The organism is Methylobacterium sp. E-005, assembly GCF_022829725.1.
GTDB lineage: Bacteria > Pseudomonadota > Alphaproteobacteria > Rhizobiales > Beijerinckiaceae > Methylobacterium.
In genome coordinates, this window is sequence record NZ_JAKSYG010000179.1 from 53702 (window position 1) to 109081 (window position 55380).

The 55380-nt window shown below is 70.0% G+C and carries 59 protein-coding genes, 1 tRNA gene and 1 pseudogene (2 of these 61 only partly in view); 39 read left to right on the forward strand and 22 right to left on the reverse strand.

The features are described from left to right. Positions 1-180, reverse strand: the start of a protein-coding gene (locus MKK88_RS19760; protein WP_244002937.1) for an NUDIX domain-containing protein. Its footprint begins 390 nt before the window's first position; the window shows 180 of its 570 coding nt (coding positions 1-180); its start codon is at positions 178-180; the stop codon falls past the left edge of the window. Positions 181-327: 147 nt separating this feature from the next. Between MKK88_RS19760 and MKK88_RS19765 the strand changes: the two genes are divergently transcribed. The 9 genes and pseudogenes from MKK88_RS19765 to selB all read left to right on the forward strand — a co-directional run bounded on the left by MKK88_RS19765 (position 328) and on the right by selB (position 8212). After that, a complete protein-coding gene (locus MKK88_RS19765; RefSeq protein WP_244002682.1) occupies positions 328-819 on the forward strand; it encodes a hypothetical protein in 492 nt (163 codons plus the stop codon). After that, a complete protein-coding gene (locus MKK88_RS19770; RefSeq protein WP_244002684.1) occupies positions 816-1067 on the forward strand; it encodes a monovalent cation/H+ antiporter complex subunit F in 252 nt (83 codons plus the stop codon). The genes MKK88_RS19765 and MKK88_RS19770 overlap by 4 nt, the downstream gene beginning before the upstream one ends. Next, on the forward strand, positions 1064-1348 hold the full coding sequence (locus MKK88_RS19775) for a monovalent cation/H(+) antiporter subunit G (protein WP_244002686.1): 285 nt from the start codon (positions 1064-1066) through the stop codon (positions 1346-1348). The genes MKK88_RS19770 and MKK88_RS19775 overlap by 4 nt, the downstream gene beginning before the upstream one ends. Beyond that, complete coding sequence (locus MKK88_RS19780) at positions 1345-1596, forward strand: Na(+)/H(+) antiporter subunit B (protein WP_244002688.1); 252 nt, start codon at positions 1345-1347, stop codon at positions 1594-1596. Before MKK88_RS19775 ends, MKK88_RS19780 begins: the two co-directional genes overlap by 4 nt. Beyond that, positions 1593-2369: an MnhB domain-containing protein gene (locus MKK88_RS19785; RefSeq protein WP_244002690.1), complete on the forward strand. Its 777-nt coding sequence runs from the start codon at positions 1593-1595 to the stop codon at positions 2367-2369. Before MKK88_RS19780 ends, MKK88_RS19785 begins: the two co-directional genes overlap by 4 nt. Next, positions 2366-2785, forward strand: a complete 420-nt coding sequence (locus MKK88_RS19790) for a sodium:proton antiporter (RefSeq protein ID WP_244002692.1) — start codon at positions 2366-2368, stop codon at positions 2783-2785. Before MKK88_RS19785 ends, MKK88_RS19790 begins: the two co-directional genes overlap by 4 nt. Further along, positions 2782-4536 (forward strand): complex I subunit 5 family protein, encoded by a 1755-nt coding sequence (locus MKK88_RS19795; protein WP_244002694.1) that lies wholly within the window; start codon positions 2782-2784, stop codon positions 4534-4536. The genes MKK88_RS19790 and MKK88_RS19795 overlap by 4 nt, the downstream gene beginning before the upstream one ends. 315 nt (positions 4537-4851) lie before the next feature. Further along, positions 4852-6225, forward strand: a pseudogene (locus tag MKK88_RS19805) (ABC transporter substrate-binding protein). A gap of 58 nt (positions 6226-6283) precedes the next feature. Next, complete coding sequence (selB, locus tag MKK88_RS19810; protein ID WP_244002700.1) at positions 6284-8212, forward strand: selenocysteine-specific translation elongation factor; 1929 nt, start codon at positions 6284-6286, stop codon at positions 8210-8212. A gap of 1 nt (position 8213) precedes the next feature. On the opposite strand, the gene MKK88_RS19815 is transcribed toward selB, so the two are convergent. From MKK88_RS19815 to MKK88_RS19825, 3 genes are all read right to left on the reverse strand, one after another. After that, positions 8214-8289: transfer RNA gene (locus MKK88_RS19815), tRNA-Thr, on the reverse strand. A 109-nt stretch (positions 8290-8398) separates the two neighbouring features. Then, complete coding sequence (aroB, locus tag MKK88_RS19820; protein WP_244002702.1) at positions 8399-9544, reverse strand: 3-dehydroquinate synthase; 1146 nt, start codon at positions 9542-9544, stop codon at positions 8399-8401. 14 nt (positions 9545-9558) lie between these two features. Next, positions 9559-10170 carry a shikimate kinase gene (locus MKK88_RS19825; RefSeq protein WP_244002704.1) on the reverse strand — a complete coding sequence of 204 codons (612 nt, stop codon included), beginning with the start codon at positions 10168-10170 and terminating at the stop codon, positions 9559-9561. A gap of 280 nt (positions 10171-10450) precedes the next feature. Here MKK88_RS19825 and MKK88_RS19830 point away from each other — a divergent pair, with 280 nt between their 5' ends. The 3 genes from MKK88_RS19830 (at position 10451) to MKK88_RS19840 (ending at position 12272) form a co-directional block, all read left to right on the forward strand. Then, positions 10451-10603, forward strand: a complete 153-nt coding sequence (locus MKK88_RS19830) for a histidine kinase (RefSeq protein ID WP_160535138.1) — start codon at positions 10451-10453, stop codon at positions 10601-10603. Next, positions 10600-11541, forward strand: coding sequence for a site-specific tyrosine recombinase XerD (locus MKK88_RS19835; protein WP_279602420.1), 942 nt, complete (start codon positions 10600-10602; stop codon positions 11539-11541). Before MKK88_RS19830 ends, MKK88_RS19835 begins: the two co-directional genes overlap by 4 nt. A gap of 212 nt (positions 11542-11753) precedes the next feature. After that, on the forward strand, positions 11754-12272 hold the full coding sequence (locus MKK88_RS19840) for a MarR family winged helix-turn-helix transcriptional regulator (RefSeq protein WP_244002706.1): 519 nt from the start codon (positions 11754-11756) through the stop codon (positions 12270-12272). A 69-nt stretch (positions 12273-12341) separates the two neighbouring features. Here MKK88_RS19840 and MKK88_RS19845 read toward each other — a convergent pair whose 3' ends face one another. Then, entirely contained in the window at positions 12342-12707 is a 366-nt protein-coding gene (locus MKK88_RS19845; protein WP_244002708.1) for a c-type cytochrome, read from the reverse strand. 360 nt (positions 12708-13067) lie between these two features. On the opposite strand from MKK88_RS19845, the gene MKK88_RS19850 reads away from it, so the two are divergent. The 7 genes from MKK88_RS19850 to xseA all read left to right on the forward strand — a co-directional run bounded on the left by MKK88_RS19850 (position 13068) and on the right by xseA (position 19031). Continuing rightward, the gene (locus MKK88_RS19850) at positions 13068-13256 is read left to right on the forward strand and encodes a hypothetical protein (RefSeq protein ID WP_244002710.1); all 189 of its coding nucleotides are present in this window, start codon (positions 13068-13070) and stop codon (positions 13254-13256) included. 178 nt (positions 13257-13434) lie between these two features. Further along, a complete protein-coding gene (locus MKK88_RS19855; protein WP_244002712.1) occupies positions 13435-13698 on the forward strand; it encodes a hypothetical protein in 264 nt (87 codons plus the stop codon). Positions 13699-13788: 90 nt separating this feature from the next. Continuing rightward, positions 13789-14046 (forward strand): DUF6894 family protein, encoded by a 258-nt coding sequence (locus MKK88_RS19860; RefSeq protein ID WP_244002713.1) that lies wholly within the window; start codon positions 13789-13791, stop codon positions 14044-14046. 65 nt (positions 14047-14111) lie between these two features. Further along, complete coding sequence (locus tag MKK88_RS19865) at positions 14112-14327, forward strand: ribosome modulation factor (RefSeq protein ID WP_244002715.1); 216 nt, start codon at positions 14112-14114, stop codon at positions 14325-14327. Next, complete coding sequence (locus MKK88_RS19870) at positions 14327-15646, forward strand: MFS transporter (protein ID WP_244002717.1); 1320 nt, start codon at positions 14327-14329, stop codon at positions 15644-15646. The genes MKK88_RS19865 and MKK88_RS19870 overlap by 1 nt, the downstream gene beginning before the upstream one ends. Before the next feature lie 175 nt (positions 15647-15821). Further along, positions 15822-17294: an MDR family MFS transporter gene (locus MKK88_RS19875; protein WP_244002719.1), complete on the forward strand. Its 1473-nt coding sequence runs from the start codon at positions 15822-15824 to the stop codon at positions 17292-17294. A 51-nt stretch (positions 17295-17345) separates the two neighbouring features. After that, positions 17346-19031: an exodeoxyribonuclease VII large subunit gene (gene xseA, locus MKK88_RS19880; protein WP_244002721.1), complete on the forward strand. Its 1686-nt coding sequence runs from the start codon at positions 17346-17348 to the stop codon at positions 19029-19031. Positions 19032-19094: 63 nt separating this feature from the next. On the opposite strand, the gene MKK88_RS19885 is transcribed toward xseA, so the two are convergent. Next, positions 19095-19850 carry a GNAT family N-acetyltransferase gene (locus MKK88_RS19885; protein WP_244002723.1) on the reverse strand — a complete coding sequence of 252 codons (756 nt, stop codon included), beginning with the start codon at positions 19848-19850 and terminating at the stop codon, positions 19095-19097. A gap of 123 nt (positions 19851-19973) precedes the next feature. On the opposite strand from MKK88_RS19885, the gene MKK88_RS19890 reads away from it, so the two are divergent. Both MKK88_RS19890 and MKK88_RS19895 read left to right on the forward strand, forming a co-directional pair. Then, entirely contained in the window at positions 19974-21398 is a 1425-nt protein-coding gene (locus MKK88_RS19890) for an alpha/beta hydrolase (protein WP_244002725.1), read from the forward strand. Further along, the gene (locus tag MKK88_RS19895) at positions 21395-22954 is read left to right on the forward strand and encodes a GMC family oxidoreductase (RefSeq protein ID WP_244002727.1); all 1560 of its coding nucleotides are present in this window, start codon (positions 21395-21397) and stop codon (positions 22952-22954) included. The genes MKK88_RS19890 and MKK88_RS19895 overlap by 4 nt, the downstream gene beginning before the upstream one ends. Before the next feature lie 206 nt (positions 22955-23160). Here MKK88_RS19895 and MKK88_RS19900 read toward each other — a convergent pair whose 3' ends face one another. Beyond that, a complete protein-coding gene (locus MKK88_RS19900) occupies positions 23161-23448 on the reverse strand; it encodes a hypothetical protein (protein WP_244002729.1) in 288 nt (95 codons plus the stop codon). Between the two features lie 313 nt (positions 23449-23761). Here MKK88_RS19900 and MKK88_RS19905 point away from each other — a divergent pair, with 313 nt between their 5' ends. Continuing rightward, positions 23762-26053, forward strand: coding sequence for a choice-of-anchor tandem repeat GloVer-containing protein (locus tag MKK88_RS19905; protein ID WP_244002732.1), 2292 nt, complete (start codon positions 23762-23764; stop codon positions 26051-26053). 22 nt (positions 26054-26075) lie between these two features. Then, entirely contained in the window at positions 26076-27704 is a 1629-nt protein-coding gene (locus MKK88_RS19910) for a glycosyltransferase (protein ID WP_244002734.1), read from the forward strand. 88 nt (positions 27705-27792) lie between these two features. Here the strand turns inward: MKK88_RS19910 and MKK88_RS19915 are convergent, their stop codons facing one another. After that, entirely contained in the window at positions 27793-28509 is a 717-nt protein-coding gene (locus MKK88_RS19915; RefSeq protein WP_244002736.1) for a GNAT family N-acetyltransferase, read from the reverse strand. Then, a complete protein-coding gene (locus MKK88_RS19920) occupies positions 28506-29132 on the reverse strand; it encodes an FMN-binding negative transcriptional regulator (protein ID WP_244002738.1) in 627 nt (208 codons plus the stop codon). The genes MKK88_RS19915 and MKK88_RS19920 overlap by 4 nt, the downstream gene beginning before the upstream one ends. A gap of 111 nt (positions 29133-29243) precedes the next feature. On the opposite strand from MKK88_RS19920, the gene MKK88_RS19925 reads away from it, so the two are divergent. Further along, positions 29244-30725 (forward strand): PLP-dependent aminotransferase family protein, encoded by a 1482-nt coding sequence (locus tag MKK88_RS19925; RefSeq protein WP_244002740.1) that lies wholly within the window; start codon positions 29244-29246, stop codon positions 30723-30725. A 16-nt stretch (positions 30726-30741) separates the two neighbouring features. Here the strand turns inward: MKK88_RS19925 and MKK88_RS19930 are convergent, their stop codons facing one another. The 9 genes from MKK88_RS19930 to MKK88_RS19970 all read right to left on the reverse strand — a co-directional run bounded on the left by MKK88_RS19930 (position 30742) and on the right by MKK88_RS19970 (position 39964). Then, positions 30742-31986: a hypothetical protein gene (locus tag MKK88_RS19930; protein ID WP_244002742.1), complete on the reverse strand. Its 1245-nt coding sequence runs from the start codon at positions 31984-31986 to the stop codon at positions 30742-30744. A gap of 70 nt (positions 31987-32056) precedes the next feature. Next, complete coding sequence (locus MKK88_RS19935; RefSeq protein ID WP_244002744.1) at positions 32057-33100, reverse strand: ABC transporter ATP-binding protein; 1044 nt, start codon at positions 33098-33100, stop codon at positions 32057-32059. Beyond that, a complete protein-coding gene (locus tag MKK88_RS19940; RefSeq protein ID WP_244002746.1) occupies positions 33097-34152 on the reverse strand; it encodes an ABC transporter ATP-binding protein in 1056 nt (351 codons plus the stop codon). The genes MKK88_RS19935 and MKK88_RS19940 overlap by 4 nt, the downstream gene beginning before the upstream one ends. Positions 34153-34165: 13 nt before the next feature. Beyond that, on the reverse strand, positions 34166-35095 hold the full coding sequence (locus MKK88_RS19945) for an ABC transporter permease (protein WP_244002748.1): 930 nt from the start codon (positions 35093-35095) through the stop codon (positions 34166-34168). A gap of 14 nt (positions 35096-35109) precedes the next feature. Continuing rightward, positions 35110-36063, reverse strand: coding sequence for an ABC transporter permease (locus tag MKK88_RS19950; RefSeq protein WP_244002750.1), 954 nt, complete (start codon positions 36061-36063; stop codon positions 35110-35112). Between the two features lie 218 nt (positions 36064-36281). After that, a complete protein-coding gene (locus tag MKK88_RS19955; RefSeq protein ID WP_244002752.1) occupies positions 36282-37904 on the reverse strand; it encodes an ABC transporter substrate-binding protein in 1623 nt (540 codons plus the stop codon). An 88-nt stretch (positions 37905-37992) separates the two neighbouring features. Continuing rightward, on the reverse strand, positions 37993-38376 hold the full coding sequence (gene hpxZ, locus MKK88_RS19960; protein WP_244002754.1) for an oxalurate catabolism protein HpxZ: 384 nt from the start codon (positions 38374-38376) through the stop codon (positions 37993-37995). Then, the gene (locus MKK88_RS19965; protein ID WP_244002755.1) at positions 38376-39773 is read right to left on the reverse strand and encodes an AtzE family amidohydrolase; all 1398 of its coding nucleotides are present in this window, start codon (positions 39771-39773) and stop codon (positions 38376-38378) included. The genes hpxZ and MKK88_RS19965 overlap by 1 nt, the downstream gene beginning before the upstream one ends. Next, positions 39770-39964: a DUF4089 domain-containing protein gene (locus tag MKK88_RS19970; protein WP_244002757.1), complete on the reverse strand. Its 195-nt coding sequence runs from the start codon at positions 39962-39964 to the stop codon at positions 39770-39772. Before MKK88_RS19970 ends, MKK88_RS19965 begins: the two co-directional genes overlap by 4 nt. A gap of 801 nt (positions 39965-40765) precedes the next feature. On the opposite strand from MKK88_RS19970, the gene MKK88_RS19975 reads away from it, so the two are divergent. The 3 genes from MKK88_RS19975 (at position 40766) to MKK88_RS19985 (ending at position 41978) form a co-directional block, all read left to right on the forward strand. Then, positions 40766-41146 (forward strand): DUF6481 family protein, encoded by a 381-nt coding sequence (locus MKK88_RS19975; protein ID WP_244002759.1) that lies wholly within the window; start codon positions 40766-40768, stop codon positions 41144-41146. A gap of 167 nt (positions 41147-41313) precedes the next feature. Continuing rightward, positions 41314-41592 carry a hypothetical protein gene (locus tag MKK88_RS19980; RefSeq protein ID WP_244002761.1) on the forward strand — a complete coding sequence of 93 codons (279 nt, stop codon included), beginning with the start codon at positions 41314-41316 and terminating at the stop codon, positions 41590-41592. 128 nt (positions 41593-41720) lie between these two features. Beyond that, a complete protein-coding gene (locus MKK88_RS19985) occupies positions 41721-41978 on the forward strand; it encodes a hypothetical protein (protein WP_244002762.1) in 258 nt (85 codons plus the stop codon). Between the two features lie 18 nt (positions 41979-41996). On the opposite strand, the gene MKK88_RS19990 is transcribed toward MKK88_RS19985, so the two are convergent. The 4 genes from MKK88_RS19990 to MKK88_RS20005 form a co-directional block, all read right to left on the reverse strand. Beyond that, the gene (locus MKK88_RS19990; protein WP_244002764.1) at positions 41997-42203 is read right to left on the reverse strand and encodes a hypothetical protein; all 207 of its coding nucleotides are present in this window, start codon (positions 42201-42203) and stop codon (positions 41997-41999) included. A gap of 191 nt (positions 42204-42394) precedes the next feature. Beyond that, positions 42395-43060 (reverse strand): HAD family hydrolase, encoded by a 666-nt coding sequence (locus MKK88_RS19995; protein ID WP_244002939.1) that lies wholly within the window; start codon positions 43058-43060, stop codon positions 42395-42397. Between the two features lie 147 nt (positions 43061-43207). Continuing rightward, complete coding sequence (locus tag MKK88_RS20000) at positions 43208-43588, reverse strand: DUF2934 domain-containing protein (protein WP_244002767.1); 381 nt, start codon at positions 43586-43588, stop codon at positions 43208-43210. A gap of 159 nt (positions 43589-43747) precedes the next feature. Next, complete coding sequence (locus MKK88_RS20005) at positions 43748-44218, reverse strand: atp-dependent helicase (protein ID WP_244002769.1); 471 nt, start codon at positions 44216-44218, stop codon at positions 43748-43750. A 173-nt stretch (positions 44219-44391) separates the two neighbouring features. Between MKK88_RS20005 and MKK88_RS20010 the strand changes: the two genes are divergently transcribed. The 12 genes from MKK88_RS20010 to MKK88_RS20060 all read left to right on the forward strand — a co-directional run. Beyond that, positions 44392-44958 (forward strand): NifU family protein, encoded by a 567-nt coding sequence (locus tag MKK88_RS20010; protein ID WP_244002771.1) that lies wholly within the window; start codon positions 44392-44394, stop codon positions 44956-44958. 117 nt (positions 44959-45075) lie between these two features. Then, positions 45076-45207 carry a hypothetical protein gene (locus MKK88_RS33900; protein ID WP_279602422.1) on the forward strand — a complete coding sequence of 44 codons (132 nt, stop codon included), beginning with the start codon at positions 45076-45078 and terminating at the stop codon, positions 45205-45207. 183 nt (positions 45208-45390) lie between these two features. Continuing rightward, entirely contained in the window at positions 45391-46071 is a 681-nt protein-coding gene (gene tsaB / locus MKK88_RS20015) for a tRNA (adenosine(37)-N6)-threonylcarbamoyltransferase complex dimerization subunit type 1 TsaB (RefSeq protein WP_244002773.1), read from the forward strand. Next, positions 46068-46583 (forward strand): GNAT family N-acetyltransferase, encoded by a 516-nt coding sequence (locus MKK88_RS20020; RefSeq protein WP_244002775.1) that lies wholly within the window; start codon positions 46068-46070, stop codon positions 46581-46583. Before tsaB ends, MKK88_RS20020 begins: the two co-directional genes overlap by 4 nt. A 4-nt stretch (positions 46584-46587) precedes the next feature. Further along, positions 46588-47454, forward strand: a complete 867-nt coding sequence (locus MKK88_RS20025; RefSeq protein WP_244002778.1) for a lysophospholipid acyltransferase family protein — start codon at positions 46588-46590, stop codon at positions 47452-47454. A gap of 164 nt (positions 47455-47618) precedes the next feature. Next, positions 47619-49355, forward strand: a complete 1737-nt coding sequence (locus MKK88_RS20030; RefSeq protein ID WP_244002780.1) for an L-lactate permease — start codon at positions 47619-47621, stop codon at positions 49353-49355. A gap of 156 nt (positions 49356-49511) precedes the next feature. After that, positions 49512-50849, forward strand: coding sequence for a tRNA (N6-isopentenyl adenosine(37)-C2)-methylthiotransferase MiaB (miaB, locus tag MKK88_RS20035; protein ID WP_244002782.1), 1338 nt, complete (start codon positions 49512-49514; stop codon positions 50847-50849). Positions 50850-50871: 22 nt separating this feature from the next. Beyond that, positions 50872-51975 (forward strand): PhoH family protein, encoded by a 1104-nt coding sequence (locus tag MKK88_RS20040; RefSeq protein ID WP_409566680.1) that lies wholly within the window; start codon positions 50872-50874, stop codon positions 51973-51975. 2 nt (positions 51976-51977) lie between these two features. After that, positions 51978-52457: an rRNA maturation RNase YbeY gene (ybeY, locus tag MKK88_RS20045; RefSeq protein WP_244002941.1), complete on the forward strand. Its 480-nt coding sequence runs from the start codon at positions 51978-51980 to the stop codon at positions 52455-52457. A gap of 36 nt (positions 52458-52493) precedes the next feature. Further along, entirely contained in the window at positions 52494-53630 is a 1137-nt protein-coding gene (locus MKK88_RS20050; RefSeq protein WP_244002784.1) for a hemolysin family protein, read from the forward strand. A 10-nt stretch (positions 53631-53640) separates the two neighbouring features. Continuing rightward, entirely contained in the window at positions 53641-55311 is a 1671-nt protein-coding gene (lnt, locus tag MKK88_RS20055; protein WP_409566681.1) for an apolipoprotein N-acyltransferase, read from the forward strand. Further along, a protein-coding gene (locus MKK88_RS20060; protein WP_244002788.1) for an MFS transporter crosses the window boundary here: on the forward strand, positions 55308-55380 show its 5' end (the start). The gene runs 1172 nt beyond the window's last position; 73 of the gene's 1245 nt are visible here — the first part of the coding sequence; the start codon lies at positions 55308-55310; its stop codon lies off the right edge, out of view. Before lnt ends, MKK88_RS20060 begins: the two co-directional genes overlap by 4 nt.

Below are 55380 nucleotides of genomic sequence, written 5' to 3' on the forward strand. Positions count from 1 at the left end.
CAACTCGCGCACCAGCGTCGCGACCCGCCGCTCGGGATCGTAGGGCAGGATCCCGACCGAGTCGCCGTGGTCCTCGATCGCCCGTTCCGCGACGGACCCATCGTGCAGTCGCACCTGCGCGAGGCCGAACCGGTTCCATCCTTCATGCAGGAAGCGGATCGACAGGATCTCGGCCTTCATCATGCGTCCTCGCCCACGGAACGGTCCCACGTCGCCCTGTGCTTACACGAAGGCGTGTCCGCGTGGTCCGGAACGCCGACGCCTCGAACCCGTTTGGGTCGATCGAACGTATGGCTACGCTTTTACGGCGGTTTCCGGTCAGGATCGATGCGGCTAGGACCGATCAGCGGGTTCAGAGAGCGGACGACGCGCGACGCCGTCGCGATCTGGATTCTGCTGGCCCTCACCTACCTGATCTTCGCCGGCTCGGTGAGTGTGAACGAAGGCATCGCCACGGTCGGCTGCGCCACCCTCGGCACGGCCTGGTGGTGGGTGGTGGGACGGCGCGGCGGCGTGCGCTTCCGGTTCGACCACGCATCGCTCAGGCCCCTCGGCCGGGCCATCCTGGGCATGGCCCGGCAGACGGTTCGGGTCGGAGTTCATCTGGCGCGGGCGGTAATCGGCCGCGCGGAGGGCGGTGCGACGCATGAGCAGAGTGCCGCCACGATCGCCTGGGCGCGGCCCGATGGCGAGATGGCGGCAGCGACGCGGGCGGTTGGGCTGCTCTCCGCCTCCCTCGCCCCGGACAGCTACGTGCTGACCCTGGACCGCGCGCACGGGACGGTGGCGACGCACGCCCTCGAGGGCGAGGCACCATGAACATCTGGACGGCCGCCATCCTGGCGCTGCTGCCGCCGCTGATCCTCGCGGCCGTCCTGGCGTGGCGCGGGCGGCCCGGCCAGCGCTTCGCCGCCTACCAGCTCGCCGGCAGCGTGACCGTGCTGATCCTGACGCTCATGGCGTTCGCCACCGATCAGGCCTCGATTACCGACCTCGCCCTCACCCTGGTCCTGCTCAACCTGCCCGGCACGATGCTGCTCGCGGTCTTCCTGGAGCGCTGGATATGAGCGTCGTGATCGGCGGGGTGCTCGGCCTCGCTGTGGCGGTGACGTGGCTTTCCGCCCTCGCCCTGTGGCGCCTGCCCCGGGCCCTCGACCGGCTGCATGCGCTCGCCTTCCTCAACGTCGCGGTCTCCGGCCTCGTGACCGTGGCGGCCTTCCTGTCCGACGGAATCTCGGGGCGCTCGCTCAAGATCCTGGTGATGATGGTGGTGTTCTTAGGCTGGGCCGCGGTGCTGTCGCACGTCTCCGGCCGGGCCGTGCTGATGCGCGAGGGGCGCTCGGCATGACGGTCATCCTGCCCCTGCTCTTCCTGCTCACGGCGGTTTCCGGCACCGCCGTCGTGCTGGTGCGCGACCCCACCCGGCAGATCTTCGCCATCGCGATCAACGGGCTCGTTCTGACGATCCTGTTCGACGCGCTTCAGGCCCCCGACGTCGCCCTGTCGGAGCTGGCGGTGGGCTCGGCCGCCGTGCCGCTTCTCTTCCTCGTCGCCTTGATGGCTGTGCGTACGCAAGCCCCCGGGGAGGAATCGTGAGCCCGCGGATCCGCGTCGCGCTGCTTGCCCTGTCGGGCCTGATCCTGCTGCCCTGCGCCGCCCAGGTGATTGCGGGGCTGCCGGCCTTCGGTTCGACCATCGCCCAGTACGGTGAACGCATCAACGCGATCACCCCGGAGGCGCGCCATGTCGCCAACATGGTGAGCGCGATCAACTTCGACCTGCGTGGCCTCGACACGTTGGGCGAGGAGTTCATGCTGCTCGCCGCCATCACCGGTACGGTGGTGCTGCTGCGCGGCCGCCGCGGCGAGGGCAATTCGGAACGGGCCATGCGCCGGCCCGGCCGCGCCGTCATCCCGCGCTCGGAGGCGACGGTGCTGGCCTGCCGGATCGCCGGTCCCCTCACCGGCCTGTTCGGCCTCTACGTAGTGCTGCACGCCACCGTCACCCCCGGCGGCGGGTTCCAGGGCGGCGTGATCCTCGCTTCGGGAACCCTGCTGATCTACCTCGGCGAGGGCTATGCCGGCTGGCGGGACGCGATCCGCAGCCACTGGCTCGACGCACTGGAGGGAGGAGGCGCGCTTCTCTTCGCCCTGTGCGGTCTGGCGCCGATGCTCGTAGGCGCCGCTTTTATGCAGAACATCCTGCCGCTCGGCACGTTTCGCGACCTGTTTTCCGGCGGCCTGATGCCGGTCGAGAATCTTGGCGTGGCCCTGGCGGTGGCGGGCGGTTTCACCCAGCTCTTCCTGGAATTCATGGAGGAGACCCGCGAGGCCGAAGAACCGGACGAACCCGGGGAGGAAACCGCGTGAGTGTGCTGCCTTACGCGGTCGCCGCGTGGTTGTTCGGGGTCGGCCTCTACGGCATCGCCACGAGCCGCAACTTCATACACCTCGTCGGCTGCCTCGGCGTCTGCCAGTCGGCGACCTACGTGCTGCTGCTGGGCCTCGGCTATCGCTGGGGCAGCATCGCGCCGATCTTTTATGATCATCCACCGGGCACGCCCGCGGTCGATCCCGTGATGCAGGCCCTGGTGCTGACCGACATCGTGGTCGGCGCGACGCTGACCGCCCTCCTCCTCGTTCTGACCGTCCAGGCCTACAAGCGCGGCGGCAGCCTCGACCCGGAGAAGCTTCGGCCGATGCGGGCCGGCGGCAAATCCGGCCAGCGCCAGGACGCCGGTCACACCTCCGGCCGAGTCTCCGAAGGTGGGCGCAAAGCCTCGTGACACTCGCTCCCGCCGTCCTGCTGCCGCTCCCGGTCGCCATCCCGCTCGTGTTCTGCGCGGCGCTGCTGGCGACCGCGCACCTGCTGCCGGGCCGCGCGCCCGACGTCCTGGCTCTGCTCGCAGCCCTCGCCGTCGCAGTGCTCTCCGCCGTGATCGCCGTGCACGCCGCGGACAAGCCCCTGGTCTACTGGTTCGGGGGCTGGGAGCCGCATGACGGCGTCCATCTCGGGATCGGCTTCTCGGTCGACGCAGCGAGCGGCTGGATCGCGGCCTTCATCGGCCTGCTCTACGCCCTGACCTTCGTGTTCGCCTGGGGCTTCTTCGACCGCACCCACGGGCACTTCCACATCCTGATGCTGCTGTTCCTGGCCGCCATGGTCGGGTTCTGCTTCACCCGGGACATGTTCAACCTGTTCGTGTGGTTCGAGGTGATGAGCGTCGCGGCCTTTGCGCTCACGGCCTATCACCTGGCGGAATCGTCGCTGTCGGGGGCCATCAACTTCACGGTGGTCAACAGCCTCGCGGGCTTCCTGATGCTCGGCGGCATCGGGCTGATCTACGCCCAGACCGGCACCCTCGATTTCGACAGCATCGCCGCGGCCGTCGCCCGGGGCGGCCGGGATCCCGTGGTGGCCGGCGCCTTCTGCCTCGTGGCGGCGGCCCTGATGATCAAGGGCGCGATCGTGCCGTTCCAGTTCTGGCTCGCCGATGCCCACGCGGTGGCGCCGAGCCCGGTCTCGGTGATCTTCTCCGGCTCGATGGTCTCGCTCGGGCTGTTCGGCCTCGCGAAGGTGAGCGCCGTCGTGTTCGGAGGCTCGGATCAGGTCCAGGGCGCCCTGCCGATGCTGCTGATCGGGCTCGGCAGCGTCACGGCCCTGCTCGGCGGCTGGATGGCCCTGCTGCAGCGCCATCTCAAGCGGATGCTCGCCTTCTCGACGATCTCGCATGCCGGCATCATGCTGACCGGGCTCGGCGCCCTATCGATCGGCGGCACCGGCGGGATGCTGGTCTACGTGGTCGGCCACGGGCTGGTGAAGGGCGCCCTGTTCATGATCGCCGGCATCCTGCTCGCCACCCAGGCGAGCATCGATGAGATCGCCCTGCGCGGCCTCGGCCGGGGCATCTGGCCGGCCGGAATCGCCATGGCGCTGGCCGCCCTGCTGCTCTGCGGCCTGCCGGTCGGTGCGCTCGACCAGGGCACGCGCCTCGTCCAGGGGGCGCTGTCGGCGCAGGGGCACGGCGTCGCGCTCGCCGCCACCGCGATTGGCGCCGCGCTGACCGGGGCGGCGGTGCTGCGGGCGGCGGGCCGCATCTTCCTCGGGCTCGGCCCCGACCCCGGCGACGAGGCCGGGGCGCCGAGCGAGGATGAGCGCGAGAAGGCCAACCGGCCGCTCTGGCTGATGCTGGCGCCGTGCTGCGTGCTGCTGGCCGTCGACATGGCGCTGCCGGCGGGCCCGATCGCGCACGCCCTGCCGCGGGCCGTTTCGGCCTTCATGCACCGGCCGGAGGGCGGTCCCCTGGCCGAGGGGCCGGGTTGGCTGCCCTGGGCCTCCGTGGCGGCAGCCCTGGCGGGCGCCGGCTACGGTCTGTTCCGGAACCGGTTACCGGCTTTCGTGGTCCAGCCCGTCCGCGCCACCCAGTCGGTCCCGACGCGGGCGCTGGAGATCCTGCACAGCGGCTTGATCGGCGATTACGCGGCGTGGCTGGCCGTCGGGGTCGCGGTGATTGCGGCGGTGCTGGCGCTGGTGTGAGCAGCCAGGTTTTTCCAATCTGGCGTTCGTCAAGGTCCGCAGCTCGGTCCGCAGCTCGACACACTGTGATCACCTCCTTCCAATTGCCGAGGCGATCTCGATTGAGGGCAATGCCATAGCGCACTAGCTTTCTCCTCATCCGGCTCAACCGGAGCCGGACGGCGCCCACGCGCGACGCGGACGGCGAACACAGGAGGAAACATGGACGCGCAAGCGACCGGAGATCCCGGGGGCGGACAGCCCTGGGGGCCTCACAATACGGTGACGGTGGTCGATCCGTCGCCGGTCAATTGGCTCTCGATCACTTGGAACACGATGGAGGAGGCCAACCGCGTCGATCACGACGGGATCGGCCAGCCGAGCCTCGCGGAATCGTGGCGGTGGCTCGACCGCGAGACCCTCGAACTCAAGATGCGGGACGCCGTCTACCAGGATGGCGAGCCGTTCAACGCCGCGATGTTCAAGCTCGGCTTCGACAAGGTCCAGGAATGGACCAACCCGCACCCGCCGGGCGCCTTCCTGAACTTCGCCCGGGACGTCACCTGTGAGGCGGTGGATGAGCGCACGATCCGCATGCGCTTCCCCGGCGGCGATTCCGCAGCGTTGATGAAGCTGCGCGGCATGCACCTGCCGTCGACGCGCTTCTGGAACGAGTGGGGTTTTGTCGACCCGAAGACGGGATCGGCCGAAGGCCATTGGTGAGTCATCGACGCGCCCGGTCCGTGGGGGACTGGCCCGTTCGTGCTCACCGAGGGTGTCTCGCTGATCGACTCCCGCTCCGATCGTGTCGTGATGGAGCCCAACGCGACCTACTGGAACCCGGCCCGCAAGCCGACGGTCCGGATCGTCTACGACAACGTCATCGGCAAGGATGAGGGCATCAAATCTGTGGCGTCCGGTGACGGCCGCGTGGATGTGGTGTTCGACCTGACGCCCGCGGAGGCCAAGGCCTTTCCGCAGAGCGACAAGGGCAAGATCCAGACGAAGAAGGCCAAGACGATCCTCACGGGCGTCTTCAACGAGACCAAGCCCGATTCCATCTGGCGCGACCCGGCCGTGCGGCGGGCGCTCAACCTCGCCATCGACCGGCAGCACGTGCTCGATCAGGGCGCGCACGGCTACGGCACGGTGATCCCGGCCTTCATCCAGCCCGGCCGCTACGGGGCCGATCCTGGCATGAGCCCGCTTCCGCACGATCCGGAGGCCGCACGCGCGGGCCTGGAGAGGGCGGGCCTCGGCGGGCGGGAGATCGTGATCGTTGCCTCACCCGCCTGGAAGGGTGTCGTCGAGGCGATCGGGCAGGACCTGTCGAAGATCGGCCTCTCGGCCCGCTTCGTCAGCGACCGCGGCGACCTGCCGGAGGATTTCGACCTCAAGCTCGAATGGTACTTCGACTGGACGCCGCAATACCCCGTCGCCTGCGTGCACCGGGAGTTCTTCGGCCGTGACGCGACCCTGCGCCAGGGTCCGGAGGATCCGGAGTTCGACGCCCTCTACGAGACGCTCCTGCACACGCCGGAGGAGCAGACCGAGGAAGTCGTGCGGGAAGTTGAGCGGTACATCCAGGACAGGTCCAAGGCCCTGTTCCTGTATTCGCCGTTCACGCTGTTCGCGGTCTCCGACCGGGTGGCGTTCACGCCCTACGACACCTGCATGTCGGAACTCGCCGAGACCCGCATCAAGGGCTGAGGCCGCAACCGGCCGGTGCGGAGCGATCTGCGCCGGCCCAACACGAAGCCGCTACCGCATGATCATCGCCACCGCGGGCCATATCGACCACGGCAAGACCGCGCTGGTGAAGGCGCTCACCGGCATCGACGCCGACCGGCTGCCGGAGGAGAAGGCGCGGGGCATCACCCTCGATCTCGGCTTCGCCTACGCGCCGGAGGGCGGCCTCCTCAAAACGCCGGTCGGTTTCGTCGATGTGCCGGGCCACGAGCGGCTGGTCCGCACCATGGTGGCGGGCGCCACCGGCGTGACGTGCGCGCTGCTCGCGGTCGCGGCCGATGACGGGATCATGCCGCAGACCCGCGAGCACGTCGCGATCCTCGATCTCCTCGGGCTGACCCGCGGCGTCGTTGCGATCACCAAGGTCGACCGGGCCGATCCCGCGCGGGTTGCCGCCGTAACGGCCGAGATCGGTGCGTTGCTCGCCGGAACCGGGCTCGCCACCGCGCCGATCCTCGCCTGCTCGGCCCTGACGGGCGCCGGGATCACCGATCTCGCGTGCCATCTCGAAGCGCTTGGCGATGGGGCGCAAGCCCGGGCCGATTCCCGCTTGTTCCGCCTCGCCGTCGATCGCTGCTTCACCGTAGCGGGCGCGGGCCTCGTCGTGACCGGCGCCGTGCATGCCGGCACGGTGCGGCTGGGTGACCGGCTGCTGGTCTCCCCCGGCGGGCAGGAGGCGCGGGTCCGCGCGATCCGCGTCCGCGACGCCGCTGCCGAAACGGCACAGGCCGGGGAGCGCTGCGCCCTCAATCTCGCGGGTCCGCGGATCACCCGAGAGGCGGTCAGCCGTGGCCATTGGATCCTGGCGCCCGAGCTCCATGGGCCGACGGTCCGGCTCGATGTGATGCTGCGTCACCTGTCCGGCGCTACGCGGCCGCTGCGCCACCGGACGCCGGTCCACGTGCATCTCGGCGCGGCCGCGGTGACAGGTCGGGTCCTGCTGGACGCGAACGGCGCGCTGCCGCCCGGGGCGGTCGCCCCCGCGATTCTTGCGCTCGATGCCGGGCTCGGCGCCCTGGCTGGCGACCGCTTCATCCTGCGCGACATCTCGGCGACCCGCACCCTGGGCGGGGGCCGGGTCATCGACATCGACAGCCCCCGCCGCGGCGCCTGGGCTCCCGGGCGACGCGCGATCGTCGACGCTCTCGACACGCCCGACGACCGGCATGCGCTAAAGTGTCTGCTCGCCGCGTCGGCGGGGGGCATTGATCTCTTGAGCTTCGGCCGCCTGCGAAACCTGCCTGCGGACACGGGCGACGCCCTGGGGACCGAACTCGGGGCGGTCGTGATCAAGGTCGGCGCGGTCCGTCGAGCCTTTGCGGACGCGCGGGTCACGGCGCTGGCCGGGCGGGTGCTCGCCGACCTCGATCGGGCGCATGCCGACGCGCCCGACGATCCCGGCCTGCTGGCCGAGGAGATGGCCGCCCTGATGCCGACGCCGGATCAGCCGGTTCTGTCCGCCATCCTCGATCGCCTCCTGCGGCAGGGCACGATCGCGCGCACAGGCCGCCTGTTCCACCGTCCCGACCATATCGCGCGCCTGCGCCCGGCCGACGCCGCTCTCTACGCGGCCCTCCGGGCCGAGCTGGAGGCGGCCGGGCGCGACCAGCCCCGGCTCGCCCTCCTCGCCGAACGGCTCGGGCGCGATCCGGAGGATCTGCGTCCCCTCCTCGACAAGGTCGGACGCCTCGGCTGGCTCCGCCGGATCGCGAAGAACTATTACGTCCCGCCGGCGATCCTCGCCGACCTCGCCGGCGTCGCGCGGGCGGTGGCGGCGGCGCATCCGGAACGGCTTCTCACCGTGGGGCAGTTCCGTGAGGCGGCCGGCATCGGGCGCAATCTGACGATGCCGCTCCTCGAATTCTTCGATGCGCGAGGATTTACGCTCCGCGTAGCGGAGGGGCGGCGCATCCGCACCGAATGGTGCATGGTCGAGGCCGGCGAATAAGTGGTGCCGCAAGAGGGATTCGAACCCCCGACCCCCTCATTACGAATGAGGTGCTCTACCAGCTGAGCTATTGCGGCCCGGGCCCCGATCGGAGCCATGCCCGGCGCAAGATCGGCCGCGTCGGACGTGGCAGGCTCATAGCGGCCCGACCTGCTTAAAGCAAGGCCGGAGCCGGGCAGATCGCCATCACGCGTCGGGCTCCGCGGCGAGTTCGTCGCGCAGGAAGGCTGTCACGTCGGCCCGGTCCACGCCCGGTGCGATGAAGCTCTGGCCGATCCCCCGGGCGAGGATGAAGGTCAGCGCGCCGTCGCGGACCTTCTTGTCCTGCGCCATCGCGTCCACGATCGCCTCGGCGCCGCCGCACCCGCCCGGGACCGCTTGGAGGCGGGTCGGCAGGCCGGCGAGCGCCAGATGGTTGGCGACGCGCCCAGCCTCCTGGCCAGCGCACAGGCCGAGCCGGGCCGAGAAGCGGAAGGCCAGCGCCAAGCCGATCGCGACGCCCTCCCCGTGGACCAGCCGCGTCGAATCGTAGCCGGTCAGGCGCTCCAGGGCGTGGCCGAAGGTGTGGCCGAGGTTGAGCAGGGCCCGCTCGCCGTCCTCGCGCTCATCGCGGGTCACCACTGCCGCCTTGGCCTGGCAGCACGCCGCGACTGCAGCCTCGCGCTCCGGGCCGCCGGAGAAAATCCCACGCCAGTTGGCCTCGCACCAGTCGAAGAAGCCGGAATCGGCGATCAACCCGTACTTGGCGACCTCGGCGTAGCCGGCGCGCATCTCCCGCTCCGACAGGGTGTCGAGGGCCGCGGTATCGGCCAGGACGAGGCGGGGCTGATGGAAGGCGCCGATCAGGTTTTTGCCGAGCGGGGCGTTGATGCCGGTCTTGCCGCCGACCGAAGAATCGACCTGCGCGAGCAGGCTGGTCGGCACCTGCACGAAGCGCACGCCGCGCCGCAGGGTCGCGGCCGCGAAGCCCGCCAGATCCCCGACGACGCCGCCGCCCAGCGCCACCACGAGGTCGCCGCGCTCGACCTTGAGGGCGAGCAGCCCGTCGCAGACCGTGGCGTAGCCCGCGTAGGATTTCGAGCCCTCGCCGGGCGCGACCGTCACCGTGCCGGCTTGCAGGCCGACCCGCTCCAGGCTGTCCCGCAGGCGGCCGGCATAAAGGGCCCCGACGGTCTCGTCCGTGACGATCGCGGCCCGGCGGCCGCCGAGCGCGGCCACCGCGTCGCCCGCTGTGTCGATCAGGCCGCGGCCGATCCGGATGTCGTAGGCGCGGCCGCCGTCGAGGGGGACGTGGACGGTCAGGGGTTCGGAACGGGTCGAGGGCTCGGTCACAGGCTTGCTCAATCCTACTGCGCGGCGACGGGGATCGGGCCCTCACCGCCGAGATGCGCGTCCAGCGCCTCCAGCACATCCTGCACGACCCGGTCGTGCGAGACTTCCCGCGAGATCACCATGACGTCGGCGGCGGCGTAGACCGGGTGGCGCACCGCCATCAGGTCGCGCATCGTCGCCTCGGGATCGTCCGTTTGGAGAAGCGGCCGGTTGCCCCGCTTGCGCACCCGCCGCATCAGCACATCGAGATCGGCCTTCAGCCAGACCGAAACCGCGGATTCCGCGATGCGCAGGCGGGTGGCCTCGCGCAGGAAAGCACCGCCGCCGGTGGCGAGAACCAGCGGGCCCGCGCGCAGCAGGCGGGAGATCACCCGCTCCTCGCCGTCGCGAAAGCTCGGTTCGCCGTAGATGGCGAAGATGTCGGGGATCGTCAGGCCGGCCGCCGCCTCGATCTCGATATCGGCGTCCTTGAAGATCAGCCCGAGGCGGCTCGCAAGGCGCCGGCCCACGGTGCTCTTGCCCGCACCCATCAGCCCCACGAGCACGATCGAGCGCAGACCGAGCGCCCGGCGCAGCCGTGCCTCGATCGGTTCGCCACCCTCCGCCTCGCCCACCGACTCCTGCATCGCCCCGTGTACCGCCGCTTCCACTGCCCGTCGCACCGCATCCACACGGCGCCGTGCGACCGCGCCGCCACGCCGGTCGCACGGCGCCGGGCGATCTCCCATCCTGCGGCAGGCTCTTAGCGCGATTCAAGCGGTCAGCGAAACGCATCGCTGTGTCGTTGTGGGCCTTGTCAGCGCCTTGTTCGCGTGATCGAAACCGGGCACCCGCGTCGGTTGGGAGAAAGCCGCCGGCCACACCCCCTCCCCGCCGCCCGTACCGTCTGCCCGAGGTTCGACCGACGTGCCGACCCTGTTCCGTTTCTTCGCCACCCTCGCGATCCTGGCGGGCCTCGTTTTCGCGGCGATGTTCGCGCTGGCGAATTTCGTTCAGCCGACGCCGCGGGAGATGAGCGTGACCATCCCCGCCTCGAAGTTGCAGCCGGGCAACCGTTGAGCGCGACCGCGGACGGCGACCCCGGTCGGGCGCCCGCCACGGACGTCGCCGATTATCTCGACATGCTGGCCGCCGAGCGCGGGGCCGGGGCCAACACCCTGGCCGCCTACCGCCGCGACCTCGACGATTACCTAGGCTATCTCGCCCGCGCCGGGATCGACCTCGATGACGTGGAGGCCGGGACGCTGCGTGCCTTCCTGGCCGATCTGGAGACGCGCGGGCTGAAGGCTTCATCGGCGGCGCGACGTCTGTCCTGCGTGCGCGGCTTCCACAAGTTTCTCTATGCCGAGGGCCTCGCCGAGGCCGATCCGAGCGTGGCCGTTTCGGGGCCGCGCCGCGGCCGGGTGCTGCCGAAGATCCTGTCGGTGGCCGAGGTCGATCGCCTGCTGTCGGTGGCGCAGGCCGCGGCGCAAGCCGAGCAGGCACCTGGGCCGGCCCGGCGGGCTCGCCGGATGATGTGCCTGCTCGAACTCCTCTACGCCACGGGTCTGCGCGTCTCGGAACTCGTCGCCCTGCCCCGGGAAGCGGGCGCGACCCGGGAGCGATACCTGTTCATCAAGGGCAAGGGCGGCCGCGAGCGCCTCGTGCCGCTGACTGAGGCCGCCCGGGTCGCCATGGCGGCGCACTTGGCCGCCGTGCCGGAGGAGAGCGCATGGCTCTTCCCCGCCGACAGCGACAGTGGCCACCTGACGCGGCAGGCCTTCGCCCGCGACCTGAAGGCCGTGGCGCTCGAAGCCGGTCTGCGACCGGACCGGGTGAGCCCCCACGTGCTGCGCCACGCCTTCGCCAGTCATCTGCTGCAGAACGGGGCCGACCTGCGCATCGTCCAGGAATTGCTTGGACACGCTGATATCTCGACGACGCAGATCTACACGCACGTACTCGATGAGCGTCTGAAGGCTATGGTACGGGATCTGCACCCGTTGATGGACGGTTGAAGATCCTTCGTCGAACGACCCGCCGAACGGGGCTCTCCACGGGGCCGTGACGGTGCAACGGTCGCTTTGAGGAAGGTTTCGGCCGCTCGGCCGGAGCGACGCGGTTTGTGCTTGGCCGTCCGCAACGATTGTTCTTGTATGCCGAACTGCCTAAATGTGACCCATCGCCATACCGGTACGTGAGCCCGCTTCTACCAGAGAGAGATCATCCCATGCCAGGCCCGACTGCTCTGCAGACCGGCGCTGCTCCGAATCCGGCGAACCCTGCGGCCGCCGACCTGCCGACGGCGCAGGAGCGGCAGCGTCTCGACAACCAGCTGTGCTTCGCGGTCTACGCCGCCGCGCATGCCTTCGGACGCGCCTATCGCAGCCTGCTCGGCCGCTACGAGCTGACCTATCCGCAGTACCTTGTGCTGCTGGTGCTCTGGGAACAGGACGGCCTTTCGGTCAAGGAAATCGGCAACCGTCTCTTTCTCGATTCCGGCACGCTGACGCCGCTGCTGAAGCGCCTCGAAGGGTCGGGCCGCGTACGGCGGGCCCGGGACCGGGTCGATGAGCGCCAGGTCAGCATCTTTCTCACGCCGGCCGGTGCCAAGCTGCGTGACGTCCTCGCCTGCATCCCGGACGATGCCGGTGACCTGACCGGCTTGGACATCGAGAGCCGCAAGACGCTGCTGCACGACCTCGTGACTCTACGGAACGGCCTTCAGGCCGGCCTCATCACGGATTGACGGTCTCGAAACGGGTCCGGAGGCAGCCCTTACGGCCACCCCCGGGATTTGGTCCTGTGGACAGGAAACTCAGGACTGGGTCTTGAGGTAGGCGATCACGTCGTTGATCTTCTTGTCGTCCGGGTAGCCCTGGAAGATCATCTTGGTGCCCGGCACCTTGGCCTTCGGGTTCTTCAGCCACTCGTGCAGGTTGGCCTCATCCCAGGTGATGCCCGAATTCTTGAGCGCCGCTGAGTAGTTGTAGCCCTCGTAGGTGCCCGCCTTGCGGCCCACGACGCCCTTCAGATCCGGGCCGACGCCGTTCTTCTGGAAGTTGTGGCACGCCTTGCAGGGGGCGAACGCCTTCTCGCCTGCGGCCGCGTCTCCGGCCTCCTGGGCCTGAGCCGAGAGCGGGATCAGGGCGGCGAGGACGGCGCCGAGAACGAGTGAACGCATGGATTTCCTCCTATTGGCCGCTGCCGCGGCATCACTGCCGGCAGAACGCGCCTGCCTGGAACAGGTCTAATTGAAAGTACAGCCACGGCGCAACGGCCGAGCCTCGCGCGACCGACCGCCCTGCCCATGACGTGACCGCATCCGGTCGCCATAAGCCTCAACCTGCCGTCAAGGTTTTGGCTCCCTGCGGCACATGGAAGCCGTCCGAAGCCGTTCGGGGCGACGACAGCGCTGCGGCTCCGCGCGGCCAAGCCTTCGCCTGTGACGGCCCTGTGATCACGCGCGCCTTGTCGCCCGGGCTGCGGGCCCTGTAGGTGTCGACGCGTTGTGCAGACCGATGATCGACCGCTCCCGGATAGCTTGACGCGCCTGCTCGCCGCGGCCCCGCCCACGCGCCGGTCGCCGGTGGAGCGCGTTCTGCCGCGGGACGATCGCGCCTCCATGCATGGCGCCCTGGAATCCGCAGTCCTGCGGGGCTTCGTGTACGGCGTCTCAGGTTTGGTCTGGCTCGTGGTGATGCTCTTCATCGCCCGCCATTGCCTGCGATAGGGCGTCCGGACGGCCGCCACGCGGGTCTGAGCACGGGCCTGTGGAAAGCGACGCTCGGTCGGTTTCGCATGGCAATCCGCCAAGACTCCTTCGGCCAAGTCCGGTATTAAAAGGACATGCCGCGGCCACGACCGCTACTGAGCCGTGCGGCATGCGCTCTGTTCAAGGGAACCGGAACATGTCGCTGACCGGGCGCTTCTGGTTTCGGAAATCCTGGACGGGGCGGCTCGTGCTGCTGGTCGAGGAGGAGCGTCCGCGGTGGTTCGGCCGCGGTGCGGGAAAGCCGCGGTGGCGTAATGCCAAGCTGCTCGATTTCGCGGAACCCGAATTGCGGCCGTTGATGATGATGGAGAAGCATCATCGTATGGGGTCTGGGCCCGCGCAGGTGCGTACCCTGCGCCCGGTGCCGACCGCCGTGGAGGCGCGGGCAGCCAACGGCTGAACGAGGCGGCCGGGCGTGCGCCGGCCAGTGCGGATCACCACCTGAATGCTGTGTCCCCGATCGGGGGCCGTTCTCGGAGGTGACGGGATCATGCCGCGCTACTTCTTCCACACGCAGATCGGCGACGACCTGATCACGGATCCGACCGGCATCGAGCTGCGCGATCCGGATGAGGCCTGGGAGAAGGCGCGCCACACCATCCGCGCCGCCCTGCGGGAGCAACGGGATCAGGCCCGTCTGATGACCGCCTGCCTGATCGTCGCCGACGCCGCGGGCGAGGTGGTCCTCGAATTCCCGTTCAGCGAGGCCGTCACGCCGCCGACACCGGACGATCCGATCCTCCATTGAGTGCGGCGCGTCCGGGCGCGTGCCCTACATCGCGGCGAACGCCAGCGATCAGGAGCAGCGCCCCGATGGATTCACCCCCGAACGACCTCGACGCCCAGGCCCTCGGCCGCGCCGCCCCGGCCAAGGGCCTCGCCCGGGAGGCCTACCCCTATGCCGAGGGCACGCAGGCCCGCACGCTCTGGCTCGCGGGCTATGATGCGGCGCTGGCGGACGGCGCCGAGCCCGTCACCGGCGGCATCGCCCAGCACCCGGTCCAACATCCGGACGACGGGGCGCAGTGATGGACGCCCGGACCGGACCCCATCCCGGCGCGACCGCGCACCCGGCCCTGGACCGCAAGGCGGTCGGCGCGGTGGTGCTGGGCAACGCCCTCGAATTCTACGATTTCACGGTCTACGCCTTCTTCGCCAAGCCGATCGGCGCGGCGTTCTTCCCGGCGACCGACCCGACCCACAGCCTGCTCGCATCGCTGGCGCTGTTCGGGATCGGCTACGTCATGCGGCCGATCGGCGGAGCCCTGATCGGCGCCTTCGCGGACCGCGCCGGGCGCAAGCCCGCGATGCTGATCACGATCGGGCTGATGGCTTTGGGCATGCTGATGCTGGCGGCCTGCCCGCCCTACGCGGCGATCGGCGGCTGGGCACAGGTGATCGTCATCGCCGGGCGGCTGATCCAGGGGCTGGCGCTCGGCGGCGAGGTCGGCCCGTCGACTGCCTACCTGCTGGAGGCGGCCCCCTCCGACCGGCGCGGGTTCGTGACGAGCTGGCAGATCGCCAGCCAGGGCTGCGCGGCCCTGTTCGCCGGGATCGTGGCCACCATTCTGGCGCTCGTCGTCGGCGATCAGGCGATGAATGCCTGGGGCTGGCGGCTGATGTTCGGGCTCGGCCTCGCCGTCGTGCCGGTCGGCCTCATCATCCGCAGCCACCTGCCGGAGACGGCGGGCGTCGAGGAGGATCCGAACGCGGCCGCCTCGACCTTCGCGGTCATGCGGCGGCTCCTGCGTGAGCACGGCCGTCTGCTGGGCCTGACCTTCCTGGTGATCTCCGCTTCGACCGTCTCGAATGCGGTCGGCACCAACATGCCGGTCTATGCCGGCGCGACCCTCGGCCTGAGCGAGACCGCCGCGACCGCTGTGCCGATCGCGCTGGGCCTCGCCTCGGTGGCCTTCCCGCTGCTCGGCGGGTGGCTGGCCGACCGGGTCGGGCGGCGACCCGTCATGATCTGGCCGCGGGCGCTGATCGTGATCCTGGCGGTTCCGGCCTTCGCCTGGGTGTTGAAGGCACCGAGCGCCGCGAGCGTTTACGCGATCACGTTCCTGCTCTCGGCATTGTCGTCGATCAACGCCGCCGCGGTGATCGTCGGCATTCCGGAGGCGCTGCCCCGGGCGGTCCGCAGCGCCGGCCTGTCGATCGTCTACGCGGTTGCCGTCTCGGTGTTCGGGGGCAGCACCAATTACATGGTGAACTGGCTGATCGCCGAGACCGGCGACCGGCTCGCCCCGGCCTATTACCTCGCCGCCTTCAGCCTGATCGGGACGGTCGCGGCGTTCCTGCTGCCGGAGACCCGCGGGCGCGACCTCGATTCGAACAGCGAAGCCTGACGATCTCGGCCGCCGGCGTCACCCATGCCGGCGGAACAGGGCTGCGGCCGGTCCATGCGTCCACGGCGGGTGGCGCCCGCCATTGATGTGCGTTCGCGCACGGACCTCGCGACCATGGGCCGGTCGCCGAACGACGGCGCTGGGTTGCAGCGCGCGCCCGGCCTAGATCGGCGGGATGCCGACTCCCCCTGAGACACGCCGCCCGCTGGTCCTCGCCGCAGTGATGGCGGCGATGTTCATGATCGCCATCGAGGCCACGATCGTCTCGACGGCGATGCCGCAGATCGCCGGGCAGCTCGGCGATCTGCACCTTTATGCCTGGGTGTTCGCGTCCTTCCTGCTCACCCAGACGGCCACAACGGTGGTGTTCGGCAAGCTGTCCGACCTCTACGGGCGCCGCCCGGTGCTGCTGTTCGGCATCGCCGTGTTCCTCCTCGGTTCGCTGCTCTGCGGCCTTGCGTGGTCGATGCCCTCGCTGATCCTGTTCCGTCTCGTGCAGGGGGTCGGTGCCGGGGCGATCCAGCCGGTGAGCCTGACGGTGGTCGGCGACCTCTATTCCGCGCGGGAGCGCGGCCGGATCCAGGGCTATCTGGCCAGCGTCTGGGGCATCTCGTCGGTGGCCGGCCCGCTGGTCGGTGGGTTGATCATCGGCCATCTGAGCTGGCCCTGGATCTTCTGGATCAATCTCCCGATCGGCGTAATCGCGGCGGCGCTGTTCCTGCGCTATCTGCACGAGGGCGTGGAGCGCCGTAGCCGCCAGATCGACGTGATCGGCGCAGGCCTGTTCACCGCCGCCATCGCGGCGCTGATGATCGCGCTGACGCAGGCGGGGGATTCGGCTGCGGCGGCCTTCTGGCCGGGGGGGGCCTTCGTGGTGGCCGCCATCCTGTTCGTGCTGCAGGAGCGCCGCGCCCCCGATCCGATGCTCGACATCCGCCTGTGGACGCAGCGCCCGATTGCCACCGCCAACACGGCGACGCTCCTGTCCGGCATGACGGTGATCGGGCTCACGGCCTTCCTGCCGATGTACGTTCAGGGCGTCCTGCAGCAATCGCCGCTGATCGCCGGACTGACCCTGACCCTGATGGTGCTCGGCTGGCCGATCGGCGCCACCACGGCGGCGCGCAGCTTCGTCCGCTTCGGCCTGCGCCCGATCCTCCTGGTCGGCGCGATCCTGCTGCCGCTGGGCGCCACCGCCTTCGTGGCCCTGGGGCCGGCAACTTCGCCCGCCGTGGCGGCCGCCGGCTCGATCGTGATGGGCCTCGGCATGGGCTTCCTGTCGACCGCCGCCATCGTGATCATTCAGGACAGCGTCGCCTGGGCGCAGCGCGGGGCGGCGACTGCCTCGAACATCTTTGCGCGCAATCTCGGCTCGACGCTCGGCGCAACCGCGCTCGGCGCCGTGCTGAACTATCGGCTCGCGCACCCGTCGAGCGGGCCCACGGTCAGTTCCGACGAACTCCGGCGCCTGCTCGACGATCCGGCGAGCCTCGGCGCCGGCGGCGACGCGATCCGGGCCGGGCTCCAGCACGCGCTCCACGGCACGTTCTGGACGGTGTTCGCGGTGGCCGTGCTGACCCTGCTTCTGTCGCTCCTCGTCCCGCCCGTGGCGATCTCGGAGGGGCCGCGCGAGCTGGCGGTGGAGTAGGCGGCCCGTAAGCCGCTTCCGCGTCGAGGCGTCATGCTTTAGCCTCCGGCCATGCCCCTCGTCCCACCCCCGCGCCCCGCCGCCGCCCCAGCGGCGGACATCCCGCCGACCAGCGTGCTGACCGCCAACCAGCCGGAATGGACGGTGGGCGATCTCGCAGGCGCGCTGAAGCGCACCCTGGAGGACGCGTTCGGACATGTCCGCCTGCGCGGCGAGATCTCCGGCTATCGCGGCCAGCACGGCTCGGGCCACGCCTACTTCTCCCTGAAGGACGGGCAGGCGCGCATCGACGCGGTGGTGTGGAAGGGCGTGTTCGGGCGCCTGCGGCAGCGGCCCCAGGAGGGGCTGGAGGTGATCGCCACCGGCCGGATCACCACCTTCGCCGGAAAATCCTCGTACCAGATCGTGGTTGAGAGTCTGGAGCCCGCCGGTCTCGGCGCCTGGATGGCCCTGCTGGAGGAGCGCAAGAAGCAACTCACCGCCGAAGGGCTGTTCGCGCCCGAGCACAAGCGGGCGATTCCCTACCTACCGCGGGTCGTCGGCGTCGTGACCTCGCCCACCGGTGCGGTGATCCGCGATATCCTCCACCGGCTGGAGGACCGCTTCCCGCGTCCGGTGCTGGTCTGGCCGGTGCGGGTTCAGGGTGATGGTGCAGCGGAAGAGGTTGCTGCCGCGATCCGTGGCTTCAACGCCTTCAAGCCCGGCGGCCCGATTCCCCGCCCGGACGTGCTGATCGTCGCCCGCGGCGGCGGCTCGATCGAGGATCTCTGGGCCTTCAACGAGGAATGCGTGATCCGCGCCGCCTTCGCGAGCGTGATCCCGCTGATCTCGGCGGTGGGGCACGAGACCGACACCACGCTGATCGACTACGTCTCCGACCGCCGCGCGCCGACCCCCACGGGCGCCGCCGAAATGGCGGTGCCGGTGCGGGCCGACCTGATCGCCACGGTGGCGGATCTCTCCGCCCGGGGGATCGGCGCAATCGGGCGCCGGATCGAGCGCGACCGGGTGGACCTGCGGGCTCTGGGACGGGCGCTGCCGAGCGCCGACGCCCTGCTCGCGGCCAAGCGTCAGCGGCTCGACCTCGCCGAGGCCCGCCTCGCCCCGGCGCTTGCCGCGGGCGCAAGCCGGCATCGGGCGCGGCTGCAGCTCCTGCTCGACCGGATGGCGCGGCGCTCGCCCGACGTGGCGCTGGCCAATGCCCGCGCCCGGCTGGCGCGGATCGATCACCGGCCGCTCCATGCCCTGCGCAACGACGTACAGCGCAAGGGCGAGGCTCTGGTTCAGCTCGGGCGCCGCCTCGTCGTGGCCCGCGATGCGAGCCTGGAGCGGGCCCGGGCCCTCCAGGCGCGCCGCACCGACCGGCTGCTCGCCCTCTCCGACCGCCTCGCCCAGGCCGGCGCGCGGGGGATCGAGCGGCGCCGCGATCGTCTGGCGGGATTGGCCGGGCTGCTGGGCTCGCTCAGCTATCACGCCGTGCTCGAACGCGGCTACGTGCTGGTACGCGATGCCGCCGGCCTGCCCGTGCGCCACGCCGCCGAGGCCGCCGCCGCCGCACGCCTCAGCCTGCAGTTTTCCGACGGAACGGTCGCGGCGGTGCCGGAGGGCGGGCTGGAACCAGCCCCGACCACGAGGACCGGGCGCCAGGGTGGTCCGCGACCGTCCGCCCGCCCGGCGGAACGGCGCAGCGCGAAGTCGGCTGCACCGGCAGGGCAGCGCTCCCTGTTCGACGCTTGAGCGGGCGCAATCGGGAAGGGGCTTTCGCCTCCGGGACGGGGAGTCCGGCCGGAAAGCGGCCTGTCAGGCTGGTTCCGGCCCGACCCGGTAATGATAGCGGTACACGTCGCGCGTGAAGCCGAGGCTGCGATAGAGCGCCCGGGCCGGCGCATTTGCCGCCACGACCTGCAGGCAGGCCGCCTCTGCGCCCTGCGTCCGGCTCCAGCGGAGCAGCGCCCCGACGGCGCGCCGGGCATGGCCGCGGCCGCGCAGGGGCACGGGGGTCGCCACCGACTCGATCACCAGCAGCCCGCGGTCGAGCACGCCGAAGGCGACCGCCCCGATCCCGCCCTGCGTGAGCGCGGCGGAGAAAGCCCGCGGCACCATCAGTGCGGCGACCGTGTCGCGGAACACCCGGGCGGCCTCTGCGTCGGCTTGGTACACCGCGTCGCGGAGCGCCAGCCAGTCTGCCCCGGGTGTCGTCGCGACGGTGACGGACGGGTCGGGCTCGGCCGGTACACCATCGAGGGCGCGGTACAGGGTGCAGGTCTCGTCAACGACCGCATAGTCGGCGGTCCGGAGATGCGGCTCCATCTGCGGTGCGATGTCCGGGATCCGGAAGATCGGGCGCTGGCCGAGGCTCCGGTAGAGGGCGCATGCCGCCGCGATGGCGGGTTCGGCCGCGCCGCTCCCCCGCATCGGATTGACCGAGTTCTGCCGCTTGGACCGACCGCCTGCGGCGCGCAGCAGATAGCCATCCAGCAGGATCTGGCGCGGGCTCGGCCATGCATTGAGACAGGCCTCCTCCACCCGCCAGGCGAGGTCGAGATCCGACGTCATGGCATCCTCCGGCGGCGGTGATCGCATGCCATGGGACCGTCGCCAACGGTTGTCCGGTCAAGAGTTCGGCCGTGCGGCGTCGCGTACGCTTGAAGCATTCCAAGTCCGCGCGATGTCTCCGCGATGTCCGAGCCTGAAAACCTGTTCTGTCTGCACTTTCTCGGCGGAAGTGCCCTCAGCTGGGCGCCCCTTGCCGATGCGCTCGACGGCGCTTTGACTTGCGTGCCCATAGACTTGCCGGGCTTTGGCGAGGCCGCGGACAGGACGGGGTTCTCGATCGACGCGATGGCGGAGCACGTGGCGGAGGCGATCCGCGCCCGCGCGCCCGCCGCCTTCGCGATCGCCGGCCACAGCATGGGCGCCAAGGTGGCACTCGCCCTGGCGCGCCGGGCCGAGGACGGCGATTCGGGCCTCGCAGGGCTGACGCATCTCATCCTGATCTCCGGCTCGCCGCCGAGCCCTGAGCCGATCCTGGACGAGCGCCGAGCCAAGATGCTGGCTTGGATCGACGCGGATCCGGAGACGCGCGAACGGGAAGCTCGGAACTTCATCCGCGCCAATGTCGGTGCGAATCTCGATGCCGAGACCGAGGCGCGTGCGGTGGCAGACGTGCTGCGGGCCTCGCCCGCGGCGTGGAAGGCCTGGCTCGAATCCGGCGCCCGCGAGGATTGGTGCCGCCGCATCGGAGTCCTGCGCACGCCCACCCTGGTCCTGGCGGGTTCGGAGGATGCCGATCTCGGCCCCGACGCCCAGCAGGCCCTGATGGCGCCCCATCTCGCCCGGCATCGCCGCATGACCGTCGACGGCGTCGGCCATCTCCTGCCGCTGGAACGCCCCGATCTCCTGGCCGGGTTGCTGCGCGAACACGTCACCGGCGGCGGGGAAGCACCCGTCGACGGGCCGCCCGCGATCCCGTCTGCCTATGCCGCGCTGATCGACTCCGAGCGGGTCAACGGCCGCCTGCGCGCCGCGCTTGAGGAACGGGCCGAACCGGACGATCCCGCTTACCGGCCGGAGGCCCTCGATCCGGTGGAACTGGCCATCCTGCGGGCTGTTCTGGCCCGGGTCCTGCCGGTACCCGGCCTTGATCCTGCGGCCCGGATCGACCGCCACCTCGCCGCCGGGCAGGGCGACGGCTGGCGCTTCTCGGCCCTGCCGGCCGATCCGGACGCCTATCGCGCAGCCCTGCGCACCCTCGATGCCGCGGCCCGCGCTGCACAGCAACGCCCGTTCGTGTCCCTCGATGCCGACAACCAGGATGCGCTGCTGACCCTGTGCCAGAAGGGCGCCCTGACGGTCCCAGAAGCCCTTGGAGGCCGGCTCGATGCCGACCGGATGCGCTTCTGGTTCGAGGATCTGCGCGGCGACGCGGCCCGGCTCTGGCTCGGTCATCCCGCGGCCCTGGCGCGGATCGGTTTTTCGGGGATCGGCGCGGGCGGCGACCGGCCGGATGCGATCGCCACGGATCTGCCCGGCTTCCACGCGGTCGGGCTCGACGCGCCGGAATCCTGGGAACCACAACCGTCGCACGGGGAGCTGGCACGATGAACCTCGCGGGCATGCGGAACTACCGCGAGGACGAGATCGTCGATGCGGTGATCGTCGGCACCGGAGCGGGCGGTGCGCCGCTCCTCGCGCGACTCGCTGCGGCGGGCCTCAAGGTCGTGGCCCTGGAGGCCGGGCCGAACTTCACGCCGGAGCGCTTCGCCTTCGACGAGACCTTGGCCGACGAGATCTACTGGACGGATGAGCGCCTCAGCGGCGGCTCGACGCCGGAGGCGTTCGGCGGCAACAACAGCGGCACCGGCGTCGGCGGCTCGACGTTGCACTGGGGCGCCTTCGTACCCCGGGCCGATGCCCGCGACCTGCGCCTCCACACGGAGACCGGCGAGGGCGTCGACTGGCCCCTCACCTACCAGGACCTGCTGCCGTACTACGAGCGTGTCGAGCGGTTCCTCGGCGTCTCGGGGGCGCAGAGCTACCCGTGGGATGCCGACCGGCGCTATCCCCTGCCCCCGATCCCGCGCAACGGCCCTGCCCTGATCATGGCACAGGCCTGCGACGCCCGCGGCATCCGCTGGGCCGACGCGCCTGCGGCCGTGGTCTCGCGCGATTTTCAGTCCGAAGAGGGACCCCATCGCGGGGCCTGCATCAATTGCGGTTTCTGCCACCAGGGCTGCCGCAACGGCGCCAAGGCCAGCATGGACGTGACCTACCTGCCGCTGGCCCTGGCCCGCGGCGCGGAGATCCGGGCCGAGGCCTTCGTGCTCGGCCTGGAGCGCGGCAGCGACGGGCGGATCACCGCGGTGGTCTACCGGAAGGACGGCCAGGACCGGCGCCAGCGTTGCGCCCACGTCTTCCTGTGTGCGGGCGCGGTTGAGACGCCGCGGCTCCTGCTCCATTGCGGGCTCGCCAATTCCAGCGACCAGATCGGCCGGAACTACATGGGTCACGTCGCGACGCAGGTCTGGGGCACCTTCCCGCACGAGGTGCGGATGAACCGCGGCTATCCCTCGTCGCTGATCACCGAGGACTTCATCCGGGCCGGGGCGGATTTCGCCGGCGGCTACCTGATCCAGAGCCTCGGCGTGGTGCCGGTGACCTTCGGGAATGCCGTGGCGCGCGGGCGCGGCCTCTGGGGCAAGCCGCTCCTCGACTACCTCGACCGCTACAACAACCTCGCCGGCATCGGCATCAACGGCGAGACCCTGCCCTGCGACGCCAACGTGCTGACGCTTTCGGACGAGACCGACGCGCGCGGCATGCGCAAAGCCAGGATCGACTTCGGCTACAGCACCAACGAGAACCGCCTCAACGCCCACGCCACGCAGGTGATGCGCGGCCTGTGGGAAGAGGCCGGGGCCGAGGATATCTGGGTGCTGGAGCGGGTCGCCCACACCCTGGGCACCTGCCGGATGGGCCGCGACGGATCGAGCGCCGTGGTCGACCCGCACGGCCGCAGCTTTGACATCGACAATCTGTGGATCTGCGATGGCTCGACCTTCCCGAGCTCGCTCGCGGCGAACCCGGCGCTCACCATCATGGCGCTGAGTTTGCGGAGTGCGGAGGCGTTTCTGGAGGCTGGGCCGGCAGGGCGGGCTTGAGGATTCTGCCGCCGGGAAACCCGTCCCGGCGTTCCAGGCCCGCAGGCTTCGCCCGGTGACGCCGAATGCTTGAGAGTCGGCGCGCCGCAGGGCTTACCGCGACCGGAGCCCGTGCAAAGCGCGCTGGTCCCGGTCCAATGAAGAACGCTCCTCCGACTGGCACGATGCGTGTTGTGCAGTCGGGCCGCTGTCGCGAGATCCGCGTCCTAAGCTGAACCGATGCGCTGGGCGCTGACCCCCGGTATCGTCGCCAGCAGCGTGCTCAGCGTGTTCACCAATTCCACCGCGGCCGTGGGTGTCAGCACGAGGCGCCCCGTCACATGCGCGCTCGGCGGCTCGCTCGGCGGCACCCCGGTCGTCTCCGGCAGCGCGCGCTGCGCCGCCAGCGTCACGAACAACGCGCCTTCGAAGACCGTGCCCGTCACCGTGGTCGTGGCCACGATCTCGCGCACGGCCGGATCGTCCACGATCCGGGCTCGGGGTCTCATGGCCATGCCGAAGATGCTCCGTTCGTTACAGTGCCGGTGTGGAAATCATGAGCTCCGAGCTCTGCCGGTACGTATCGTCGTTTGTAAGTAAAAATTCAAGTGCAAGAAGATTACTTTCGGTTGTAGTGTTCAAATGTTGCGCATTTGCAACGCACTTAAACCGAAGTGGGGCTGGCTTTTGCTTCCGCGACGGGCAGATTGACTGAGATTTCTGAATGGGCAACTCAATGTCTCAAGTCTGTTGGGATCAGCGATCCGGGCAGTGATTCAAGGCAGCCACCTTCAGCAGGACGGTTGGCGGCCAACTTGAGATGGCGACATGGCGACCGTCGATACCCTGTTTTCTTTTGCCTTCGACACTCAGCGCGGGAATGCCACCGGCGCGTTTCCCCTTCCCGGCCTGATTGCCGACGCGCAGGGCAACCTCTACGGCACGACGCAACAGGGCGGCGCGAACGAGACGGGGGCCGTGTACGAGTTGGTAAAGGGCGCCAACGGCTACACGCAGCAGACCCTGTTCTCGTTCGATGCCAACACGAGTACTGGCAACGCCACCGGCATCACACCCTTCGCCGGCCTTACTGCCGACTCCCAGGGTAACCTCTACGGTACGACGATCCAGGGTGGCGCCAACAATGGCGGGACTGTTTTCGAACTGGTCAAGGGCGCCAATGGCTACGCTCAGAAGACCTTGTACTCTTTCCCCGTCGACCCGAGGGCGAACGCCGTCGAAATCTCTGCGCGGTCGGGCTTGCTTGCTGACGCCCAGGGTAACCTTTACGGCACGACGTATACCGGTGGAGTGAACGACAACGGAACGGTTTACGAACTGGTCAAAGGTGCCAATGGCTTCAGCCAACGGACGCTGTTCTCATTCGATTCTGGCGCCTACAGCGGAAATACGACTGGCTCTGGTCCCAAAGGCAATTTGATCTCGGACGCCGAGGGCAACCTTTACGGCACGACACTCGTCGGTGGCAAAAGCGGCTACGGAGCGGTGTATGAGCTGGTCAAAGGCCCCAATGGTTACAGCCAGAAAAATCTGTTCTCCTTCGACAACCCCAATTCCGGCACTGCCGGCGCCACGCCCGACTCCGGCCTGACCGCCGACGCCCAGGGCAACCTCTACGGGACGACAAAACTCGGCGGCGCGAACGGCTTGGGGACGGTTTACGAACTTGTTAAAGGGCCCAGTGGCTACAGCCATAAGATTTTGTATTCATTCGACGCGACTGCAAACAACAACGGCGGATTTCTTTCTCCTGGCCAACTGACTATCGACGGCCAGGGCAACATTTATGGCACGACGCACTCTAGTAATGCGGACAGTAGCGGGACGGTGTACGAGCTCGTCAATGGACCCAACGGCTACAGCAAGCGAACCCTGTTCTCTTTCGATCCCGCCACTTCCCATGGCAACGCGACCGGTAGTTACCCCAACCATAGCCTGACCCCGGATGGCCAGGGAAACTTCTTCGGTACGACGCAACAGGGCGGCTCGAATAACTATGGAGCGGTCTTCCGGGTGTCAAACATCGACGCTGGAAGCCCGACTCAACCCACGAACCCGGTCACCACGAACCCGGTCGCCACGAACCCAGACACCACAAACGTAATGGCGGCGAACTCGGCCGCCACGAACCCGGCGCCCACGAAGCCAGCCACCGCGAACCCAACCCCGCCGGCCAACAACGCCCCGTGCTACTGCACCGGCACACGGATCCAGACCGACCGCGGCCCGATCGCGGTCGAGGATCTGGCCATCGGCGACCGAGTCGTGACTGCCGGCGGCGCGCACCGCCCGATCCGCTGGATCGGCACCCGCAGCTACGGCGGCCGCTTCGCCAACACCAACCCCGCAGTTCTGCCCGTCTGCGTCAAGGCCGGTGCCCTGGCCGAGGCGGTGCCCGTCCGCGACCTCTGGGTCTCGCCCGAGCATGCCCTCTTCCTCGACGGCGTGCTCGTGCCGGCCGAGTTGCTGGTCAACGGAACCAGCATCGAGAAGGCCGAGCGCGTCGAGGCCGTCACCTACTGGCACATCGAGCTCGACAGCCACGACGTGCTCCTCGCCGAGGGGGCGCCGGCCGAGAGTTTCGTCGACGACGGCGGCCGGGCGATCTTCCACAACGCCGCCACGTACCGCGCCCTGTACCCGCACGCGCCGGCCTGGACGGGCAAGGCGGCCTATTGCGCCCCGCGGGTCACGGAGGGCTTCGCCCTGGAGGCGATCCGGCGGCGGCTGGCGCTGCGGGCCGGTCTGCCGGTGGCGCCGGCGCGGACGTTCGGAGCACTGCGCGGACACCTCGATCTCTGCGCGGCCGGCGCGGACGGGACCCTGCGCGTGGTGGGCTGGGCCTGGGACCTGGCGCATCCGGACGGGCCGGTCTGCCTGGACGTGATGGTGGACGGCGCGGTTGTCGGGCTGGCCTACGCCGAGACTTTCCGCACGGACCTCGCCGCGGCAGGGATCGGCGACGGCCGTCACGGCTTCGACGTGACGCTGGCGCTCCGAGGGCTTTCCAGCGAATCCACGGTCGTACTGCGCCGCTCGGCCGACGGGGCGATGCTCGGCACTGCGCGACCGGCTGCGTCGATCGGGCTCGCCGCCTGATCCGACGGGTCGAGCTGCGACAGTGGCTCTCCGCGGGCATGTCGATCGCCTGTCCCGCCGGCAGGTCATCGGTTGGGCGCGCGATACAGCCGCACCCGACAGTCCCGTCGCCCTGGTCGTGGTGGTCGATGGACGCGCGGTCGGCCGCTGCCTCGCCGAGCAGCCCCGGGACGATCTCGTCGCCGCGGGCGAGGGCCATGGCCGGCACGGCTTCACCTTCGCTTTCCCCCATGGAACGCTGCCAGCTCTGGCCTGCTGCACCGTCTCCGTGCGTCGCGAGGGCGACGGCGCAGCGGTGCCCGGCTCGCCCCTGACCCTCGACCCGATCACCAGGTTCGACGCCGATCTGCGGGAATGGCTATCCCTGGTCCTGGCCGATCCGGTCGATGCGCTCGAGCGCGGCCGGCGCCTCGCCTTTCTGCTGGAACAGGCGCAGCACCTGCGGCGGGCGGCGGCCGAGGATCCCGGGCTGGCCCTCGATCCCGTCGCCCGACCGCGGGCCCTGGTGATCGATACCACGCTGCCGGTGACCGCCCGGGACGCCGGCTCGAACGCGATTCTCTCGCATCTCCGCTCCCTGCAGCGGCTCGGCTACGCCGTCACCTTCGCCCCCCTCGATATGGTCGGGGATGCCGCGGCGCTGGAAGCCGAGGGCGTGCGCTGCTGCCTGTCGCCCTGGTACGCGACGGTGGAGGAGGTGCTGCGCCGGCACGAGGGCGCCTTCGCGGTGGTCTATCTGCACCGGATCGAGACCGCCGGACGCTATGCCCAACTCGTGCGCGACACGCAGCGGGGTGCGAGACTGATCTATAGCGTCGCCGACCTGCACCATCTGCGCACCGCCCGCCAGGCGGCGGTCGAAGGCCGGGCGGACCTCGCCGCCTATGCCGAGCACGTCCGCCTCCTCGAGCTGTGTACGGCGCAGATGTCGGACGCGGTGATCACCCACTCCACGCACGAGGCCGAGATCCTGGCCGGGCACATCCCGTCAGAGCGGGTCCATATCGTGCCCTGGGCCGTCGCGCCGCGCCCGACCGCGGTGCCGTTCGCCGCACGACGGGGGATGGCCTTTGTCGGCGGCTTCGGGCATCAGCCCAACGTCGATGCGGCGCTGGTCCTGATCGAGTCGGTGATGCCGGCCCTGGCGGCGCTCCGCCCGGGCGGATCGGCGGCCGAGCTTCCCTGTCTGCTGGCGGGCAGCGGCATGCCGGAGCGCGTGGCGGCTCTGGCGGCGGCGCGGCCGGGGGTCGAGATCCTGGGCCGGGTGCCGGACCTCGCCGCGCTGTTCGACCGTGTTCGGCTGAGCGTGGCGCCGCTGGCCTACGGAGCTGGCGTGAAGGGAAAGGTGCTCGACAGCTTGGCCGCCGGAATACCCTGCGTGTGCACGCCGGTGGCCGCCGAGGGGCTCGATCTGCCGGAGCCGCTAGCGCGGCTGGTGGCGGATACGCCGACGGCCCTGGCGCAGGCGATTCTTTCGCTGCACGAGGACGAGGGACTGAACCGGACCTGTGCCGCGGCGGGGCTGGCCTACATCGCGGCCATGAACAGCGCGCGACGGGTGGACGCGGGCATGCGGGCGGCCCTGGACCTGCCGAACGCCGAGCCCACGAATGCGGGTTCGGAAACGTCTTACCGGGTCGCAGCCGCCTGATTGCCGCCGGAGTGTCGCTGGCCCTCCGAAACCCTCCGCCGGCCTTGCAGCCTTGCAAACCCAGGCTCCAGCCGCCCTGGCCAGGGCGTTACGTCCCCGCGGCACGCACCTCCGCGAGCCCATGCCGCTGACGGCCCTCGGCGTCGAAATTCGCCGGACTCAGCCACGCTTCGAAGCCGGCCCGGACCTTCGGCCATTCCGCGTCGGTGATCGAGAACCACGCCGTGTCGCGCGAGCGCCCCTTCACCACCACGGCATTGCGGAAGATGCCTTCGAAGGTGAAGCCCAGGCGCAGGGCCGCCGCCCGGGACGGGGCGTTGAGGCTGTCGCATTTCCACTCGTAGCGGCGGTAGCCGAGCTCGTCGAAAGCGCGGGCCATCATCAGCGCCATGGCCTCGGTCGAGGCTGGGGTCCGCTGCAGACCCGGCCCGAAATGGAGGTGCCCAACCTCGATCACCCCGTTGGCCGGATCGATACGCAGATACGAGGCGATGCCCAGGGGCTCGCCGCTCCCGCGGTCCAGGATGGCATGGAACAGCGGATCCCGGCTCGCCGCCCGGGCTTCGAGACGGTCGCGAAACGCCGCCTCGTTCTCGGGCATCTCATCGGGAAGATAGGTCCACGTGCGTTGGTCGGGCGCTGCGCTGTAGGCCGCGAACAGGCCGGCCGCGTGGGCCCCGGCATCGAGGGGCACGATCCGGCAGGTGCGGCCCTCCATCGGCGTCCGTGGCGGGACTGGACGCAGGGTCCAGTTCGGGAGCGCCGGCCCGATCGGCTGGCCGAAATCGTCGAGGCGCGCGCTCATGACCGGTCCCGCTCGGCGACCAGATCGGCGAGGTTCGCCTCGCCCGCGGCCCGGAAGCCCGCGATCACGCCGGCCCGGTCGGGCGCGGGTCGGTTCTGACTCATCTTCCACTTCCCCTCGATGCGCGTGATCGGGATCTCGACGCCGATCAGCGCCTGAACCTGCGCCGCCACGAACGGCGCCGGCGCGTCGGAGACCGCCCAGGGTTCGGCCCGCGTCCCCTCCCGGAGCGTCGTGAGATCCGCGATCTGGCGCCGCAGCCATGCCGTGTCCTCGATGAGACGCGGCCGCCCCCAGGCCTGCACGGTGGCGTAGTTCCAGGTCGGTACGACGCGGCCATGAACCTGCTTGCTCGGGTACCAGCTCGGGGTGACGTAGCCCTGCGGCCCTTGGAACGCCACGAGGCAGTCTGAGACCGCCGCGAGATCCTGCCCCTGCGGATTGGCCCGCGCGAGATGGGCGCGCAGGATGCCGTGCGTGCCACCTGCGTCGATGAGGAACGGGATCGGGTTGGCCATCAGACCCGACGGGCCGGCGGTGATCAGGAGGCCGAGCGGATACGCCCGGATCAGCGCGTGCTGGACCTCCTGTGAATCCTCCTGGAAGTGCGGCGGCTGATACACGGGCCTCGTCCTGTCGGTCAGCACGTTTGCGCGCTGTCTGCCAGGATGCTTGACCGTTCAGCGGACCAGACGGAAGGTCCAGTTCCTGAAATGCGACTGGACCACTTTGGCATGGCCAGGGCTCCGCTGCCGTTGCCCGTCAGCCTCGATCCGACGAGCCCGCTGCCGCTGCACGCGCAGCTCCGCGAAGCCCTGCGCGCGGCGATCCTCGACCGTCGGCTGGCTCGCGGGGCCCGGCTCCCGGCCTCGCGCGTTCTGGCGGCCGACCTCGCCTGCGCCCGCGGTACGGTGGTGCTTGCCCTTGAACAGCTCGTCGCCGAAGGCTACCTGACGGCCCGTCCCGGCTCGGCCACGCGCGTCGCCGCGACCCTGCCGGACGATTCGGTGCCGTCACCGGGACGCTCCGAGGGGGCATCGCCGATGCCGGTGCCGAACCTCGCACGCCGGAGCGCCCGTCTCACAGCGGCGCCGCGGCTGCGCTACATGGCGGGATCTGCCGCCCCCGACGCCTTCGCGCTCGGCCGTCCGGCCCCGGATGCCTTCCCGTATGCGGTCTGGGCGCGCCTGCTCCAGGCCGAATGGCGGCACGGGCCGGCCGAGCCGCCGGATCCCCGCGGCTCGCCGGCACTGCGCGGTGCCATCGCGACGTATCTGGCGCAGGCTCGGGGCGTCGTCTGCGCGGCGGACGACGTGATCGTCACGGCCGGTATCCGGCAGAGCCTGAAGCTGCTCGCGGAGCTTCTGCTCGATCCCGGGGAGACGGCTCTGGTCGAGGAACCCGGCTTTCCCGGGATCGCGCAGGCGCTTGCCAGCGCAGGGCTGAGGACGGTGCCGATCCCAGTCGGCCCGGGCGGATTGTCCGCATCCCGTGTCGGGGTATTGGCATCCGACGCAAGGCTCGCCGTCGTGACGCCGGCGCACCATTACCCCCTCGGCCATACCATGAGCCTGCAGAACCGGCTCGACCTCCTGGCCTGGGCGAAGTCTGTCGGGGGCTGGATCGTCGAGGACGACTATGACGGTGCCTACCGCTATGCCGGCCGGCCGCTCGCGCCGTTGCGCGCCCTCGATCGGGTCGGCCGGGTCATCTATGTCGGCAGCTTCTCGAAGCTCCTGCTGCCGGCCCTCGGCCTTAGCTACCTCGTCCTGCCGCGCGGGCTCGTGGCGCCGGTGAATCAGGCGCTCGCCGAGATCGGCCCCGCCCCCCCCGGGATCGGCCAATGGGCACTTGCGCGCTTCATCGAGGAGGGACACCTCGCGGGCCATCTGCGCCGGACCCGCCGCCTCTACGCCCTTCGCCAAGCGGCCCTGGTTGAGGCCGTCGCCACCCTCGCTGCGGACATCCTCGCGGTCGAGCCGATGGAGGGCGGGATGCATCTCATCGCGCGTCCGGGACCGTCCTGGGGTGCGGGCCTCACCGATGCGGCCGCCGCGGTGGCGCTCGGGCAAGCCGGAATCTCCGCAGTGGCGCTGTCGGCCTATCACGTCGGATGGCCGGAGCCCGGGCTGCTGCTCGGCTATGCCGCCGTGCCGGAGCGGGCGATCGCGCCGGCGGTGCGGCGCATGGCGGAGACGCTGCGCCACCGCCCGTGAGGAGCCGACAGTCCGTTCAGGGCACGATCGCGCCAGTCTCGGCGAACCGGGCCAGCCGCGCGACGAGGGGCGCGACCATCACGCGGTCCATCTGTCCCAGAAGCCCGCTGCGCGCGTGGGCGACGTTCGCCTCGGCCTGCTCCCGCGCCCGGCGCTGCCAGGCGGGACGATCCGCCCTGCAGTCGGCCCAGGCGCGCTCGATCGCGCGAAACACCTGCGGCAGGCGCGCGATCGGGTCGGCGATCGGGTCGTAGGCGTGATCGATCAGGCTCTCGAAGGTGTGGAACCCGAGCTCGGAGAGCCGCGCCACGGCGCGCGGGGCGCCGACCATCACGAAGGGCAGACCGGTCGCGGCGGCCTTCAGGGATTTCTCCGTGATCCGCTCCACGCCGGGCTCGAAGAAATCGGTTTCCGAGATCACCGTCAGATCGCAACCGGCGTAAGCCTGCGTGTCCAGGGTCAACACCATGTCGGTGCCCTGGTCGGCGTCGATCCGCTGGGCTCGACGGGGAATCCAGGTCTCGATCTCGGCGAGCATCGGCCCGAAGGCGGCCTCGATCTCCGGCGGCCAGTGAAAAACGTTGATGCCGCCCGCCTTCGGGTTGTCGGCGCCGATGCCGTGGAAGGAGATCAGGCCGTCGCGGTCCAGGCCGTTGAGCTGGAACCAGCGGTAAAGCAGCACCCGGTGCCAGCGCAGGGCCGCGTTCTGGCACAGGAAGCGGGCCGGACCCGCATCCCGCGGGAACGGCGCGTAGCCGGTGCGGTCGAGCGGCGCTTGCGGGAAGAGACGCGGGCCGGCCTCCCCGTCGAGCCACAGGGCGACCTGGAGCGGGAAGAACTCGAAGGTCCAGAAGCACAGGCCCTCGCCGTAGAGCCGCTCGTAATCCAGCCGCAGCATCCGGTTCTGAGAGACCAGGATGACGCGGCCACGGGGGATGCCGAGCCCGTCGAGGTTGCGGTGCAGCGCCTCGAAGGTCGGCGCGTGCAGGCCCGGGCCCTCGTTTGAGAGATCGAGCAGCAGCGCCGCGCGCCCGGTCCGCAGGTTTTCGACATCGCCGGGGGTGAGGAGATCGAGGCGCCCGTTGGCCTCAGGGAAACCCAGGCGGACGAAGTCGAGCACCGGCAGGCAGAGGGCGTGGCGCGCATCGCCCGGTTCGGCCGTGACGATGACTGGCTTGCCCATCCAGCCGAGGGCAGTCGGCAGGAAGTGGCCGGCCTCGCCCCGGGGGACGAGCAGGATCGCGGAGGTCGGTTGGCTCATCGTCACGCCCGGGCGGCCCAAAACCGGACCGCGCGAAGCCGGATAAAGACTTCGCGCGGGGGCGTCGAGGTCAGGCCGGGACTGGTTCCGCGGCGCGGACCGGCGTCGGGCCGGCACGGTAGGCGGCCGAGGCCTCCTCGGTCCGCCAGCAGGCCACCTGATGCCCCGGGGCGATCGCGGCGACCGGCGGCATCTCCCGGCGGCAGCGCTCTTCCGCCAGGAAGCAGCGCGGCGCGAACGGGCAGCCGGGCGGGCGGTTGGCGAGGTCCGGCGGGCTACCCGGGATGGTCTGGAGCCGCGAGCCCTTGGCCAGCGCCCCCTCCGCCCGGCTGCGCAGCAGGCCGATCGTATAGGGATGGTGCGGGTTCAGGACCACCTGATGCGCCGTGCCGGTCTCGACGATCTTGCCCGCGTACATCACGGCGATCCGGTCGGCGACCTCGACCGCCGCGCCGAGATCGTGCGTGACGATGACGATCGACAGGCCCAGATCGCGCTGCAACTCGCGCAGCAGCAGCAGCACCTGAATCTGCACGGTGGCGTCGAGGGCCGTGGTGGGCTCGTCGGCGAGGAGGACCTGCGGCCGGCAGGCGAGCGCCAGGGCGATCATGGCCCGCTGGCGCATGCCGCCCGACATCTCGTGCGGGTAATTGTCGAGCCGCCGCTCCGGGCTCGGGATCCGGACCCGCTCGAACAGGGCGAGCGCCCGCTTGCGCGCCTCGACCTTGGAGATCTTTTCGTGGCGCAGGATCGCCTCGGTGATCTGTTGGCCGACCGTGTAGACCGGGTCGAAGGCGAGCAGCGGCTCCTGGAAGATCATCGAGACGTCGCCGCCGCGGAAATCGGCGAGCTGGCGCTTGGTCAGCGCCTGCACGTCCCGGCCGGCCGCCAGGATCTTCCCTTCGATCCGGCTGCGGCCTGGCGGGAACAATCGCAGGATCGCGCGGAGCGTCACGCTCTTGCCGGAGCCGGATTCGCCGATCAGCGCCAGCGCCTGACCGCGTTCCAGGGTGAGATCGACGCCGTCGACGACCTGCACCTTGCCGAAGGCGACGCGCAGATTCTCGAGGACGACGGCGGGTTCCGAGGAAGGGGTGGGAATCGAACTGCTCATGCCGCGAGCGCCTCGGCGGGCGCCGCGGAATGCCCGGAGCCGGGTTGCCGGGCGAGGCAGGCGACCCGGTGCAATGGCCGGATCGCGTTGAGGGGTGGTTCCTTCCCGGCGCAGATGCCCTCCGCGAGGGCGCAGCGCGGGTGGAACCGGCAGCCGGAGGGCGGGTCGATCGGGTTCGGCGGATCCCCCTGCAGCAGCGCGGCCTGCGTGCGGTTGTCGGGATCGAGGGACGGCATCGAGGCGAGCAACGCCTCGGTATAGGGGTGCGCCGGCGCGTCGAGCACCGTGTCGGAGGGGCCGATCTCGGCGACCCGGCCCAAATACATCACCATCACCCGGTCGGAGATGAAGCGCACGACGTTCAGGTCGTGGCTGATGAAGATGTAGGTCAGGCCGAACTCGGCCTTGAGGTCGAGGAGGAGGTTCAGCACCTGCGCCTCCACCGATTTGTCCAGCGCCGAGACCGCCTCATCGAGGAGCACCAGCCGCGGCTCCAGAGCAAGCGAGCGGGCGATGTTGACCCGCTGGCGCTGGCCGCCGGAGATCTCGTGCGGGTAGCGCCCGGCGAAGCGCTTCGGCTCCAGGCCGACCCGGGCGAGCAGCGCGCGGGCGCGCTCCACCGCCTCGCGGCCGGGGACACCGTTGACCTTCGGGCCGAAGGCGATCGACTGCTCCACCGTCATGCGCGGGTTCAGCGACGCGTAGCTGTCCTGGAACACCATCTGGACCTGGCGGCGGTAGGCCCGCCACGGCATGGCGCGCTCGCCGATCGCCTGCCCGTCGTACAGCATGGCGCCGGAATCGCGCTCGATCAGGCCCATGAGCAGCTTGGCGGTGGTGGACTTGCCACAACCGGATTCGCCGACGATGCCCAGGGTCTCGCCCTTCAGGACGTCGAAATCGACGCCATCGACGGCACGCACGACCTGCTTCTTCCCCCCGGCCTTGCGGACCGGGAAGTGCTTGATCAGCCCCGAGACCGACAGGAGCGGCTGGGCCGGTCCGCCGCGGTCGCGGGCGAACGGATCGGGGGCGTCCGGGATGACGCTCACTGGCGAATCTCCGTCATTGGCGGATTTCCATGGCGGCGCGCAGGCCGTCCGAGAACAGGTTGAAGGCGATCGAGACGAGGAAGATGCAGACGCCCGGCAGCGCGGCGACGATCGGGTTCACGTAGATCGCGGTGCGCAGGGTGTTGAGCATCAGGCCCCATTCGGGCTCGGGCGGACGTACGCCCAGACCGAGGAACGAGAGGCCCGAGGCCAGGATCATCGAGACCGAGATCAGGCTGGTCGAATAGACGAAGATCGGCCCGACGACGTTGCCGAGCACCTGCACGCGCATGATCGTCAGGGCCGAGGCGCCCGAGAGCTTGGCGGCGTCGATGTAGTCGCGCTTGCGGATGCCCGTGGTGACGCTCTCGGCGACCCGGGCGATCTGGGGCACGAACACGCAGGTCAGCGAGACGATCGAGTTGAAGATGCCGGCGCCGAGCGCCCCGGACAGCGCGATCGCCAGCAGCACGGAGGGAAACGCAAAGAACACGTCGATGGTGCGCATCAGGATCGTGTTGGTCCAGCCGCCGACATAGCCGGCCAGGATCCCGATGCCCGAGCCGATCACGAAGGCGATCAGCACCGGCGTGACGCCGATGAACAGCGACAGCCGCGAGCCCAGCATCAGCCGGCTGATCATGTCGCGGCCGAGCTCGTCGGAGCCCAGCCAGTAGGTGGCGTCACCGACATGCCTGAGCCGGCGCAGCATGGAACCCTTGTAGGGGTCCATCGGGGTGATCCAGGGCGACAGGAGCGCGATGAGCACGACCAGCAGGATCACGGCGCCCGCGCCCATGGCGACGGGATCGCGCACCAGCCGGTGGCCGACATGACCCCAGAAGCCCCGCGACGGGACGAAGGCGGCCTCGGGCGCCGCGTCCTCGGCGGCGAGCACGCCGCCGTCGAGGGCGAGGGAGGCCGCGGTGATGGGAGCAGTCATCATCAGGCTCCGGCTCAGGCGCGCTCGATGCGCGGGTCGAGGGCGGTCTGCATCACGTCCACCAGCAGGTTGAGCAGCACGAAGAACATCGCCAGCACGAGGATCGAGCCCTGGAGCAGGGGCAGGTCGCGCTGGAAGATCGCGGCGTTGAGCAGGAAGCCGGTGCCCGGCCACGCGAACACGGTCTCGACCAGGATCGAGCCGCCGAGCAGGTAGCCGAGCTGCAGGCCCATGATGGCGAGGGCGGTCGGGGCGGCGTTGCGTACCACGTGCTTGAACACGCCGCGCTCATCCATGCCCTTGGCGCGCAGGGCCTCCACGAAGTCCTGGGACAGGATGTCGGCGACGAGCGCCCGGACCGTGCGGGCGATGATGCCCATCGGGATCACCGACATCGTGACCGCCGGCAGGATCATATAGCGCAGGTGGTCGAAGTCCGGACGCCAGTTGCCGGAGCCGTCCGGCCCGGCGCCGGTGGGCGGCAGCCAGCCCAACGTCGCCGAGAAGATGATCACCAGCACCATGCCGAGCCAGTAATGCGGCACGCTCACGCCGAAGACCGAGAGCGCCGAGGCTGCCCGGTCGGCCAGCGAGTTGCGGTGGTAGCCCGCCACGAAGCCGAACAGCGTGCCGAAGGTGAAGCCGATCACCGTCGCCACGGAGGCGAGGATCAGGGAGTTCACCACGGCGCGGCTGACCTCGCCCAGCACCGGCCGTCCGGTGGCGATCGAGATGCCGAGGTCGCCGTGCAGCACGTGCCAGAGCCAGATCAGGTACTGGACGGGCAGCGGCTTATCGAAGCCGTAGGCAGCGCGCATCTCGTCGATCATCGACTGGGTGGCGTCGACGGGCAGGATCGCGCTCAGGGGATCGCCCGGCGCGAGATGCACGAGGAGGAAGCAGACCACGCTAACCCCGAACGCCACGGGGGTCGCGTAGAGCAGGCGCTTGAGGGTGTAGAGGAGCATCACTTGCCTTGTCGTGGCCTGAAATTCCCCTCCCCCCTCTGCGGGGGAGGGTGGCCCCCGAAGGGGGTCGGGTCGGGACGATGTCCCGCGAGGGGCGAGCGACGGTGCCGGAGAGGGCGCGACGGGCGCTCCATCCTGCATCGTCGCGCTGCCCCTCTCCCGCCCCGCATGCGCGGGGCACCCTCCCCCGCACCGGGGGGAGGGTTAGGATGGCGGCGCTACCGCGCCGCCGTGGCGATGGTGATCTTCGAGAAATCCTGGAACCAGTTCTGCGCCTGGACGAAGCCCTTCACCTTCGGGCTCATCGCCCGCGGGTTCACATCGTGCGTGATCATGACGAACAGCGCATCGTCGACGTACTTCTCGTGGATCTTCTGCAGGACCTTGGTCTGCTCGGCCTTGTCGAAGGTGTTGCGGACCTGATCGAACAGCTTGTCCATTGCCGGATCGCAGTAATAGCCCCAGTTCGTGCCGTTCGGCGGGGCGAAATTGCACTGCAGATGGCGGATGAAGCCGGTGAACGGATCCTGGATGAAGTACGAGTAGTTGATCGCCGAGACGCCGCGGGAGATGTCGGCCTTGGCGCCGGCCCGCCAGATGTTGATCAGCGTGTTCCACTCGACCACCTCGTAGTCGACCTGGATGCCCACCTCGGCGAGGTTCTGCTGGATGAACTCGTTCATCGGCAGCGGCTGCATCTGGCCCGAGCCCGAGGCCGAGATCGCGACCTTGAGCTTCAGGGGCTTGGCCGGGCTGTAGCCGGCTTCCGCCAGCAGTTTCTTGGCGGCCTCCGGATCGTACTTGATGTCGAAGGTCGGGTGGCCGAACCACTGGTGGCCGGGCGGCATGAAGCCCTTGGCCGGGATGGCGAGGCCGCCGAGCAACTCCTTCAGCCCGTCGCGGTCGATGGCGAGGTTCGCCGCCTTGCGCACGCGGATGTCGTTCCAGGGCGAGCCCTCGACCCGCGACAGGTGCCACGTCCAGTTATGCGGATAGGCGTTGGTGACGATGGTGAAGCCGGCGCTCTTGAGCGACTCCACCGAGTCGGGTGCGGGCGCCTCGATCCAATCCACCTGCCCGGAGCGGAGCGCGGCGGTGCGGGCGTTGGCTTCGGGGAGCGGGATCAGCACGAGCTTGTCGAGCTTCGGCACCCGGTCCTTGTCCCAGTACTCCTTGAACGGCACCATCTCGGCGCGCTCGCGCGGGGCGAACAGGGTCAGCTTCCACGGGCCGGTGCCGGAGGGCTGCTTGGCGAAGGCGTCCCAGGACTTGCCGACCTTCTCCCATTGGGCCGGCGACGACATCATGATCCAGGCGATCTGATAGGGCAGCGTCGCGTCGGGGGCCTTGGTGATGATCTCGACGGTCATCGGATCGACGGCGCGGTAGCTCGCCACCGCGGGGATGCGGGTCTTGCCCTGCGCCGACTGACGCGGGTCGTATTGCGGCGCGTCCGACTTCAGGAGCTTGTCGAGGTTCCAGACCACGGCGTCGGCGGTGAAGTCCGATCCGTCGTGGAATTTCACGCCGGGACGCAGCTTGAAGGTCCACTTGGTCTTGTCGTTCGGGTCGACGGTCCAGCTGGTGGCCAGCCCCGGCACGAGATCGGAGGCCAGTTCCGCGCTCGACAGGTCCCAATTGATGAGCCCGTCATAGACCGTGTAGCCGAGGAAGCGCATGCCCTCGCCGCCATTGTCGGTCTGGCCGGTGGTCAGCGGGATGTCGGAGGCGGTCATGCCGATCCGCAGCGTTCCCTGCGCGAGCGCGGCAGAACTCGCAGAAAGCGCCAGGGCGCTGGCCAGCGCCACACGGGCGCCGAATTTTCTCAGACGGGACAGCATCTTGGCTAGGGTACTCGCGTGGGTCCGGGCCAGTCTGGGCCGGCATACGCTCGTCCCTATGCAAGCCGGCGGCCAGTCGCCCGCGGCGCTATTCGGCGTCGATCAGGCTCACATGCGCGGCCACCACCCGCCAGCCTTCGGGGAAGCGCATCCAGGTCTGGCTCTGGCGGCCGACTTTGCCGGGCGCGGAGGCGCGGGTGAACAGCGTCATGGCGGTGGCGGCATCGCGTCCGTAGGTGGTGATCTGCGTCTGCGCCAGGGTGCGCTCCAGGCCCACCGGTGAGCGGGCGCGGCGGAAGGCGCGGATCGCGTCCATGCCGTACAGGTTCTCGCCGATGCCGTACCGGATGGTAAGCGGATCGTCGTGGAACAAAGCCTCCAGGGTCGCGACATCGTTGGTGGTGAGCGCCGTCTCGTAGGCCCGGAACGCGGCCTCGACCTCGGCCTTCACGGCGGGATCGTCGATCACCATCAGGTCAGCTCCGCGATGGGCGCCGTGCTGACGCCGGTCCGTTCAAGGTGGTGGGCGACGCGCAGGGCCAGATCTTCCCGCCAGGGCGCGGCGATCACCTGAACGCCGAGCGGCAACCCGGCGTCGAGCCAGATCGGTACGGCGACCACCGGCAGGCCGATGAACGAGATCGGCTGCGTGAACACCCCGATATTGGCGCGCACCGGCAGGCTCACGCCGTCGAGGGTGAAGTGGGTCTGGCCGCCCTTCGGCGCCCGGCAGGGCGTGGCGGGCGCCAGGATCACGTCGACGCCGCCGAACAGGTCGAGGACCGCGTCCCGGTACCAGCGGCGGAACCGCTGCGCCCGTTCGACGAAGGGCGCCGGAATCATCGCGCCGGCGATCAGCCGGTCCCGCACCGCCGGGTCGAAATCACCCGGACGGCTGCGCAGGCGGTCGAGGTGGAGCGTCGCGCCTTCGGCCGCGGTGATCAGGTAAGCCGCCGCCCGGGCGCGGTGGGCCTCCGACAACTCGACGGTGTGTGGCGTGCCGAGGGCCTCGGCAACGCGCCCCACCGCCGCGAAGGCATCGGGATCGCCGCCCCGGGCGAAGTAGCCGCCGGCGACCGCGATCCGCAGGCCGTCGATGCCGGAATCCAGAACGGGCATGACCGGCTCCGGCGCGCGGGCCGCCAAGACGGGATCGTCTGGATCGGGGCCCTGCATGGCGTCGTAGGCCAGGGCGAGATCAATGACGCTGCGCGCCATGGGTCCCAGATGGTCGAGGCTGCCGACGAACGGAAAGCTCCCGGCCCGGCTGAGCCGCCCGTAGGTCGGTTTCAACCCGAAACAGCCGCAGAAGGCGGCGGGCACCCGGATCGAGCCGTTCGTGTCCGAGCCTAATGTCAGCGGCACCATCCCGGCGGCGAGCGCCGCACCGGACCCGCTGGACGAGCCGCCGGTCATGTGCCCCAGGGCGTGCGGATTGTGGGCGTCCCCGTCGTGGATGTTCTCGCCGGTGAAGTCGTAAGCGTATTCACCCATGTTGAGCGCGCCGAGGAGGATCGCTCCGGCCGCTTCGAGCCGGCGCACCAGGGCGCCGTCCCTGAGGGCCGGGGGATTCTCCCGGTTGATCTTCGAGCCCGCCCGCGTCGGCAGTTCCGCGACGTCGATCAGGTTCTTGACCGCGAAGGGCACGCCCGCGAGCGGCCCAGCGGCGGCGCCCTGAGCGAGATCGGCATCGAGCGCGTCGGCCCGGGCCAGGGCGCGGGCGGCGAGCACGTCGGTGAAGGCGTTGACGCGGCGATCCGCTCGCGCGATGCCCGCGAGCGTCTCAGTCACCACGCTGCGGGCACTGCAGCGCCGTTCGGCAACCGCGGCGGCGATGGATGCCGCGTCGGTGGGCAGGGATCCGCTCATGCTTCGAACCGTTGCGCGGCTTCAACCGCGTCGGGGAGCGGAAAGTCGGTCAGCAGGGCCGCCGCCGCCGCCAGGACGCGGAGATTGGCCGTGACCGAGGCGGTCCACGACTCGTCCAGGGTGATGCCGAGAAGCGGCGCCGCTGCGGCGACGTAGGGCTCGGGTTCGACCGCAGAAGCGGTTTGGGTCATCGCGATTCTCCATCCGGCATGCGTTGTATTGATCGACCGTCGTGCAGGGCTCGTGCCGGTCGGAGGAGCGGACGGCTCCATCGGCCTGCATAAAAATTATGCAAAACCGCCGAGGGATGGACAACTTTGGGCCTTTGGTGCTCGTGCGGTCCACCGTCTGCGGCTTTCAAGGTCGCGATCCATGCCATGTCGGCGCGAGACTGCTGCTCAAACAGTCAGCATCGCGCGCGCCGAGAAGCTCAAGATGTTCGTTGTCGCCAATGCAAATCTGGGTTGCGTAGACTGGCTGGGGCATGTGGCAACGTCCCGGCTGTTGCGACGAGCACCCGAGTCCGGAGGATGTGACGCACATTAATGATGTCGCTTGCTTCGCAGGATCGTGCCGACACAGGCCCCACACCTTGTCGGCGCTCCGCGCGCGACCTATCTGCCGATGCAAGGCCGAACGGCGCCTTCGCCTGCCGATGTGTTCACCCCTCGGCGGCGTGATGTTTTCCTGCATCGCCGGATGAAACTCGCAGAGATACGATGTGGATTGTCGTCGTGCCGGCGGGCCGAACCTGTCCGCGCGATTGCATTCCCGACGGGGCTCCGGGTAAGGGCTTACCGTTTTTCAAACTTTGGTTCGACCCGAGCGCTCTGGCGCACACCGAGCGCTCGGGTCGAACCATCGGTTCTGCCGATGGGTCGGCATGGTTCTGGGGTCCGGGGACGGCGTCGGAATCTGCAGACTGAGGTCCCTCTCCGGCCCAGCCGGATGTCCCTGCAAGACGCCCAACATACCGAACTGAGAAAGGTCAGATGAGCGCATTCGACTACAGGAACTTCGACGACCGCCGCCAGAACTCCCAGAATGCCAAGGCCGCCCTGCTGGCCAAGTTCAAGGCGCGGCCCCCGTCCGACGATCCGGAGGTGATCGCCAAGGCCAAGGCCCGGGCAGAGGTCGCCAAGGCGCGCGAGGAGCGGACCCGTGAGCGCGAGGCCGCCCGCATCGCCGCCGAGCTGAAGGCTGCCGAGGAGAAGCGGGAGCGCGAGGAGGCGGAATTGGCGGCTCAGATCGCCCGCGAGGCTGCGGAACTCGCCGCCGCGCAAGAGCGCAAATCCTCCGAGCTGGCAGCCAAGAAGGCGCAGCGCGACGCCCGGTACGCGGCGCGGAAGGCCAACGTCAAGGTCAAGCGCTGAGCCCGCGCTGCGCCTGATTCGATAGGTCCGATGGAACGACGCCCGCCCCTCCCGGCGGGCGTCGCTGCATCCGGGGTCTTCGACCTGAAACCCGCGCGCAGCCTGCCGCGTTTGCGACCATCGATCAGCAGTCCCGATCCATGCGGCTGCCCGGGCGAGGCCGCGCGATGATGACCCGAACGCTCCTGATGCTGGTGACCGTCCTGCTCGGAGCGGAGGCTGCCGCGGCTCAGGATCGGACGACGGCGACCGCCTGCGACACCCTTCTGGCCGCTCGCAGGATGGATGCGGCGTCCGCTCCAGGCCAGCCGTCGGACGAGCCGGGCTGCCGCAGCGTGGACCGCAAGAGCATTGGTTCTGTGGAGCAGCGGGCTCTGATCGGTGGCGCGCCCTACGAATGCATGACGATCGCGGGGGCCGGGCGGTGCCTGTGGATCGTGCCCTGATCGGTCAGCGACCACGTATTCAATCCTGGTTCACCGGGGATCGAAACGCTCTATTTCTGGATCAGAGTGGAGCAGGGACTGAAAGCCGAATGCCGCATTTCCGGGCGCGAGGGCGTTTCCCCGCATGCGTGCCGGTCGGAGCACTGATCGGCTCGGCCCTGGCCGTTCTGCCCGCACGCGCCGAACCGCCGATCCGGAGTCCCGAGGACGCGGCCTGCCGTCTGGAGGCCCGGGCGAAGGTCTTTGCAACGCCCAATCCCCGCGGTCTGGAACTCGAAGAGATCGGCAAGCAGATCTACTACGCCTGCATGGCGCGGCTGGGACAAGCCGCGCAGCCGGTCAGGCCGGCGAGCCGACGGCACAAACGGCGCCATCGGCGATCCTGAGGAAGCAGACGACGCCGATCAGGCGTCGAGGGGCGCGCCGATCCGGGCGCGCAGCTTCAGGCGCAGGGACTCGTTTCCACCCTCGGCCTGCAACGCCGCCATCAGGCGCAGGAGGTGGCTCAGCGGGGTCGACCGGCATGCGACGGCATCGGCGATCTGTTCCGGCAGCGACTTGGCGACCGGAACGAAACGCGGTGCGGGCTGGGCCTGATGAGTTTGAGGCATCCGCGGCGCTTGTCCTTTGAAAGGATCCAGGTTGGCGGCCGGCTCGCTACGCCTTTTGCCGGCGTCGCACCAGACCCCGCCGCGATTTTACGTAGCCGGCATCGTGCCGCGTTACCGCGCTGCAACAGCACCTTCGAAACACTGGGGATATTGTCGATCGGGTCGCCGAATTCCCTTGTCTTGGCCGCATATCAGCGCCGCGCCAGGGGCGACTGCGCGAATCCGTCGAGGAGATCCTGGGGGTCGCGGAAGATCGCGATGCAGCCCGCGGCCGAGAGGTCGGCCTCCGGGAAGCCGCCGCAGAGCAGGCCGATGGTCGGCAGGCCCGCCTTGCCCGCGGCCTCCGCGTCGTAGGGCGTGTCGCCAACCACATGGATCGTATCCGACGACCCACTGTCGAGCTTCTTCAACGCCGCCTCGAAGATGTCCGGATGCGGTTTTGACCGATCCGCATCGTCCGAGCTGGTGGCGACATCGACGAGGTCGCCGATCTTCAGGATGTCGGTGTAGCGTTCGACCTCGGATCGCTTGCCCGAGGAGGCCAGTGCGATCGTGAGGCCCTCCGCGCGAAGCTTCTCGAACAGGGCCCGCACACCCGGAAACGGCTGCACCTGGGACAAGTATTTTCGCTTGAACAGGTCGGAGCGGAACGACTCGATGGTCTCGCCCTCCCGCTCGATACGCTCCCGCGACAGGAAGACCGGCATCAGCTCGTCGCCACCCTTGCCGATCTGACTGCGGACCTCTCTCTCTTCGGTCTCGACGCCGAAATGCGCGAAGGCCTCGACCCAGGCGCGGGCATGCAGGTCGACACTGTCGAGCAGGGTCCCGTCGATATCGAAGATCACGGCGCGCATACCAGCCTCATTGCGGCGCAGGGTGGCCCGCTTCATCGCCGTCAACCGGAGCCATGGAGCCCCTGTTCCATGCGCGGTGGGCCCGAACGGCAGAAGCCCGCCCCCAGGCGGGGGCGGGCTTCTGACATCCGTCCGATCCGGCGTGCGTCAGTGCATCGCGGCGGGGGTGCGTGCGGGCTTCGCCTTGGCGGCCAGACCAGCGGTCACGGCCGCCTTGGACGACCGGACAGGCTTCGGAGCCGTCGGCTTGGCTGCAGCCTTGACGGGCGCGGGTGTCGGGGCCGGCTTGGCGGCGGCGACCTTCGCGGCAGCGACCTTGGCGGCAGGCGCCTTCGTGGCCTTGGCCGGCGCGGCAGCCTTCCGGGCCGGAGCCGCCTCGGTCACGGTCGCCGCGGCGGCCAGCGTGGCGTTGGCCCGCAGCTCGGTTTCCGCACGCATCCAGTGCGCAGCGGCTTGACCGTGACGACGGCCTTCGTTCTCCCAGATGAAGTAGGCGCACTCGCGCACGTGGTGTTCGCTGATCTGCATGCCGTAGGCCTCCTGCTGTCCGTCCCGTGACGGACGATGGGAGGGCCTGGTTAAGGGGCGGTTAACCCTGGAGACCGGCGCGCCACCGCATCGCGGGCGGGTTTGACCGGGCTCGCGGCCCCGACGCGTGGGTGCGGCGCGATCGGCGATGCAGACCCTTCACGCGCCGCGTCCCAGAACCCGCCGCGCCTCGACCAGCAGGATCGCGTGGCGCTCCGCCTCGGGGCCGGTCTCCGGCGTCTCGCGACCGGCCTGGACGACGAGCGACTGGAACCGACGCCGGTCCAGGCCCCAGACGCGAAGGCTCTTCAAGACGGCGCCGAGTACGATCCGCACCGCATCGGTGCGCGCCTCCGCCCGTGCCATCGCGTCGGCATCGGCAGCGCCGTCTGCGCCCGGTCGACGACCCGTGTGGGCGGCCGCGACCGGGTTCGGCGTGGTGCGGGCCTCATCGCGTTGCGCAGCGGCGCGTTGCGCGGCCTGCCAGGCTTGGTCGTGCTGATGGGTACGGAGGGCGAGCAGAACCTTGAGAGAAGCAATCTCCGCCTGAGCGCCCTCGAGCTTCGCCTGGGTCTCGCGCAGATCCTTCAGTAAGTCCTGCGCGAGCGTCTGATCCCCGGTCACCGTCACCGCTGGCTCCTCTATTCCTGAATGCCCCGTCCTCAACCGCGCTGGACCGAATGTCCACCTTCGCGGATGGCCGCGCAGGTTGAGAAAATCGCGTTGCCGGTCCACATGGACAAAGGCGCCTCGGGGCGCCTGTCCCGGCCGGCCTTGAACCGGCGCAGCGGAGTGACGCCATCATGTTCATCCAGACCGAAGCCACGCCGAACCCGGCAACCCTCAAATTCCTCCCCGGACGCGTGGTCCTGGCCGAAGCGACCTTCGAGGCGAAGGATGCCGAGGCGGCCGCCCGCTCGCCCCTGGCCGCGGCGCTCTTCGCGGTGCCGGGCGTATCCGGTGTGTATTTCGGCCACGATTTCATCTCGGTCACCAAGGCCGAGGACGAGTCCGACTGGGCCCAGGTCAAGCCCGCCGTGCTCGGGGCCATCATGGAGCATTTCCAGTCCGGCGTACCCGTGATGGCCGAGGGCGGCCATGACGCGATCGAGCCCGGGGACGAGTTCTACGACGAGGCCGATCACGACACGGTGGTCACCATCAAGGACCTCCTCGAGACGCGCGTGCGTCCGGCGGTGGCCGGAGACGGCGGCGACATCACCTTCCGCGGCTACAAGGAGGGCGTGGTCTATCTCGAGATGAAGGGCGCCTGTTCGGGCTGTCCGTCCTCGACCGCGACCCTGCGGCACGGCGTGCAGAACCTGTTCCGCCACTTCCTCCCCGAAGTGCGCGAGGTCCAGGCGATCTGAGGGACGATTGCCCGTAGATCCGGGTCGAAGCCCGCCGCGCGCCCTCCCCCACTGCGGGGGAGGGAAAGGCGCGGGGCGGCAAGCGGCACGGACGCGCTGATTCGCAACAGCGGCGGCGTGGCGGAGGCCTCGGACGGAACCGGTACGGCAGCCCAGGACGTCCTGACCCCGCCCTCGGAGCTGTCGCGCCAGTCCGCGCAGCTGAATGCCGCGATCCGCCGGATCTTCAATACGATCCGTGCCGCGTGAGGGCCGCACCTTGGACCCGGACAGACAAAGCGGCGCAAGCCGGCAACACTCCGCCGGTGATGGAGACGGCCGGCCACCGCGGCGCTGACGGGGCGGTCGTTTTGCTCTATCGATCCAGACTCTTCGCGTCCTTCGCGGACGCTGGAAGCATGAGCCGGTGCGGACCGGCCTATGGGAGTGGACGTGCGTATCCTGGCCATCGACACAGCGCTGGACATCTGCGCCGCCTGCGTCATGGCGGAGGGTGACGAGACGCCGATCTCCGCGGAATCGCTTCCGATGGCGCGGGGGCATGCCGAATCCCTGCTGCCGCTGATCGAGCGGGTCATGGCCCGCGTGGAGGGCGGCTTCGAGGCCCTCGATCGGATCGCCGTCACGGTGGGTCCGGGCAGCTATACGGGGCTGCGTGTCGGCCTGTCGGCCGCCCGCGCGATCGGGCTCGCCACGTCCAAGCCGGTGGTCGGTGTCGGTACCCTCTCGGCTTTGCTGGCGCACCTGCTGGCCGAGACGATCGAGGGCTCGCTCGCCGCCGCGATCGATGCCCGGCACGGCGCCCTCTACGTCCAGGCCCTCAATCCGGGGGGCGGCGGCATCGCGCCGGCTCACCTGCCCATCGCCGAAGTGGCCGACCGCTTGGCCGGGGCCGGTCCCGTGCTCCTCGCCGGCTCCGGTTCGCCGGCCCTGGCGGCGGCTTTGGCCGAGCGCGGCGTCAGCGCGAGCGTCAGCCGGGTCACCGGGCCGGACATCGCCTCCGTCGCCGCCCTCGGGCTGCTGGCCGATCCCGAGCAGGCCCTGCCCCGGCCGCTCTACCTGCGCGGGCCCGACGCCCGGCCCCAGGACCATGCGCGGATTGCCCGGCAATGACGCGGCCCCTCCTCTTCTGGCCCTTCGACTGGTGGTCCGCCTGGTGGGACGCGCTGAGCCCCGAGCCCTACGTGGCGCCGCTCGCCGATGCGTCGCAGGCCCCAGTGCTGGCCCGCCTGCACGCCACCGCCTTCGCGCGACCCTGGGAGGCCCATGAGTTCGAGCGTCTGCTGTGCGAGCGGTCGACGCAGGCGCATGCCCTCTGGCGCGCGGGCACGCTCCACGGCTTCGTGCTCTCCCGGCGCGCCGCCGACGAGGCCGAGATCCTGACGGTGGTGCTGTCGCCGGCCCTGCGCGGTGGCGGGCACAGTCGCAAGCTCCTGCGCGAGCACCTGTCGAGCCTCGCGTTGGCCGGGATCGCCCGGGTTCATCTGGAGGTTGATGAGGGCAACGCGCCGGCGCTGCGCCTCTACGCCCGCAACGGCTTCCGGCAGGTGGGCGCGCGGACCGGCTACTACCTCAAGGCCGACGGCAGCCGGGCAACCGCGCTGACGATGAGCGCCGACCTCTGACGCCGTGAGCCGCTTCGGCCTCGCCTGCCGCGTCGCGGCCCTGGCCCTGGCCTTCGCGGTCCTGGCGCCGCCGCACTGGCTGGCACTGCGCGTGCTCAGCCGCCGCGCGACCCCGGCGCCGATCCTGTTCCACCGGGTCTTCCTGTGGCTGTTCGGGGTGCGGGTGACGCAAAGTGGCACGCCCCCCGCCCCGGGCGAGGCGGCGCTGGTTCTGGCCAACCACGTTTCGTGGCTCGACATCATCGCTATCGGCTCGCTGCGGCCGCTCTCCTTCGTGGCGAAGTCCGAGATTGCCGGCTGGCCCGTGATCGGCGGCCTCGCGGCCCTTCAGCGGACGATCTACATCGATCGGCAGCGGCGCGGAGCGACCGCCACGGTGAGCGCCGCGATGGGGCATCGCCTGGCCGAGGGCGAACTCGTGGTGCTGTTCGCCGAGGGCACGACAGGCGACGGGATCCGGCTCCTGCCGTTCCGGTCCTCCCTGGTCGGCGCCGCCCGGGCCGCCTTGCAGGCCGAGGCGGGCCGGGGCCGCGTCCGTCTCCAGCCGCTCGCCATCGCGTATCCCCGGCGCAATGGCCTGCCGGTGACCTTGTCCGAGCGGTCCGAAATCGCGTGGTATGGCGACATGGAGCTGGCGCCGCATCTCGCCGCCTTCGTCCAGGGGGGGGCCATCGACGTGCACGTGGTCTGGGGCGCCCCCATCGCCTTCGAGGCGTCCACCGACCGGAAGGTTGCGACGGCCGCCGCGGAGGCTGAAGTCCGCGCCGCGCTGCGGGGTGTCAGAGCGGGTGGCGCCTGCCCGCCGACGATCAGCGTCAGCCCGGTGCGCCCGGGTCTCGACCTTCACGACCCGGAAGTCGCCACGATCTGACCATGCGGCCATAGCCCGGCTGCGGCTGCCAGGTCACGGATCCAAGCTCAAGAACATCCGTAGAAATGGTCGCTGGAATACATGATGCCGTGCATTGAGTGGGCCGAATCTCTCTGCTAGCTAGGCCGCAACCCGGAACAGTCGGGATAAGTGGAGGACGCCCGTTGCAAACCTGGAATCAGGTTTACGATCCGTTCGGGAGCCCGTGGCTTTCGACGCTCGCCGCCTCAGTGCCGGTCATCGCACTGCTCGCCATGATCGCCAGCGGGCGGGTGAAGGCCCATATCGCGGCCGTCATCGCCCTCGGGCTTGCCCTCCTGGTCGCCGTCGTGGGGTTCGGCATGCCGACCGGCCTCGCCGGCCGGGCCGCGATCCTCGGGATGGTCACCGGCTTCTTCCCGATCGGCTGGATCATCCTCAACGTCATCTTCCTCTACCGGCTGACGGTGGAGAAGGGCTGGTTCGCGATCCTCCAGCAATCGGTTGCCGGCATCACGGCCGACCGGCGGCTGCAGCTGCTCCTGGTGGCCTTCGCGTTCGGCGCCTTCTTCGAGGGCGCGGGCGGATTCGGCACCCCGGTTGCGGTGACGGGCGCCATCCTGATCGGCCTCGGCTTCTCGCCGCTCGCAGCTTCCGGCCTGTCGCTGATCGCCAACACGGCGCCGGTGGCCTTCGGGGCGCTCGGCGCGCCGATCCAGGGCCTGGCTTCGGTCACAGGTTATCCGCCCGAGATCCTCGGTGCGATGATCGGCCGGCAGCTGCCGCTGTTCTCGCTGATCGTGCCGTTCTGGCTGATCTGGGTGTTCGCGGGCTTCCGCGGCATGATCCGGGTGTGGCCGCCGATCCTGGTCTGCGGCGCCTCCTTCGCGGTCGCGCAGTTCCTGATCTCCAACTACGTGAACCCCTGGATCGTCGATATCGGCGCCTCGCTGGCCTCGATGCTCGCGCTGGTGCTGTTCCTGAAGGTCTGGCACCCCAAGGAGATCTGGTCGTCGCCGGCGCTCCGCGGGCATGATCCGTCGCTTGCCGTCGCGGGTCCCCGCCCGGTGGCGCTCGGCGCCGGCGTGCCCGGTACGCCCCCGGTCCATCTCGGGGCCCGCACGGCCTCGCAGGGCGAGATCCTGATGGCCTGGGTGCCGTGGATCGTCCTGTCGATCATCGTCGCCATCTGGGGAACCGGCTGGTTCAAGGGCATCGTCAACCCGCTCTTCACCTGGAAGTACGAGGTGCCGGGCCTGCACAACGTGATCATGAAGGTCCCGCCGGTGGTGCCGAAGCCGGTGCCGGAGGGCGCGGTCTTCCTGTTCACCTACATGTCGTTCACCGGCACGGGTGTGCTGATCGCCGCGATCATCTCCGGCCTGATCATGCGGTTCTCGCCGGTGCGGCTCGTGACGGCCTATGTCGAGACGATCTGGGCCCTGCGCTACTCGCTGATCACCATCTCGGCGATGCTGGCGCTCGGCGTCCTCACCCGCTACGCGGGCGTCGACGCCACCCTCGGGCTGGCCTTCGCGGGGACCGGGATCCTCTACCCGTTCTTCGGCACGCTGCTCGGCTGGCTCGGCGTCGCGCTCACCGGGTCGGACACGGCCTCGAACGTCCTGTTCGGCGGCCTGCAGCGGATCACCTCCGAGCAGCTCGGCTTGCCCGGCGTGCTGATGGCGGCGGCGAACTCGTCGGGCGGCGTGATGGGCAAGATGATCGACGCCCAGTCGATCGTCGTCGCCTCCACGGCCACCGGCTATTTCGGGCAGGAGGGCAAGATCCTGCGGTTCGTGTTCTGGCACTCGATCGCGCTGGCCTGCCTCGTGGGCCTGTTCGTGATGCTCCAGGCCTACGTGCCGTTCTTCCAGCACATGGTGATCGACGTCCCCGCGGCGGCGCCGGCCGCTCACTGAGGCTGACCCATCAGCCGAATCCATGGACCGGCCGCCCTCGGGCGGCCGGTCGCGTTTCAGGCGCCGCGACGGCCCGGGCGATCCGTGCTACAGGCCGGATGCCGGGCCCCGCGGGGCCGGCACAGGGATCCAAGCGGACGGTTCGGGACGGGCGCGTTGAAGAAGGCCTACGTCAAATCCTACGGGTGCCAGATGAACGCCTACGACGCGGCCCGCATGGCCGACGTCCTGGGCGCCGAGGGCTACGCGCCGACCGATTCGGTGGAGGAGGCTGACGTCGTCGTCCTCAACACCTGCCACATCCGCGAGAAGGCCGCCGAGAAGGTCTATTCGGAACTCGGCCGCCTGCGCGTGCTCAAGGGCGAGCGGCAGGCGCAGGGCCTCGACACCCGTATCGTGGTGGCGGGCTGCGTCGCCCAGGCCGAGGGCGCCGAGATCCAGGCCCGCCAGCCCGCCGTCGACGTGGTGGTCGGTCCCCAAAGCTACCACCGCCTGCCCGACCTCCTGGCCCGCTCCCGCGAGCGCCGGGTGGTCGACACCGAATTTCCGGTCGAGGACAAGTTCGATCACCTGCCCCGGCGGCGGACCCTCGGGGCCTCGGCCTTCCTCACCGTGCAGGAGGGCTGCGACAAGTTCTGCGCGTTCTGCGTGGTGCCATACACCCGGGGCGCCGAGGTCTCGCGGCCCGTCGCGGCCGTTCTGGCCGAGGCCGGGAAGCTGGCCGAGGCCGGCGTCCGCGAGGTCACGCTGATCGGCCAGAACGTCAACGCCTATCACGGCGCGGGGGCGGACGGTGCGCCGGTCGGCCTCGCCGAGTTGGTGCGGGCGGTCGCAAAGATTCCCGGGATCGCGCGGATCCGCTACACCACGAGCCATCCGAACGATTTCGACGACGCGCTGATCCGGGCCCATGCCGAGGTGCCGGCCCTGATGCCCTACCTGCACCTGCCGGTGCAGTCTGGCTCGGATCGGATCCTCGCGGCGATGAATCGGAAGCATACCGGCGACCAGTACCGCCGCCTGATCGACCGGGTGCGCGCGGCCCGGCCCGACGTCGCCCTGTCGTCCGACTTCATCGTCGGGTTCCCCGGCGAGACCGACGCCGACTTCGCCGAGACCCTGCGGCTCGTGCGCGATGTCGGCTTCGAGAGCGCCTATTCGTTCAAGTACAGCCCCCGCCCCGGCACGCCGGCGGCCGACCGGGGCGATCAGATGGCGGAAGCCGTGATGGCGGGACGGCTCGCGGAGCTGCAGGCCCTGCTCGACAGCCAGCGCCACGCCTATCAGCGGGCGGCCGAGGGCCGGGTGTTCGACGTGCTGGTGGAGAAGCCCGGCCGGCATGCCGGCCAGGTCGCGGGCAAGACGCCGCACCTCCTCGCCGTCCAGTTCGATGCCGGGCCGCACCATATCGGATCGGTGGTTCCGGTGCGGATCACCGCGGCGGGCACCAACAGCCTGTTCGGTGAGCTCGTCTCGGAGGCCGCGGCGGCGTGAGGGGCATGACGAGGATGACGGCTTGAGCGCGTCGGACGGGGCTGGGGCGCGCGGCGCCCTGAAGGGGCGCGGACCGGTTCGCCCGGCCGGGCAGGACGAGGCGGTCGAGGTGCCGCTGACCTTCGACGACAACCGCCTCGCGAGTCTCGTCTTCGGCCAATACGACCAGAACGTCGCACATATCGAGCGCCGCCTGGATGTCACCGCGACGGCCCTCGGCAACCATCTCGTCATCAAGGGCACGCCCGACGCCGCCGAAAAGGCTCGGCGGGTGTTTCAGAAGCTCTACGCAAGGGTGCGGACCGGCGGAAGCACGCTGACGCTCGGCGACGTGGACGGCGCGATCCGCGAGGCCACCGCCCAGGCGACCCTGTTCCCGGCCGAGACGATCGCGGCCGAGGCCGACATGCCGCATTTCGAGCAGATCGCCACCCGCAAGCGCGGGGCCGTGCGGGCACGCAACCCGGCGCAGGACGAATACATCAAGCTCCTGCGCACCAACGAGCTGGTCTTCGCCGAGGGGCCGGCCGGCACCGGCAAGACCTGGCTGGCGGTCGGTCACGCGGTCTCGCTGCTGGAGCAGGGCCACGCCGAGAAGCTGATCCTGTCGCGGCCCGCCGTCGAGGCTGGCGAGCGCCTTGGCTTCCTGCCGGGGGACATGCGCGAGAAGGTCGATCCCTATCTGCGCCCGATCTACGACGCCCTCTACGACTTCATGGAGGCGCGCCACGTCGACCGCGGCCTACAGACTGGGCAGATCGAGATCGCGCCGCTGGCCTTCATGCGCGGCCGGACCCTCACCAACGCGGTGGTGCTGCTCGACGAGGCGCAGAACACGACCTCCATGCAGATGAAGATGTTCCTCACCCGCTTGGGGGACGGTTCGCGCATGATCATCACGGGCGATCCAAGCCAGATCGACCTGCCGCCGGGCCAGAAATCCGGCCTCGTGGAGGCGGTCCGCGTGCTGGATGGCGTCGAGGGGATCGGCCGCGTGCGGTTCAAGGATGTCGACGTTGTCCGCCACGACCTCGTGCGCCGGATCGTCACGGCTTACGAGCGCGCCGCCCATGGCGAGGATGACGCCGACCGCAACTCGAACCCCCGGCGCCGGCCGCTGGCGTGAGCATGCCACACGCCATCGACCTCGCCGTCGAGGATGAGCGCTGGGAAACCGCGATCCCCGGCCTCGAAGCCCTCGTCATCCGCGCCGTGGAGGCGGGGCTCGCCATCGCCCCCGAGACGCCGGACGGCCCCGTCGAGGTCAGCGTCCTGCTGACCGACGATGCCGCCGTTCAGGAACTCAACAAGACGTGGCGCGGCAAGGACAAGCCCACCAATGTCCTGTCGTTCCCGGCCGCCCCGCAGCCGCGGCATGCGCAGGTCGCGACGCCGCTGGGCGACGTGGTCCTTGCGTACGAGACCCTGGTGCGCGAGAGTGCGGAGCAGTCGAAGCCGCTCCAGAATCACCTCGCCCACCTCCTCGTCCATGGCACCTTACATTGTCTCGGTCAGGACCACGAGACCGGCGAGGCCGAGGCCGAGGCCATGGAATCCCTCGAAGTCGCGGCCCTCGCGACCCTCGGTATCCCGGATCCCTATGCCTGAGCGCGCGACGCCCGAGCGACCCCAGACCCGAGAGACATGAGCAACGATCGAAGTCGCGGCGCGGCCCTGGCCGCGCCCAGTTCCAGCGAGGGCGAGTCCCAGAATCGGGACCCCTGGTACGACCGCCTGCTCCAGGCGCTCCACCTCAAGCCGCGTGATTCCCTGCGCGAGGGTCTTGAGGAGGCCCTGGCGGAGCCGGATGCCGGCGAGAGCGGATTGTCTCCGCTCGAGCGCGTGATGCTCAAGAACGTTCTGGGCCTGCACAAGGTGCGGGTCGACGACGTGATGATCCCCCGGGCCGATATCGTCGCCGTCTCCAACGAGACGAGCCTCGGCGACCTGCTCAAGTTGTTTCGCACCGCCGGCCATTCCCGCCTGCCGGTCTATGGCGAGACCCTCGACGATCCCCGCGGCATGGTCCACATCCGCGATCTCGTGGACCACATCGCCGCCAAGGCCGAGCCGACCCGGCGGAGCGTTCCGACAGCCAAGCCCGCGGACCCGGCCGTCGACGGCGCGGCCGATTCGCTCGCCGCACCGCGTGTCCGCCGTCCGGCGCCGCGGCTTCCGCGCGGCCTCGACCTCGGCAAGGTCGACCTGACCACGACCCTGGCCGCAACCCGCATCCAGCGCCCGGTCCTGTTCGTGCCGCCCTCCATGCCGGCGATCGACCTACTGGTGCGGATGCAGGCGACCCGGACCCACATGGCGCTGGTGATCGACGAGTATGGCGGCACCGACGGGCTGATCTCCATCGAGGACCTGATCGAGGTCGTGGTCGGCGACATCGAGGACGAGCACGACGTCGCGGAGGCCAATTACGTCCAGCGGGTCGATGGCGAGGGCGAGGTCTTCGTGGCCGACGCGCGCACGCCGCTGGCCGAGGTGTCGGAGGCGACCGGCGTCGATCTGGCGGCGGCCGTCGGCGAGATGGCCGAGGAGATCGACACGCTGGGCGGCATGATCGTGACGCTGGCGGGCCGCGTCCCGTCGCGGGGCGAGCTGATCGCCGGCCCCGGCGACCTCGAATTCGAGGTGCTCGATGCCGATCCCCGCCGCCTGAAGCGGTTGCGCTTCCACAAGGGTGCGGCGCGGATTGGTGCCGTGGTACCGCTCGCCCTGCCCCCGCCCTCCAATCCCACGCCGCCGGCCGCCGAGACGCCCCACCCGTGACGGTCCCGGCGTGACGCGTCCGGCGGAGGGTTATGCTCGGGTTTCCGCGGCGCCGGGCGCGTTGACGCGCGTCCCGGTCTCCGGGTTCCTGCGGGTCATCAGCGGCCTGACCGGCTGGCGTCGCCTCGGGCTGGCGTGGCTTTCCGGAGCTTTCGGGGCGCTGGCGATGCCGCCGTTCGGGGCTCTACCGGCCCTGGTGGTCTCCTTGACCGTCGCGGTCTGGCTCATGGACGGGGCGGCCGCGGATCGCCCTGCCCTGCGGCGGCTCTGGCTGGGCTTCCTGATCGGCTGGGCCTGGGGCTTCGGCTATCTCACCGCGGGCCTGTGGTGGCTGGGCCAGGCCTTCCTGGTGGAGGCCGACGAATTCCTCTGGGCGCTGCCGCTCGGCGTCATCGGCCTGCCCTTCGGACTCGGCCTGTTCTACGGTGCGGGTTTCGGCGCCGCTGGCCTGCTGTGGCGTCGGGGATGGGGGCGGATTGCTGCTTTGGCCCTGGGAGTCGGTGCCGCGGAGTGGCTGCGCGGCCATCTGTTCACGGGCTTCCCGTGGAACACCCTCGGCATGGCGCTCGCCCAGAACCTCTGGCTGATGCAGGGGGCCGCTGGGATCGGCCTGTACGGGCTGACCGTGCTGGCGATCCTGATCTGCGCCGCCCCCGCGACACTCGCCACCGTTCCTGATCCGGCCGGCCGGTTCGGCCCGAGTGCGGCCGCCGCGCTCCTTCTCGTCGCCCTGGCCCTGTTCGGCGCCGAGCGCCTGGGGCCGCCGGATCCCGTGGTGGCGGGTGTTCGGCTGCGCCTCGTCCAGCCGAACCTGCCGCAGGACGCCAAGTTCCGGCCCGAGAACCGGGCCGACATCGTTGACCGCTACATCGAGCTGAGTCAGCGCCCGGTCGAGGCAGGTCAGCCCGAGCCGACCCATATCGTCTGGCCGGAATCGGCGTTCCCGTTCCTGATCCAACGCGATCCCGACGCCCTGGCCAAGGTGGCGGCCGGTCTCAAGCCCGGGCAGCACCTCGTCACCGGCGCGGCCCGGGCCGAGGAGCCGCTGCCGGGCGAGCGCCTGCGCTACTTCAACGCCATCCTGGTGATCGGGCCGGATGGTGTGATCTCCGACAGCTACGACAAGGTTCACCTCGTCCCTTTCGGCGAGTACCTGCCCGGTCCCCTCGACGCGGCCCTGCGGGCGCTCGGCCTGCGCCAATTCGTGGCCGTACCGGGCGGCTTCTCGGCGGGGGCGCGCGCGGCACAAAGGATTTTGGCCGTTCCCGGTTTGCCGCCGGTGGCGGCGACGATCTGCTACGAGGCGATCTTTCCGGGCGCGATCCTGCCCGCCGGCCGCGCCGCGCCCGCTTCCAGCCCGCCGGGGCTGATTCTGAACGTCACCAACGATGCGTGGTTTGGCGACACGCCGGGCCCGCGTCAGCATCTCGCCCAGGCCCGTCTGCGCGCCGTCGAGGAGGGGCTGCCGCTGGTGCGCGACGCGAATACCGGGATCTCCGCAGTCATCGACCCGCACGGCCGCATCACTGCGCAGACGCCGCTGGATCAGGAGACGTGGCTCGATGCCGATCTACCGGCCCGCATCGTCGGCGGCACCCTGTACGGCCGGTTCGGTGACGCGGCCTTCGCGGTGATGCTGGCGGCCTGCCTCGTCGGTGCGGTCACCGGGCGGCGGAGATGAGCGCGGAGCCCGCCGGCGCGCGCCGGATCCTCCTCGCCCTCGCGCTGATGCTGGTGGCGTTCAACCTGC

Bases quoted from the DNA above. Each gene is read 5' to 3' on its own strand.
- MKK88_RS19765 (WP_244002682.1), top strand. From the start codon at position 328: ATGCGGCTAGGACCGATCAGCGGGTTCAGAGAGCGGACGACGCGCGAC.
- MKK88_RS19770 (WP_244002684.1), top strand. From the start codon at position 816: ATGAACATCTGGACGGCCGCCATCCTGGCGCTGCTGCCGCCGCTGATC.
- MKK88_RS19775 (WP_244002686.1), top strand. From the start codon at position 1,064: ATGAGCGTCGTGATCGGCGGGGTGCTCGGCCTCGCTGTGGCGGTGACG.
- MKK88_RS19780 (WP_244002688.1), top strand. From the start codon at position 1,345: ATGACGGTCATCCTGCCCCTGCTCTTCCTGCTCACGGCGGTTTCCGGC.
- selB (WP_244002700.1), top strand. From the start codon at position 6,284: ATGATCATCGCCACCGCGGGCCATATCGACCACGGCAAGACCGCGCTG.
- MKK88_RS19825 (WP_244002704.1), bottom strand. From the start codon at position 10,170: ATGCAGGAGTCGGTGGGCGAGGCGGAGGGTGGCGAACCGATCGAGGCA.
- MKK88_RS19840 (WP_244002706.1), top strand. From the start codon at position 11,754: ATGCCAGGCCCGACTGCTCTGCAGACCGGCGCTGCTCCGAATCCGGCG.
- MKK88_RS19845 (WP_244002708.1), bottom strand. From the start codon at position 12,707: ATGCGTTCACTCGTTCTCGGCGCCGTCCTCGCCGCCCTGATCCCGCTC.
- MKK88_RS19855 (WP_244002712.1), top strand. From the start codon at position 13,435: ATGTCGCTGACCGGGCGCTTCTGGTTTCGGAAATCCTGGACGGGGCGG.
- MKK88_RS19860 (WP_244002713.1), top strand. From the start codon at position 13,789: ATGCCGCGCTACTTCTTCCACACGCAGATCGGCGACGACCTGATCACG.
- MKK88_RS19865 (WP_244002715.1), top strand. From the start codon at position 14,112: ATGGATTCACCCCCGAACGACCTCGACGCCCAGGCCCTCGGCCGCGCC.
- MKK88_RS19870 (WP_244002717.1), top strand. From the start codon at position 14,327: ATGGACGCCCGGACCGGACCCCATCCCGGCGCGACCGCGCACCCGGCC.
- MKK88_RS19875 (WP_244002719.1), top strand. From the start codon at position 15,822: ATGCCGACTCCCCCTGAGACACGCCGCCCGCTGGTCCTCGCCGCAGTG.
- xseA (WP_244002721.1), top strand. From the start codon at position 17,346: ATGCCCCTCGTCCCACCCCCGCGCCCCGCCGCCGCCCCAGCGGCGGAC.
- MKK88_RS19885 (WP_244002723.1), bottom strand. From the start codon at position 19,850: ATGACGTCGGATCTCGACCTCGCCTGGCGGGTGGAGGAGGCCTGTCTC.
- MKK88_RS19890 (WP_244002725.1), top strand. From the start codon at position 19,974: ATGTCCGAGCCTGAAAACCTGTTCTGTCTGCACTTTCTCGGCGGAAGT.
- MKK88_RS19895 (WP_244002727.1), top strand. From the start codon at position 21,395: ATGAACCTCGCGGGCATGCGGAACTACCGCGAGGACGAGATCGTCGAT.
- MKK88_RS19900 (WP_244002729.1), bottom strand. From the start codon at position 23,448: ATGGCCATGAGACCCCGAGCCCGGATCGTGGACGATCCGGCCGTGCGC.
- MKK88_RS19905 (WP_244002732.1), top strand. From the start codon at position 23,762: ATGGCGACCGTCGATACCCTGTTTTCTTTTGCCTTCGACACTCAGCGC.
- MKK88_RS19915 (WP_244002736.1), bottom strand. From the start codon at position 28,509: ATGAGCGCGCGCCTCGACGATTTCGGCCAGCCGATCGGGCCGGCGCTC.
- MKK88_RS19925 (WP_244002740.1), top strand. From the start codon at position 29,244: ATGGCCAGGGCTCCGCTGCCGTTGCCCGTCAGCCTCGATCCGACGAGC.
- MKK88_RS19930 (WP_244002742.1), bottom strand. From the start codon at position 31,986: ATGAGCCAACCGACCTCCGCGATCCTGCTCGTCCCCCGGGGCGAGGCC.
- MKK88_RS19935 (WP_244002744.1), bottom strand. From the start codon at position 33,100: ATGAGCAGTTCGATTCCCACCCCTTCCTCGGAACCCGCCGTCGTCCTC.
- MKK88_RS19945 (WP_244002748.1), bottom strand. From the start codon at position 35,095: ATGACTGCTCCCATCACCGCGGCCTCCCTCGCCCTCGACGGCGGCGTG.
- MKK88_RS19950 (WP_244002750.1), bottom strand. From the start codon at position 36,063: ATGCTCCTCTACACCCTCAAGCGCCTGCTCTACGCGACCCCCGTGGCG.
- MKK88_RS19955 (WP_244002752.1), bottom strand. From the start codon at position 37,904: ATGCTGTCCCGTCTGAGAAAATTCGGCGCCCGTGTGGCGCTGGCCAGC.
- hpxZ (WP_244002754.1), bottom strand. From the start codon at position 38,376: ATGGTGATCGACGATCCCGCCGTGAAGGCCGAGGTCGAGGCCGCGTTC.
- MKK88_RS19965 (WP_244002755.1), bottom strand. From the start codon at position 39,773: ATGAGCGGATCCCTGCCCACCGACGCGGCATCCATCGCCGCCGCGGTT.
- MKK88_RS19970 (WP_244002757.1), bottom strand. From the start codon at position 39,964: ATGACCCAAACCGCTTCTGCGGTCGAACCCGAGCCCTACGTCGCCGCA.
- MKK88_RS19975 (WP_244002759.1), top strand. From the start codon at position 40,766: ATGAGCGCATTCGACTACAGGAACTTCGACGACCGCCGCCAGAACTCC.
- MKK88_RS19980 (WP_244002761.1), top strand. From the start codon at position 41,314: ATGATGACCCGAACGCTCCTGATGCTGGTGACCGTCCTGCTCGGAGCG.
- MKK88_RS19990 (WP_244002764.1), bottom strand. From the start codon at position 42,203: ATGCCTCAAACTCATCAGGCCCAGCCCGCACCGCGTTTCGTTCCGGTC.
- MKK88_RS19995 (WP_244002939.1), bottom strand. From the start codon at position 43,060: ATGCGCGCCGTGATCTTCGATATCGACGGGACCCTGCTCGACAGTGTC.
- MKK88_RS20000 (WP_244002767.1), bottom strand. From the start codon at position 43,588: ATGCAGATCAGCGAACACCACGTGCGCGAGTGCGCCTACTTCATCTGG.
- MKK88_RS20010 (WP_244002771.1), top strand. From the start codon at position 44,392: ATGTTCATCCAGACCGAAGCCACGCCGAACCCGGCAACCCTCAAATTC.
- MKK88_RS20020 (WP_244002775.1), top strand. From the start codon at position 46,068: ATGACGCGGCCCCTCCTCTTCTGGCCCTTCGACTGGTGGTCCGCCTGG.
- ybeY (WP_244002941.1), top strand. From the start codon at position 51,978: ATGCCACACGCCATCGACCTCGCCGTCGAGGATGAGCGCTGGGAAACC.
- MKK88_RS20050 (WP_244002784.1), top strand. From the start codon at position 52,494: ATGAGCAACGATCGAAGTCGCGGCGCGGCCCTGGCCGCGCCCAGTTCC.